At 70.3% G+C, this 44,665-nt stretch carries 41 protein-coding genes; 24 read left to right on the top strand and 17 right to left on the bottom strand.

Annotation, left to right across the window (positions count from 1 at the left end):
- The 9 genes from ABZY11_RS19185 to recQ form a co-directional block, all read left to right on the top strand.
- On the top strand, window positions 1-1,068 hold a 1,068-nt coding region (locus ABZY11_RS19185; protein ID WP_356480257.1), incomplete at its 5' end, for a molybdopterin-dependent oxidoreductase.
- Window positions 1,065-2,468 carry an NADH-quinone oxidoreductase subunit NuoH gene (nuoH, locus tag ABZY11_RS19180; RefSeq protein ID WP_356480256.1) on the top strand — a complete coding sequence of 468 codons (1,404 nt, stop codon included), beginning with the start codon at window positions 1,065-1,067 and terminating at the stop codon, window positions 2,466-2,468. The genes ABZY11_RS19185 and nuoH, both read left to right, overlap by 4 nt.
- Complete coding sequence (gene nuoI / locus ABZY11_RS19175; protein WP_356480255.1) at window positions 2,461-3,117, top strand: NADH-quinone oxidoreductase subunit NuoI; 657 nt, start codon at window positions 2,461-2,463, stop codon at window positions 3,115-3,117. The genes nuoH and nuoI overlap by 8 nt, the downstream gene beginning before the upstream one ends.
- Window positions 3,114-3,941 (top strand): NADH-quinone oxidoreductase subunit J, encoded by an 828-nt coding sequence (locus ABZY11_RS19170; protein WP_356480254.1) that lies wholly within the window; start codon window positions 3,114-3,116, stop codon window positions 3,939-3,941. The genes nuoI and ABZY11_RS19170 overlap by 4 nt, the downstream gene beginning before the upstream one ends.
- On the top strand, window positions 3,938-4,237 hold the full coding sequence (nuoK, locus tag ABZY11_RS19165) for an NADH-quinone oxidoreductase subunit NuoK (RefSeq protein ID WP_093543641.1): 300 nt from the start codon (window positions 3,938-3,940) through the stop codon (window positions 4,235-4,237). Before ABZY11_RS19170 ends, nuoK begins: the two co-directional genes overlap by 4 nt.
- Window positions 4,238-4,251: 14 nt before the next feature.
- Window positions 4,252-6,147: an NADH-quinone oxidoreductase subunit L gene (nuoL, locus tag ABZY11_RS19160; RefSeq protein ID WP_356480253.1), complete on the top strand. Its 1,896-nt coding sequence runs from the start codon at window positions 4,252-4,254 to the stop codon at window positions 6,145-6,147.
- 5 nt (window positions 6,148-6,152) lie between these two features.
- The gene (locus tag ABZY11_RS19155) at window positions 6,153-7,724 is read left to right on the top strand and encodes an NADH-quinone oxidoreductase subunit M (protein ID WP_356480252.1); all 1,572 of its coding nucleotides are present in this window, start codon (window positions 6,153-6,155) and stop codon (window positions 7,722-7,724) included.
- Window positions 7,721-9,385 (top strand): NADH-quinone oxidoreductase subunit NuoN, encoded by a 1,665-nt coding sequence (gene nuoN, locus ABZY11_RS19150; RefSeq protein ID WP_356480251.1) that lies wholly within the window; start codon window positions 7,721-7,723, stop codon window positions 9,383-9,385. Before ABZY11_RS19155 ends, nuoN begins: the two co-directional genes overlap by 4 nt.
- Before the next feature lie 157 nt (window positions 9,386-9,542).
- Complete coding sequence (gene recQ, locus ABZY11_RS19145) at window positions 9,543-11,522, top strand: DNA helicase RecQ (protein ID WP_356480260.1); 1,980 nt, start codon at window positions 9,543-9,545, stop codon at window positions 11,520-11,522.
- A 27-nt stretch (window positions 11,523-11,549) separates the two neighbouring features.
- On the opposite strand, the gene ABZY11_RS19140 is transcribed toward recQ, so the two are convergent.
- The 4 genes from ABZY11_RS19140 to ABZY11_RS19125 all read right to left on the bottom strand — a co-directional run bounded on the left by ABZY11_RS19140 (window position 11,550) and on the right by ABZY11_RS19125 (window position 17,168).
- Window positions 11,550-12,158 (bottom strand): Uma2 family endonuclease, encoded by a 609-nt coding sequence (locus ABZY11_RS19140; protein ID WP_356480259.1) that lies wholly within the window; start codon window positions 12,156-12,158, stop codon window positions 11,550-11,552.
- Window positions 12,159-12,299: 141 nt separating this feature from the next.
- Window positions 12,300-13,529, bottom strand: a complete 1,230-nt coding sequence (gene fahA, locus ABZY11_RS19135) for a fumarylacetoacetase (protein WP_356480250.1) — start codon at window positions 13,527-13,529, stop codon at window positions 12,300-12,302.
- Between the two features lie 135 nt (window positions 13,530-13,664).
- Window positions 13,665-15,659: a CocE/NonD family hydrolase gene (locus tag ABZY11_RS19130; RefSeq protein ID WP_356480249.1), complete on the bottom strand. Its 1,995-nt coding sequence runs from the start codon at window positions 15,657-15,659 to the stop codon at window positions 13,665-13,667.
- A 9-nt stretch (window positions 15,660-15,668) separates the two neighbouring features.
- On the bottom strand, window positions 15,669-17,168 hold the full coding sequence (locus ABZY11_RS19125; RefSeq protein ID WP_356480248.1) for a peptide MFS transporter: 1,500 nt from the start codon (window positions 17,166-17,168) through the stop codon (window positions 15,669-15,671).
- 156 nt (window positions 17,169-17,324) lie between these two features.
- Here ABZY11_RS19125 and ABZY11_RS19120 point away from each other — a divergent pair, with 156 nt between their 5' ends.
- The 6 genes from ABZY11_RS19120 to ABZY11_RS19095 all read left to right on the top strand — a co-directional run bounded on the left by ABZY11_RS19120 (window position 17,325) and on the right by ABZY11_RS19095 (window position 23,108).
- Window positions 17,325-18,335: a polyprenyl synthetase family protein gene (locus ABZY11_RS19120; protein WP_356480247.1), complete on the top strand. Its 1,011-nt coding sequence runs from the start codon at window positions 17,325-17,327 to the stop codon at window positions 18,333-18,335.
- 216 nt (window positions 18,336-18,551) lie between these two features.
- A complete protein-coding gene (locus tag ABZY11_RS19115) occupies window positions 18,552-19,838 on the top strand; it encodes a DUF2092 domain-containing protein (protein ID WP_356480246.1) in 1,287 nt (428 codons plus the stop codon).
- Between the two features lie 129 nt (window positions 19,839-19,967).
- Window positions 19,968-20,951 (top strand): ABC transporter ATP-binding protein, encoded by a 984-nt coding sequence (locus ABZY11_RS19110; protein ID WP_356480245.1) that lies wholly within the window; start codon window positions 19,968-19,970, stop codon window positions 20,949-20,951.
- Window positions 20,938-21,828 (top strand): ABC transporter permease, encoded by an 891-nt coding sequence (locus tag ABZY11_RS19105; protein WP_356480244.1) that lies wholly within the window; start codon window positions 20,938-20,940, stop codon window positions 21,826-21,828. The genes ABZY11_RS19110 and ABZY11_RS19105 overlap by 14 nt, the downstream gene beginning before the upstream one ends.
- A gap of 198 nt (window positions 21,829-22,026) precedes the next feature.
- Window positions 22,027-22,620, top strand: coding sequence for a TetR/AcrR family transcriptional regulator (locus tag ABZY11_RS19100; RefSeq protein WP_356480243.1), 594 nt, complete (start codon window positions 22,027-22,029; stop codon window positions 22,618-22,620).
- Window positions 22,621-22,661: 41 nt separating this feature from the next.
- Entirely contained in the window at window positions 22,662-23,108 is a 447-nt protein-coding gene (locus ABZY11_RS19095) for a hypothetical protein (protein ID WP_356480242.1), read from the top strand.
- A 47-nt stretch (window positions 23,109-23,155) separates the two neighbouring features.
- On the opposite strand, the gene ABZY11_RS19090 is transcribed toward ABZY11_RS19095, so the two are convergent.
- Complete coding sequence (locus ABZY11_RS19090) at window positions 23,156-23,962, bottom strand: HAD family hydrolase (protein ID WP_356480241.1); 807 nt, start codon at window positions 23,960-23,962, stop codon at window positions 23,156-23,158.
- 305 nt (window positions 23,963-24,267) lie between these two features.
- On the opposite strand from ABZY11_RS19090, the gene ABZY11_RS19085 reads away from it, so the two are divergent.
- A complete protein-coding gene (locus ABZY11_RS19085) occupies window positions 24,268-25,182 on the top strand; it encodes a nitroreductase/quinone reductase family protein (protein ID WP_356480240.1) in 915 nt (304 codons plus the stop codon).
- 281 nt (window positions 25,183-25,463) lie between these two features.
- Here the strand turns inward: ABZY11_RS19085 and ABZY11_RS19080 are convergent, their stop codons facing one another.
- Window positions 25,464-25,673 carry a DUF397 domain-containing protein gene (locus ABZY11_RS19080; protein ID WP_356480239.1) on the bottom strand — a complete coding sequence of 70 codons (210 nt, stop codon included), beginning with the start codon at window positions 25,671-25,673 and terminating at the stop codon, window positions 25,464-25,466.
- Window positions 25,670-26,506 carry a helix-turn-helix transcriptional regulator gene (locus ABZY11_RS19075; RefSeq protein WP_356480238.1) on the bottom strand — a complete coding sequence of 279 codons (837 nt, stop codon included), beginning with the start codon at window positions 26,504-26,506 and terminating at the stop codon, window positions 25,670-25,672. The genes ABZY11_RS19080 and ABZY11_RS19075 overlap by 4 nt, the downstream gene beginning before the upstream one ends.
- Before the next feature lie 107 nt (window positions 26,507-26,613).
- Here ABZY11_RS19075 and ABZY11_RS19070 point away from each other — a divergent pair, with 107 nt between their 5' ends.
- The 3 genes from ABZY11_RS19070 (at window position 26,614) to ABZY11_RS19060 (ending at window position 28,316) form a co-directional block, all read left to right on the top strand.
- Window positions 26,614-26,871 (top strand): hypothetical protein, encoded by a 258-nt coding sequence (locus ABZY11_RS19070; RefSeq protein WP_356480237.1) that lies wholly within the window; start codon window positions 26,614-26,616, stop codon window positions 26,869-26,871.
- A 26-nt stretch (window positions 26,872-26,897) separates the two neighbouring features.
- Window positions 26,898-27,257 (top strand): hypothetical protein, encoded by a 360-nt coding sequence (locus ABZY11_RS19065; protein ID WP_356480236.1) that lies wholly within the window; start codon window positions 26,898-26,900, stop codon window positions 27,255-27,257.
- Window positions 27,258-27,338: 81 nt separating this feature from the next.
- Complete coding sequence (locus tag ABZY11_RS19060) at window positions 27,339-28,316, top strand: SGNH/GDSL hydrolase family protein (protein ID WP_356480235.1); 978 nt, start codon at window positions 27,339-27,341, stop codon at window positions 28,314-28,316.
- An 82-nt stretch (window positions 28,317-28,398) separates the two neighbouring features.
- Here ABZY11_RS19060 and ABZY11_RS19055 read toward each other — a convergent pair whose 3' ends face one another.
- A complete protein-coding gene (locus tag ABZY11_RS19055) occupies window positions 28,399-28,848 on the bottom strand; it encodes a VOC family protein (RefSeq protein ID WP_356480234.1) in 450 nt (149 codons plus the stop codon).
- 22 nt (window positions 28,849-28,870) lie between these two features.
- On the opposite strand from ABZY11_RS19055, the gene ABZY11_RS19050 reads away from it, so the two are divergent.
- Window positions 28,871-29,485 carry a CGNR zinc finger domain-containing protein gene (locus ABZY11_RS19050; RefSeq protein WP_356480233.1) on the top strand — a complete coding sequence of 205 codons (615 nt, stop codon included), beginning with the start codon at window positions 28,871-28,873 and terminating at the stop codon, window positions 29,483-29,485.
- A 5-nt stretch (window positions 29,486-29,490) separates the two neighbouring features.
- On the opposite strand, the gene ABZY11_RS19045 is transcribed toward ABZY11_RS19050, so the two are convergent.
- The 3 genes from ABZY11_RS19045 to ABZY11_RS19035 form a co-directional block, all read right to left on the bottom strand.
- Window positions 29,491-31,044 carry an FAD-dependent monooxygenase gene (locus ABZY11_RS19045; protein ID WP_356480232.1) on the bottom strand — a complete coding sequence of 518 codons (1,554 nt, stop codon included), beginning with the start codon at window positions 31,042-31,044 and terminating at the stop codon, window positions 29,491-29,493.
- A gap of 70 nt (window positions 31,045-31,114) precedes the next feature.
- Window positions 31,115-32,095 (bottom strand): EamA family transporter RarD, encoded by a 981-nt coding sequence (gene rarD, locus ABZY11_RS19040; RefSeq protein WP_356480231.1) that lies wholly within the window; start codon window positions 32,093-32,095, stop codon window positions 31,115-31,117.
- Window positions 32,096-32,213: 118 nt separating this feature from the next.
- Window positions 32,214-33,074, bottom strand: a complete 861-nt coding sequence (locus tag ABZY11_RS19035; protein ID WP_356480230.1) for an SDR family oxidoreductase — start codon at window positions 33,072-33,074, stop codon at window positions 32,214-32,216.
- Window positions 33,075-33,227: 153 nt separating this feature from the next.
- On the opposite strand from ABZY11_RS19035, the gene ABZY11_RS19030 reads away from it, so the two are divergent.
- Window positions 33,228-33,623: a helix-turn-helix domain-containing protein gene (locus ABZY11_RS19030; RefSeq protein ID WP_356480258.1), complete on the top strand. Its 396-nt coding sequence runs from the start codon at window positions 33,228-33,230 to the stop codon at window positions 33,621-33,623.
- On the opposite strand, the gene ABZY11_RS19025 is transcribed toward ABZY11_RS19030, so the two are convergent.
- From ABZY11_RS19025 to ABZY11_RS19000, 6 genes are all read right to left on the bottom strand, one after another.
- Window positions 33,611-35,566 carry an APC family permease gene (locus ABZY11_RS19025; RefSeq protein ID WP_356480229.1) on the bottom strand — a complete coding sequence of 652 codons (1,956 nt, stop codon included), beginning with the start codon at window positions 35,564-35,566 and terminating at the stop codon, window positions 33,611-33,613. The genes ABZY11_RS19030 and ABZY11_RS19025 overlap by 13 nt on opposite strands.
- 150 nt (window positions 35,567-35,716) lie before the next feature.
- The gene (locus ABZY11_RS19020; protein ID WP_356480228.1) at window positions 35,717-36,775 is read right to left on the bottom strand and encodes a 2-oxoacid:ferredoxin oxidoreductase subunit beta; all 1,059 of its coding nucleotides are present in this window, start codon (window positions 36,773-36,775) and stop codon (window positions 35,717-35,719) included.
- Window positions 36,768-38,723 (bottom strand): 2-oxoacid:acceptor oxidoreductase subunit alpha, encoded by a 1,956-nt coding sequence (locus tag ABZY11_RS19015; RefSeq protein WP_356480227.1) that lies wholly within the window; start codon window positions 38,721-38,723, stop codon window positions 36,768-36,770. Before ABZY11_RS19015 ends, ABZY11_RS19020 begins: the two co-directional genes overlap by 8 nt.
- A gap of 299 nt (window positions 38,724-39,022) precedes the next feature.
- Window positions 39,023-39,697: a response regulator transcription factor gene (locus ABZY11_RS19010; protein WP_177328130.1), complete on the bottom strand. Its 675-nt coding sequence runs from the start codon at window positions 39,695-39,697 to the stop codon at window positions 39,023-39,025.
- 140 nt (window positions 39,698-39,837) lie between these two features.
- Window positions 39,838-41,193: a sensor domain-containing protein gene (locus tag ABZY11_RS19005; protein ID WP_356480226.1), complete on the bottom strand. Its 1,356-nt coding sequence runs from the start codon at window positions 41,191-41,193 to the stop codon at window positions 39,838-39,840.
- A gap of 436 nt (window positions 41,194-41,629) precedes the next feature.
- Window positions 41,630-42,871, bottom strand: a complete 1,242-nt coding sequence (locus tag ABZY11_RS19000; RefSeq protein WP_356480225.1) for a sensor domain-containing protein — start codon at window positions 42,869-42,871, stop codon at window positions 41,630-41,632.
- 170 nt (window positions 42,872-43,041) lie between these two features.
- Between ABZY11_RS19000 and ABZY11_RS18995 the strand changes: the two genes are divergently transcribed.
- From ABZY11_RS18995 to ABZY11_RS18985, 3 genes are all read left to right on the top strand, one after another.
- Window positions 43,042-43,434, top strand: coding sequence for an NADH-quinone oxidoreductase subunit A (locus tag ABZY11_RS18995; RefSeq protein ID WP_356480224.1), 393 nt, complete (start codon window positions 43,042-43,044; stop codon window positions 43,432-43,434).
- Window positions 43,425-44,060 (top strand): NADH-quinone oxidoreductase subunit B family protein, encoded by a 636-nt coding sequence (locus ABZY11_RS18990; protein ID WP_356480223.1) that lies wholly within the window; start codon window positions 43,425-43,427, stop codon window positions 44,058-44,060. Before ABZY11_RS18995 ends, ABZY11_RS18990 begins: the two co-directional genes overlap by 10 nt.
- Window positions 44,057-44,665, top strand: a 609-nt coding sequence (locus tag ABZY11_RS18985) for an NADH-quinone oxidoreductase subunit C (protein ID WP_356480222.1), incomplete at its 3' end; no start/stop codon positions are given. The genes ABZY11_RS18990 and ABZY11_RS18985, both read left to right, overlap by 4 nt.

The following is a 44,665-nucleotide window of genomic DNA, read 5'->3' as shown; positions in this document are numbered from 1 at the left end:
GTGCTCGGTGAGCGGCTGGCCGCGGTGCCGGGCGGGCTCACCGCCGCAGTACGGACGGCCACCGCGACCGGCGCCGAGCTGGTGTGGATCCCGCGCCGGGCCGGCGAGCGCGGCGCGGTGGAGGCGGGCGCGCTCCCGTCGCTGCTGCCCGGCGGTCGCCCGGCGACCGACCCGAGGGCCAGGGACGAGGTGGCGGCCGCCTGGGGCGTCGCCGAACTCCCGTCCCGCTTCGGCCGCGACACCGGCCAGATCGTCGAGGCCGCGGCCACCGGCGAGCTGGGCGCGCTGGTCGTCGCCGGGGTCGAGGTCGTGGACCTGCCGGACCCGGCACGGGCCCTGGAGGCCCTGGACCGGGTCGGCTTCCTGGTCTCGCTGGAGCAGCGGCCGAGCGAGGTCACCGAGCGCGCCGATGTGGTCTTCCCGGTCGCCGCGGTGGCCGAGAAGTCCGGCACCTTCCTCAACTGGGAGGGCAGGGCGCGGATGTTCGAGGCGGCGCTGAAGCCCGAGCAGATGACGCGCACGCTCGCGCCGGGCGATGCCCGGGTGCTGCACATGCTGGCCGACGCGATGGCCGGTGCCCGGGGCGCCGATGAAACCGGTCGCTTCGCGCTGCCGGACCTGAAGTCCGTACGCCGCGAGCTGGACCGGCTCGGCGGCTGGAGCGGGGCGCGCGCCACGGAACCGAACGAGCCGGCGCAGCCGATGCCCAGGCCCGGCGACGGCGAGGCGGTCCTCGCGGGCCACCGGATGCTGCTCGACCTGGGCCGGCTCCAGGAGGGCGACGAGGCGCTGGCCGGCACCCGGCACGCCGCGGTCGCCCGGCTGTCCGCGGCCACCGCGGCCGAGACGGGCGTGAAGGACGGCGATCTGCTGGCCGTCACCGGCCCGGCGGGCAGCGTCGCATTCCCGTTGAAGGTCACCGACATGCCGGACCGGGTGGTCTGGGTGCCGCTGAATTCCGTCGGGCGGGGCGTCCCGGCCGACACCGGTGCCCGGCCCGGCGGTCTGGTCCGGATCGGCCCCGCCGCACCGGGTACTCCCGACGTCACACCGGAGGTGGGGGCGTGAGTGCCTTCGCTCAACTGGCCGCGGCGCCGCACGGTGCCGTGCTCGCCGCCGAGGATCTGTCGATGTTCGGCACCGACCCGTGGTGGCTCGTCGTCATCAAGGCGGTGTTCTGCTTCGCGTTCCTGATGGTGACCGTGCTGTTCTCCATCGTGTGGGAGCGCAAGGTCGTCGCCTGGATGCAGCTGCGCATCGGCCCCAACCGGCACGGTCCCTGGGGCATGCTCCAGTCGCTCGCCGACGGCATCAAACTGATGCTGAAGGAGGACGTCGTCGTCAAGCGGGCCGACAAGGTCGTGTACGTGCTCGCGCCGATCGTCGCCGCCATCCCGGCGTTCATGGCGATCGCGGTGATCCCGTTCGGCCCGTCCGGCAACGAGGTCTCGATCTTCGGGCACCGCACCACGATGCAGCTCACCGACCTGCCGATCGCGATGCTCTACATCCTCGCGGTCGCCTCGGTCGGGATCTACGGCATCGTGCTGGCCGGCTGGTCGTCAGGATCGACGTACCCGCTCCTGGGCGGTCTGCGCTCCTGCGCGCAGATGATCAGCTACGAGATCGCGATGGGCGCCGCGTTCGCCTCGGTCTTCCTCTACTCCGGGTCGATGTCGACCTCGAAGATCGTGGAGGCGCAGCAGGACCGCTGGTTCATCCTCCTGCTGCCGGTCTCGTTCATCATCTACATCGTCACGATGGTCGGCGAGACCAACCGTGCCCCGTTCGACATGCCGGAGTCCGAGGGCGACCTGGTCGGCGGCTTCAACACCGAGTACTCGTCGATCAAGTTCGCGATGTTCATGCTCGCCGAGTACGTCAACATGGTCACCGTCTCCGCGGTCGCCACGACCCTGTTCCTGGGCGGCTGGCGGGCCCCATGGCCGATCAGCACCTTCTGGGAGGGCGCGAACCACGGCTGGTGGCCGATGCTCTGGTTCGTCCTCAAGGTCCAGCTGCTGCTGTTCTTCTTCATCTGGCTGCGCGGCACGCTGCCCCGGGTCCGTTACGACCAGCTGATGAAGCTCGGCTGGAAGGTCCTGATTCCGGTCTCCGTCGTCTGGCTGATGCTGGTCGCGACGGTGCGGGCGCTGCGCAACGAGGGCTACGACTTCACGAAGATCGTGCTGTACGTGGCCGGGGCCGTGATCGCGATCCTGCTGATCTCCTTCGTCGCCGACATCTTCCGCGACAAGAAGGGCCGGGCCGCCGAGGCGGAGGCCGGACCGGAGCCGGGGTTCGACCCGATGGCGGGCGGGTTCCCGGTGCCGCCACTGCCCGGACAGACCCTGCCGCCGGTGCCGCGCCGCAGGCCGCGGGGCGAGCGGGAGCTCGTTGTCAGTGGCAGGTCGGATACTCAGAGTGACGAACATCCGAGTGACGGAAAGGAGGCGGACGGTGTCTGAGTCATCAGAGTCCTCGGGGGCCCCGGGGCCCTCGGGATCCTCGGAGGAGAAGTTCCAGAACCCCGTCGCCGGCTTCGGCGTGACCTTCAAGGCCATGTTCAAGAAGCGGCTGACCGAGCAGTACCCGGAAACGCAGAAGGTGACGGCGCCGCGCTTCCACGGCCGGCATCAGCTCAACCGTCACCCGGACGGTCTGGAGAAGTGCATCGGCTGCGAGCTGTGCGCCTGGGCCTGCCCGGCGGACGCGATCTACGTCGAGGGCGCGGACAACACCGACGAGGAGCGCTACTCCCCGGGTGAGCGCTACGGCCGCGTCTACCAGATCAATTACGCGCGCTGCATTCTCTGCGGACTGTGCATCGAGGCCTGCCCGACCCGGGCGCTGACGATGACCAATGAGTTCGAGCTCGCCAACACCACCCGCGAGAGCCTCATCTACACCAAGGACGAGCTGCTCGCGGGCCTGGAGGAGGGCATGGTCGACACCCCGCACGCGATCTTCCCCGGCATGGACGAACAGGACTACTACCGGGGTCTCGTCACCGAGGCCGCGCCCGGTACGGAGCGTCAGACCGCCGTCTCCAAGGGCGAGAAGCCGGACGACGGGCACAGCGAGAACAACGGCTCGGCGCAGGAGGTGGGCGCATGACCGGCCTGGCCGCCGCGGCCTCCCAGACCTCGACCGGTGAGGCCGTCCAGTTCTGGGTGCTCGGCATCGTCGCCGTGATCGGCGCGCTGTCCACCGTACTGATGAAGAAGGCCGTGCACAGTGCGCTGAGCCTTGCCGGGACCATGATCGTCCTGGCGGTGTTCTACCTCGCCAACGGCGCCTATTTCCTGGGCATCGTCCAGATCGTCGTCTACACCGGCGCGATCATGATGCTGTTCCTCTTCGTGGTCATGCTCGTCGGCGTCACCGCGGCCGACTCGCTGAAGGAGACCCTGAAGGGGCAGCGCTGGCTGGCCGCGGGCTGCGGGATCGGCTTCGGCGTCCTGCTGATCGCGGGCATCGGCAACGCCTCGCTGAACAGCTTCAACGGACTCGGCACCGCCAACACCGAGCACGGCGGAAACGTCGAGGGGCTGGCCAGCCTCATCTTCACCAAGTACGTCTTCGCCTTCGAGATCACCGGCGCACTGCTGATCACGGCGACGGTCGGCGCGATGGTGCTCACCCACCGGGAGCGCACCGAACGGGCCAAGAACCAGCGGGAGATGTCCGAGGAGCGCGTACGCGGAAAGCAGCTGCCGCCGCTGCCCGCCCCCGGCGTCTACGCCCGGCACAACGCCGTGGACATCCCGGGTCTGCTCCCGGACGGCACGCCTGCCGAGCTCACCGTCATGCAGACGCTGCGCAACCGCGGCCAGATCCGCGATGTGTCGCACGAGTCGCTGGACCGGCTCAAGGCACTGGAGCAGCGCTCCGAGGAACGGCTCGGCCGTGACAACGAAGAAGAGGGGGTCGCCAAGTGAATCCGGTCAACTACCTCTACCTCGCAGCCCTGTTGTTCACCATCGGTGCGGCCGGGGTGCTGATCCGGCGGAACGCGATCGTGGTGTTCATGTGCGTGGAGCTGATGCTCAACGCCTGCAACCTCGCGTTCGTGACCTTCTCCCGGATGCACGGCAATCTCGACGGCCAGATCATCGCCTTCTTCACGATGGTCGTCGCCGCGGCGGAGGTCGTGGTCGGGCTCGCGATCATCGTCTCGGTGTTCCGTTCCCGCCACTCGGCCTCGGTCGACGACGCCAGCCTGATGAAGCTGTAAGGGGACGTTGAATCGTGGAGAACCTGATCGCGCTGCTCGTCGCGGCGCCTCTGCTCGGAGCGGCGGTCCTGCTCTGCGGCGGCCGACGGCTGGACCGCGCCGGACACTGGATCGGCACGCTGCTCGCGGCCGTGTCGTTCGTCATCGGTGTCGTGCTCTTCCTCGACATGCTGGGGAAGGGCGCGGAGGACCGGGCGCTGCACCAGAAGCTGTTCAGCTGGATCCCGGTCGAGGGCTTCCAGGCCGATGTGGCCTTCCAGCTCGACCAGTTGTCGATGACGTTCGTGCTGCTGATCACCGGTGTGGGCACCCTGATCCACATCTACTCGATCGGCTACATGGCGCACGACGAGCGCCGGCGCCGCTTCTTCGGCTATCTGAACCTGTTCCTCGCGGCGATGCTGATCCTGGTCATCGCCGACAACTACCTGCTGCTGTACGTCGGGTGGGAGGGCGTCGGTCTGGCGTCGTACCTGCTGATCGGCTTCTGGCAGCACAAGCCCAGCGCGGCCACGGCCGCCAAGAAGGCATTCCTGGTCAACCGGGTCGGCGACATGGGCCTGTCGATCGCGATCATGCTGATGTTCACCACCTTCGGCACCTTCGCCTTCGGCCCCGTCCTCGAAGCGACGGGGGAGACGAGCGAGGGCAAGCTGACGGCGATCGGCCTGATGCTGCTGCTCGCGGCCTGCGGCAAGTCGGCCCAGGTGCCGCTGCAGTCCTGGCTCGGTGACGCGATGGAGGGCCCGACCCCGGTCTCGGCCCTCATCCACGCCGCGACGATGGTGACCGCGGGGGTGTACCTCATCGTCAGGTCCGGCGCGATCTTCAACGCCGCGCCGGACGCGCAGCTGGTCGTCGTGGTCGTCGGAGCGGTCACGCTGCTCTTCGGTGCGATCGTCGGTTGCGCGAAGGACGACATCAAGAAGGCCCTCGCCGGGTCGACGATGTCGCAGATCGGCTACATGATCCTGGCCGCCGGGCTCGGCCCGATCGGCTATGTCTTCGCGATCATGCACCTGGTGACGCACGGCTTCTTCAAGGCCGGGCTCTTCCTCGGCGCCGGTTCGGTCATGCACGGCATGAACGACGAGGTCGACATGCGGAAGTTCGGCGGCCTGCGGAAGTACATGCCGGTCACCTTCATCACCTTCGGCCTCGGCTATCTGGCGATCATCGGCTTCCCCGGTCTGTCCGGCTTCTTCTCCAAGGACAAGATCATCGAGGCGGCCTTCGCCAAGGGCGGCACCGAGGGCTGGATCCTCGGCTCGGTGGCCCTGCTGGGCGCCGCGATCACCGCGTTCTACATGACACGCGTGATGCTGCTGACGTTCTTCGGCGAGCAGCGCTGGCAGCCCGACGCGGAGGGCCACGAGCCGCATCCGCACGAGTCCCCGAAGTCGATGACCATCCCCATGATCATCCTGGCGTTCGGTTCGGTCTTCGCCGGAGGCTTCTTCTCCATCGGCGACCGCTTCCTCAACTGGCTGGAGCCGGTCACCGGCCACAGCCACGGACACGCCCCGGTCAGCGCCACGACCGTCACCGCCGCCACCATGGTGGTGCTCGTCATCGGCGTCGCCATCGCCTGGGCGATGTACGGCCGCAAGCCCGTGCCGGTCGTCGCCCCGCGCGGCTCGCTGCTCACCCGGGCCGCCCGCCGCGATCTCCTCCAGGACGACTTCAACCACGTGGTCCTGGTCCGCGGCGGCGAGCACCTCACCCGCTCCCTGGTGTACGTCGACCACACCCTGGTCGACGGCGTCGTCAACGGCACGGCGGCCTCGATGGGCGGGCTCTCCGGCCGACTGCGCAAGCTGCAGAACGGCTACGCCCGCTCCTACGCGGTCTCGATGTTCGGCGGTACGGCGATTCTCATCGCCGCGACCCTGCTGATGAGGGCGGTCTGATCACCATGTCCTTTCCCCTCCTGACAGCGACGGCGGCGCTCCCGGCGATCGGCGCGGTCGCCACCGCCGCCGTCCCGGCCGCCCGGCGCACCGCCGCCAAATGGCTGGCGCTGATCTTCTCGCTCGCCACACTCGTACTGGCGGGCATCGCGCTCGCCCGCTTCGAACCCGGCGGCGACCGCTACCAGCTCACCGAATCGCACGCCTGGATCAAGGACTTCGGCGTCCGGTACGAACTGGGCGTGGACGGCATCGGGGTGGCGCTCATGGCGCTCACCGCCCTGCTGATCCCCTTCGTCATCCTGGCCGGCTGGCACGACGCCGACCCCCTGGAGACGAAGTCCTCGCGCTGGCGCCCGACCCAGGGCTTCTTCGCCCTGATCCTGATGGTCGAAGCGATGGTGATCCTCTCCTTCGAGGCCACCGACGTCTTCCTCTTCTACATCCTCTTCGAAGCCATGCTCATCCCGATGTACTTCCTCATCGGCGGCTTCGGGGACCGGGCACACGCGGGCAGCGACGAGAACGCGGCGGCGCAACGCTCGTACGCCGCAGTCAAGTTCCTGCTCTACAACCTGGTCGGCGGGCTCATCATGCTGGCCGCCGTGATCGGGCTCTACGTGGTCGCGGGGACGTTCTCGCTCTCCGAGATCGCCGAGGCCCGCGCGAGCGGCTCGCTCTCCATGGCGACCAGCACGGAGCGCTGGCTGTTCCTCGGGTTCTTCTTCGCCTTCGCGGTGAAGGCCCCGCTGTGGCCGCTGCACACCTGGCTGCCCAACGCGATGGGCGAGGCGACCTCCCCGGTCGCCGTCCTGATCACCGCGGTCGTCGACAAGGTCGGCACGTTCGCGATGCTCCGCTTCTGCCTCCAGCTCTTCCCGGAGGCCAGCAAGTGGGCGACGCCGGTGATCGTCGTCCTGGCACTGATCAGCATCGTGTACGGGGCGCTGCTCGCCGTCGGCCAGCGCGACATCAAGCGGCTGATCGCCTACGCGTCGATCTCGCACTTCGGCTTCATCATCCTGGGCATCTTCGCGATGACCAGCCAGGGCCAGTCCGGTGCCACGCTCTACATGGTCAACCACGGCATCTCGACCGCCGCGCTGATGCTGGTGGCGGGCTTCCTGATCACCCGGCGCGGTTCGCGGCTCATCGCCGACTACGGCGGGGTGCAGAAGGTGGCACCGGTCCTGGCCGGCACCTTCCTGATCGGCGGCCTGGCCACCCTGTCACTGCCCGGACTCGCCCCGTTCGTCAGTGAGTTCCTGGTCCTGGTCGGCACGTTCAGCGCCTATCCGGCAGCGGGCATCGTCGCCACGACCGGCATAGTGCTCGCCGCGCTCTACGTCCTCGTCCTCTACCAGCGGACGATGACGGGCCCGGTGAAGGCCGAGGTCCAGGGCATGGCGGACCTCAAGGTCCGGGAGCTGGTGGTGGTCTTTCCGCTGATCGCGCTGCTGCTCTTCCTGGGTGTCTATCCGAAGCCGCTGACGGAGATCGTCAACCCGGCGGTGCAGCACACCATGTCGGACGTCCAGAAGAAGGACCCCCAGCCTGAGGTGGAGGCCGCCAAGTGAGCGCAACAGCTGTCCACAGCTTGTGGACAACGGCGGGCGGGGTGACATCGGCAGCCCCGGTCGAGAAGTTCAAGGCACCGGTCATCGAGTACACCCAGCTGGCCCCGGTCCTCATTGTGATCGGTGTCGCCGTCGTGGGCGTGCTCGTCGAGGCCTTCGTGCCGCGCCGGGCCCGCTATTACACGCAGGTCTTCCTCACGGTCGTCGCGCTGGCCGCCGCGTTCGCCGCGGTCGTCGGACTGGCGGCCGGCGGATACGGCACGACGAAGGCGCACATCGCCGCGATGGGCGCCATCGCGATCGACGGGCCGACGCTGTTCCTGCAGGGCACCATCCTGCTGACCTCGCTGGTCGCCGTCTTCACCTTCGCGGAGCGGCGGCTCGACCCCGCTTCGCACGGCAACCGCGTCGACTCCTTCGCCGCCCAGGCCGCCTCGGTCCCCGGCAGCGACAGCGAGAAGGCCGCGGTCAAGGCCGGATTCACCACCACCGAGGTCTTCCCGCTGGTCCTCTTCTCGGTGGCCGGCATGCTCGTCTTCCCCGCGGCCAACGACCTGCTGACGCTCTTCGTGGCCCTGGAGGTCTTCTCCCTCCCGCTCTACCTCCTGTGCGCCGTCGCCCGCCGCAAGCGGCTGATGTCGCAGGAGGCCGCGGTGAAGTACTTCCTGCTCGGCGCCTTCTCCTCGGCGTTCCTGCTCTTCGGGATCGCCCTGCTCTACGGGTACGCGGGCTCCGTCTCGTACGCGTCCATCGCCCATGTGGTCGACGGCTCCGTCACGAAGATCGACCCGGCGCTCGCCGACACCATGGGCAACGACGCGCTGCTCCTGATCGGCGGCGCGATGATCCTGACCGGGCTGCTCTTCAAGGTCGGCGCCGTCCCGTTCCACATGTGGACCCCGGACGTCTACCAGGGCGCCCCGACCCCGGTCACCGGCTTCATGGCCGCGGCCACCAAGGTCGCCGCGTTCGGCGCGCTGCTGCGCCTGCTGTACGTGGTGCTGCCGGGCCTCGCCTGGGACTGGCGCCCGGTCATGTGGGCCGTCGCGATCGTCACGATGCTGGGCGGTGCGATCGTCGCCATCACCCAGACCGACATCAAGCGGCTGCTGGCCTACTCCTCGATCGCCCACGCCGGGTTCATCCTCGCCGGTGTGATCGCGACGACCCCGGACGGCATCTCCTCGGTCCTCTTCTACCTGGGCGCGTACTCCTTCGTGACGGTCGGCGCGTTCGCCGTCGTCACCCTGGTGCGCGACGCGGGCGGCGAGGCCACACACCTGTCGAAGTGGGCCGGGCTCGGCCGGCGCTCGCCGCTGGTCGCCGCGGTCTTCGCGGTGTTCCTGCTGGCCTTCGCCGGTATCCCGCTCACCTCCGGCTTCTCCGGAAAGTTCGCCGTGTTCAAGGCCGCGGCGGACGGCGGCGCGGGCGGACTGGTCGTGGTCGGTGTGATCTCCTCGGCGATCGCCGCGTTCTTCTACATCCGGGTCATCGTGCTGATGTTCTTCAGCGAGCCGAAGGCGGACGGCCCCACGGTCGCCGTCCCGTCCCCGCTGACGATGACGACGATCGCGGTGGGAGTCGCGGTCACGCTGGTGCTGGGCCTGGCCCCGCAGTACTTCCTGGACCTGGCGAGCCAGGCGGGAGTGTTCGTGAGGTAGCGCACACGCACACAGCGGGGACCGCGCCGGACGGGCTTGAGAGGTCAAGCCCGTCCGGCGTTGTCGTAGGCGGCGCCTATCGTGGCAGGGGACGGCGGCAGCACGGAAAAGCGGGACGGACCCGGGGGACAGAGCGATGAGCACGACGGGCGGCAGCATGGAAGTGACCGAGAGCGACGCGCGGCGGACGCTGCACAAGGTATTCGGGTACGAGGCGTTCCGCGGCGAGCAGGAAGCGATCGTCGACCATGTGGTGGCCGGCGGGGACGCTGTCGTGCTGATGCCGACCGGTGGCGGCAAGTCCCTCTGCTACCAGATCCCGGCCCTGGTCAGAGCGGGTACGGGCATCGTCGTCTCCCCCCTGATCGCCCTGATGCAGGACCAGGTGGACGCGCTGCGGGCGCTCGGGGTGCGGGCCGGCTTCATCAACTCCACGCAGGACTTCGACGAGCGCCGCTCGATGGAGGCCCAGTTCGTCGCCGGTGAGCTCGACCTGCTCTACCTGGCCCCGGAGCGGCTCCGTCTGGACTCCACGCTCACGCTGCTCTCGCGCGGTGAGATCTCCGTCTTCGCGATCGACGAGGCGCACTGCGTGGCCCAGTGGGGCCACGACTTCCGCCCGGACTATCTGACCCTCTCCGTCCTCGGTGAGCGCTGGCCCGACGTACCGCGCATCGCCCTGACGGCGACCGCGACCGACGCCACGCACCAGGAGATCACCCAGCGTCTGGGCATGCCCGACGCCAAGCACTTCGTCGCCAGTTTCGACCGGCCCAACATCCAGTACCGGATCGTGCCGAAGGCCGACCCGAAGAAGCAGCTGCTCTCCTTCCTCAAGGACGAGCACGCCGGGGACGCGGGCATCGTCTACTGCCTCTCGCGCAACTCGACCGAGAAGACCGCCGAGTACCTCTGCCGCAACGGCATCGAGGCCGTCCCGTACCACGCGGGGCTCGACGCGGGCACGCGCGCCGTCCACCAGTCCCGGTTCCTGCGCGAGGAGGGCCTGGTCGTCGTCGCGACCATTGCCTTCGGCATGGGCATCGACAAGCCCGACGTACGCTTCGTCGCCCACCTCGACCTGCCGAAATCCGTCGAGGGCTACTACCAGGAGACCGGCCGCGCCGGCCGTGACGGACTGCCGTCCACGGCCTGGATGGCGTACGGACTCCAGGACGTCGTCCAGCAGCGCAAGCTCATCCAGGGCGGCGAGGGCGACGAGGCGTTCCGCCGCCGCGCGGCCTCCCACCTGGACTCGATGCTGGCGCTGTGCGAGACGGTCCGCTGCCGCCGGGCCCAGCTGCTGACGTACTTCGGCCAGGAACCCACCGCGGCGGACTGCGGCAACTGCGACACCTGCCTCACCCCGCCGGAGAGCTGGGACGGCACGGTGGCCGCGCAGAAACTGCTGTCGACCGTGGTGCGGCTGAAGCGGGAGCGCGGGCAGAAGTTCGGCGCGGGCCAGATCGTCGACATCCTGCTCGGCCGCAAGACCGCCAAGGTCATCCAGTTCGACCACGACCAGCTCTCGGTCTTCGGCATCGGCGAGGAGCTGGCCGAGGCCGAATGGCGCGGCGTGGTACGGCAGTTGCTCGCCCAGGGGCTGCTCGCGGTCGAGGGCGAGTACGGCACGCTGGTGCTCACGGAGGAAAGCGGCTCGGTGCTCGGCCGGCAGCGCGAGGTGCTGCTGCGCAAGGAGGCGCCGAAGCCCGCGTCGCGCTCCACGAAGGCCGAAAGCAAGTCGAAGTCGCAGGCGGCCGTCGCCGAGCTGGCCCCCGAGGCCGCCCCGGTCTTCGAGGCGCTGCGGGCCTGGCGGGGCGCCCAGGCGAAGGAACAGGGCGTCCCGGCGTACGTCATCTTCCACGACGCGACGCTGCGCGAGATCGCCACGGTGCGGCCGGACTCGGTGTCCGCGCTGGGCGGGATCAGCGGCCTGGGCGAGAAGAAGCTGGCGACGTACGGGGAGGGGGTGCTGGAGGTGCTCGCGACGTTCGGCGAGGCGGGGCCGGGGGCGGAGGACCCCGCGGACCGGGCCCCGGCCCGCGAAGCCGACCCCAAACCGGCCCCGGCGACTCCAGCGGCCCCCGAAGCGGACCCCGAGTTCGGCTGGGACGAGGAGCCGCCCGAGTACGAGTGAGCGGCGCGGGCCGGGTGGCGTGCGGATCTACTGAGGGTCCGCCGCCCGGCGGCGCGCGGTGATCGCGGTGAGGTCGAGATCGACGGGGAAGGGGACGGAGACCTTCATCCGGTCGTGGAAGATCCCGGTGGAGGTGTAGACCCCGGTCGACGGCTCCAGCTCGAAGACGTAGACCACCGCCCGGTCGTCGTGGTTCTCCACCCGCCAGTAGTGCGGGATCTTCGCCCGCGCGTACTTCACGGGCTTGGTCTCCCGGTCCCGGGTGACGGATTCCTCGGATACGACCTCGATGGCCAGCAGCACGCCGTCCGCGGGGAAGCGGGTCTGCCGCAGGCCCTCGACCACGTCCGCACGCACGACGACCACATCGGGTTCGGGCCTGTTCTGGAAGTCGACATCGATGGTGAACTCGCGGAAGACCTCCAGGTCGGTCGGTGCGATCGACTGCAACTGCCACTTGAGGTAGTCGATGGCACGCTCATGGAATACGGTCTGCGGACTCACGAAAACAAGGCTCCCGTCGATCAGCTCCGTATGTGGAGGCAGATTCGGGAGTGTGTCCAGGTCATCGGCGGTCCAGCCGCCCACGGGCGGAACCGCCCACCTCGGCTCGGGGGCCTCGGGGTCGACGCTCATCAGTGCTCCCATGCACGGAGTCTCGCGGGTCTGTCCAGCGTATCCGCCGGGAACCGGTTCCGAACCGCGCGAACAGGTGAACGAATCGCGGGACATTGACGGCCACACCCCATCAGGAGCACAGCCGTCAACGAGCGGACGTCAGGCCGACGGAACGATCCGCCCCGTGACCTCGCCGAGACCGACCCGAGTGCCGTCCGGGCCCGGGGCCCAGGCCGTCATCGTCACCGTGTCGCCGTCCTCCAGGAAGGTGCGCCTGCCGTCCGGGAGGTCCAGCGGGTCGCGGCCGTTCCAGGTGAGTTCGAGCAGTGAGCCGCGCTGGCCCGGCTCGGCGCCGCTGACCGTGCCGGAGCCGTACAGATCCCCGGTGCGCAGCGACGCGCCGTTCACCGTCATCTGGGCCAGCATCTGGGCCGCCGTCCAGTACATCGTGGCGAACGGCGGCTCGGCGACCAGTTGTCCGTTGATCGCGACGGAGATCCGCAGGTCGAGGCCGCCGGCCTCCTCCTCGCCGGCGTCCTCCAGATAGGGGAGCAGCGGGAAGTCGCGGGCCGGGGGTGCGATCCGGGCCGACTCCAGGGCCTCCAGCGGGGTCACCCAGGCCGATACGGAGGTGGCGAAGGACTTGCCGAGGAACGGGCCGAGCGGGACGTACTCCCAGGCCTGGATGTCCCGCGCCGACCAGTCGTTGAGCAGGCAGAGCCCGAAGACGTGGTCGCGGAAGTCGCCGAGCGGGACCGGGCGGCCCTGCTCGGAGCCCACGCCGACGACGAAACCGACCTCGGCCTCGATGTCCAGCTTGACGGAGGGGCCGAAGACCGGGGCCGGGTCGGTCGGAGCCTTGCGCTGGCCGGACGGGCGCACCACGTCCGTGCCCGAGACGACGACGGTGCCGGACCGGCCGTGGTAGCCGATCGGGAGGTGCTTCCAGTTGGGCGTCAGCGCCTCGGAGTCCGGCCGGAAGATCTTGCCGACGTTGGTGGCGTGGTTCTCGCTCGCGTAGAAGTCGACGTAGTCCGCGACCGCGTACGGCAGATGGAGCGTCACGGAGTCGACCGGGTGCAGCAGCGGTTCGATGTCCGCGCGGTGGGCCGGGACCGTCACCCACGCGGTCAGCGCCCGCCGGACGTCCCGCCAGGCGGTACGGCCCGCCGAAAGGAGCGCGGTCAGGTCCGGCTGCGCGAGGAGCTGTGCGTAGGGCGAACCGAGCGCGTGCGCCGCGGCTCCGGCGTCCAGTACGTGGTCGCCGATGCGGACGCCGACCCGGCGGTCCTCGGGGTGGTCGGGGGTGGAGAACACTCCGTAGGGAAGGTTGTGCGGACCGAAGGGGTCGCCCTCGGCCAGATCGAGCGGGCTGCTCTGCTCGGGCATGTGTTGCTGCCTCGCTTTCCAGGTCGCTTGGGGGACACGTTACGTCGGAGCCGCCGCCTCGCGGGAGTGTCCCAACCGCCCCTGATGCCCGGAAAGTTCCGCCGTGCCCCGGGCGTGCGGGACACGGCGGCGGGTTCAGCCGGCCGTGCGCGGGATCCGCTTCTCCCAGGTCCGGTGGAAGACGACCTCGCCGCCGTCCTTGCAGACCACCTCGTCGGAGGTGATGAAGTCGGTGTCGTCCGCACTGATTTCGGAGCGCGTCTCGACCCGTACGTCCCACGCCATCTCCGGCCGGTGCAGCCGGATCGCCCAGTCTGAGCGGGTGCGCGCGGAGAGCGGGTCGTTCTCCTGGACCGTGTACGTCTCCAGGGCGTCCTCGGTGAATTCCAGGCCGTCCGGGTAGACGCGCGTGCCGCCGTAGCGCGGGTCGACCTCCAGCCGCCACTCGCCCTCGGCGACATCGCGGACCACCAGCCGCTCCGGGCGCTGTTCGTCGAGCGTCACCGGGTGGACGACGCCGAGCGGCTCCGACTGCTCCGGCTCCTCGAACCGGATCGCGGGTTCCTCGACGGGCCGGCGCACCGGCAGTTCGACGAGGCTGCCGTCGGCGTCCAGGGTGAAGCCCACCGACCCGGCCTGCGGCCAGATCCACGGCCAGTACGAGGAGGAGACCGCGAGCCTGATCCGGTGGCCGGGCGGGAAGGTGTGCCCGATGCCGTTCAGCTCGAAGGTCACGTCCTCGGTGCCGCCCACCGGCCAGTCGTCCGCGCGGTCGCGGCCGTTGCGGGCGGAGAGGTTGAGCGCGCCCCGGGTGACCAGGGTGGAGGAGCCGTCCGGTGCGACGTCGCAGAGCCGGGCGATCGCCTGGCCGCGCGGCACGTCCATCCGGATCCGCAGCTTCACCCGGGGGCGGCCGAGGATCTCGATCGGGGCGTCCTCGACCGGGAACTCGAAGCAGACCGACTTGGCGTCCTCGTCGCGCTGGTCGGGCGGCAGGTCGGCGTCGTTGCCGAACGGGAAGAATCGCCCGGCGTCCAGCCCGGTCTGCTGCGGCGAGTCGACGATCTGCGGGCCGCCCCCAAGGGCGTACGCGACCGGCGCGATGTTCGGGGACGGCCAGCTGTTCTCACCGACCCAGCGGCCCGGCAGCGTCTCGTACACCGTGGCGGGACGGTGCGACTCGCTGATCCAGGACCGCAGCAGCGGCTCGGCCATGACGCCGGTGTCCTGGTCCTTCAGGTGCTGGTCCCACCAGCGCAGCGTCTCCTGGAGGAAGCCGATCGACGGCCCCGGCGGCAGACCGCGGTCCGGGTACTGGTGCGACCACGGCCCGATCAGCCCGCGGACCCGGTCCGGGTCGAGGTGCTCGACGAGCCGCAGCACGGTGTCGCGGTACGGGTCGTGCCAGCCGCCCACCGCGAGGACCTTCGCCCGGATCGCGGAGTAGTCCTCGCAGACGCTGCCGTGCTTCCAGTAGTCGTCGCGGGTCTGGTGCGCCAGCCAGGTGTGGATGAAGGGGTCGACCGCCTCCAGCCGCTTCAGCCACATGTCCTTCCAGCCGTCGCCGACCTGCGCCGGGTCCGGCGGCCGGGAGACGAAGGCCAGCATGGTGGCCGCCCAGGCGTGCATGTCGACGGCGAGGACCGAACCGCCCATGTAGTGGACGTCGTTGTCGTAGCGGTCGTCGGTCGAGCAGACGGTGACGATCGCCTTCAGTGGCTCGGGGGCCAGCGCGGCGATCTGGAGCGAGTTGAAGCCGCCCCACGAGATGCCGAACATGCCGACCCGGCCGGAGCACCACTCCTGCTGGGCCAGCCAGTGGATGACGGCGACGCCGTCGGCCAGTTCCGTCGCGTCGTACTCGTCACCCGGCAGGCCCTCGCTGTTGCCGTGCCCGCGCACGTCCACCCGGACGGAGGCGTAGCCGTGGCCCGCGTACCAGGGGTGGCGCTGCCAGTCCCGCGGCGCCGTCCAGTCGCTCAGCCGGTAGGGCAGGTATTCGAGGAGCGCGGGCACCGGCTCGTCGGTGATGGGCCGCCAGATCCGGGCGTACAGCCGGGTGCCGTCCGGCAGCGGGATGCGGACGTCCTCATGGGTGGTGTCATACGGGAAGGTGGTGCGGATGTGCATGGCGGTACCTCAGTGGACGGGGTGCATGGTGCGCTTGAGCCAGGGTGCGGCGGCGATGACGGCCACACCGACCACCACCGCGATCGCGCCATTGACACCGAAGTAGGCAGGGTTGGAGACCTCGCCGTACAGCTTCACGACTTGGGCCTGGATGCCGTTGGCGAGGGCCAGCGAGAGGAACCAGAGCGCCATCGTCTGGCTGGCGAACGCCTTGGGGGCGAGCTTGGTGGTCGCGGACATGCCGGAGGTCTCCAGCAGGATGTCGCCGAGGCCGAGCAGCAGGTACGAGCCGACGATCCACCAGGCGGCCATCTTGTAGGTGTCGCCGGTGTGCCCGGAGGTGGGCAGCACCATCAGCAGGAAGGACAGTCCGCCGAGGATCACCCCGATCGCGATCTTGTTGGAGGCGTGCGGCTGGCGCGGCCCCATCCGGGCCCAGACGGCGGCGACCACCGGGGCGAGCGCGACCTCGAAGGCGCCGAGCGCGGAGGCGTACCAGCTCGCCGGGAAATGGAAGCCGAAGATCTCGGTACGGGCGTTGGTCGACGCGAGCAGCATCATCGTCGAGTACGCCTGGAAGAGGATGAAGTTGAAGACGACGGAGGCCAGGAACAGCACCACGTACGGGCGCAGCCTGCCGCGTTCCTCGGTGGTGACCCGGGGGCTGCGGAACATCACCACGAAGTAGACGACCGGGGCGATCACCGAGATCAGGGTGAGCAGGTCGACGAAGCGGTCCATGGTCAGCCAGCCCGCCAGGGCGAGCGCGGTGGCGACGACGGCGACCACGACGGCGCCGGCGGCGATCAGCCGAATGGCGCGGCGCATGGGTGCCGGTGCCAGCGCGAATTCGGCGCTGTGCTTTCGCCCGGCCAGGTGACGCCGGCCCAGTACGTACTGGATCAGACCGAGTGTCATACCGAAGGCGGCGGCCGAGAAGCCCCAGTGCCAGCTCGCGTGGTCCCCGAGCCAGCCGGTGACCAGCGGGCCGAGGAACGCCCCGATGTTGATGCCCATGTAGTAGAGGGCGAAGCCGGCGTCGCGGCGCTCGTCGTCGGTGCGGTAGAGCTTGCCGACCATGGTCGCCACATTGGGCTTGAGCAGACCCGTTCCGGCGCTGATCAGACCGAGGCCGACCCACGTCATGGTGTCGGTGGGCACCGCCATGGCGTAATGCCCGCAGGCGATGAGGATTCCGCCGTACAGGACGGCGCGGTACGAGCCGAGGATCCGGTCGGCCAGCCAGCCGCCGGCGACGGAGACCAGGTAGACGAGGGTGCCGTAGGCGGCCGAGACCGACGCCGCGGTGCCCGCCTCCATGCCCATGCCCCCGTGGGCGACCGTGTCGGCGAAATAGAGGACGAGGATCGCCTGCATGCCCAGGAACGAGAAGCGTTCCCAGACCTCCAGGCCGGACAGGGTCATCAGCCCTCGTGGCTGGCCGAAAAATGCATGGTCGTCTTCGGGGGGCGGCTGACTCGGTTCGGTGTCGGTGGCCGTGTGGGACAAAGGGAGAACTCCTGATCGTATGAGCTGATCCCGAACATACCGGCGGTGGCGGGAAGGCGCCCATGGTGATCCAAAGGGGACCGGATACGCTGACTTGAGTGATGACAGCGACACATCGACATTCCGTGTGATCGTCAGCAGACAGGAGATCCCCTCGTGACCGTCGTCGGGCCGTTCGGGCTGAGCGTGCGGGACCAGGCACTTGAGGCCGATGTCCAGGCCGGGTTGGCTGCCGTCGAGTCCGGGCTGCTCGATGCCACCAAGAGCGGCGTGCCCTTCATCACGGAGGCCGCGCAGCATCTCGTACACGCCGGGGGCAAGCGCTTCCGGCCATTGCTGGCGATGCTGGCCGCCCAGTTCGGCGACCCGGACGCGCCGGGCGTCGTGCCCGCGGCCGTCGTCGTCGAGCTGACGCATCTCGCGACGCTCTACCACGACGACGTGATGGACGAGGCGGACGTGCGCCGAGGCGTGGACAGCGCCAACAGCCGCTGGGGCAACTCGGTGGCCGTGCTGACCGGCGACTTCCTCTTCGCCCGCGCCTCGCACATACTGGCCGACCTCGGTCCGGAGGCCGTACGCATCCAGGCGGAGGCGTTCGAACGGCTGGTCACCGGCCAGATCCTGGAGACCGCGGGGCCGGGCGACGGCCGCGACCCGGTCGAGCACTACCTGGAAGTGCTGCAGGGCAAGACCGGCTCGCTGATCGCGGTGGCCTGCCGGTTCGGCGCGATGATGGCCGGCGCGGACGAGGCCGCGGTCGACATCCTCACCCAGTACGGGGAACGGCTCGGCGTCGCCTTCCAGCTCGCCGACGACGTGCTCGACATCGCGTCCGACTCCCACGAGTCCGGCAAGACCCCGGGCACCGATCTGCGCGAGGGCATCCCGACGCTCCCCGTGCTCCACCTGCGGGCGCAGGCGGAGGCCGACGGGAAGCCGGAGGACCTGGAGCTCGTCGAGCTGCTCGACGGCGACCTCGGCGACGACGCCCGGCACGCCGAGGCGCTGCGCAGGCTGCGCGCCCACCCGGCACTTGAGCAGGCCAGACGGGACACCGTCCGGTACGCGGAGGAGGCGCGCGCGACGCTGACGCCGCTGCCCGAGGGCTATGCGAAGGCCGCGCTGCGGGAGCTGTGCGACGCGGTGGTGCACCGCGCGGGCTGAGCCCCGTAGTGGCGCCCCCTGACGAATGGGGGAGGGCCGGCCCCGCCGTGTCATACCGAAGAGGTAGGCGGAGTTGCTCCCGGGGGCTGACGCCTCCACGCCGCCGATTTGGTCAGATGGAGAACAACCACTCCTGACCGAACCGGGTGAGAATGGCGGCGCGGAGTGGACGAGTGCAACCGGACGGAAGCCGCCGACCACGGAGGTAGGGCACAGATGGCACCGAACGACAGCGCAGAGACCAACGGCGGGACCAGGGGCACCGCCGTCGGCCGCCGCAAAGCGGCGCGCTACATCGTCCCGGTCGCGGTGGCGGGAGTGGCGGCCGCGACGATCGGGCTGGTCCCGGCGCTCGCCAACACCGGCGACCCCGATCTGCCGAAGATCAGCGCACAGGAACTCATCGAGAAGATCGCCGCTTCGGAAACCCAGCAGCTCTCCGGAACGGTGAAGATCAGCACGGACCTCGGCATCCCGTCGCTCGGCGGTCTGGCCGGCTCCTTCGCCCCGGGCGGCGAGAGCGGCAAGGGCGGTTCGAGCGCCGACCCGCAGGAGCGGATGACGGAGCTGGCGTCCGGCACGCACACCCTCCGGGTGGCCGCCGACGGCCCCGACAAGCAGCGGCTGTCGATCCTGGACAACGCGGCCGAGTACAGCCTGATCCGCAACGGCGACCAGGTCTGGGCGTACGACAGCAAGTCCGACGAGGCGTACCACGCCACCGAGGACCGGGCCGGCCGGGATGCCGGTCGGGACGCCGGCCGGGATGCCGGTCGGGACGCCGGGAAGAAGTCCGGGCACCCCGTTCCCGAGGGCGTGCCCGCCACCCCGAAGGCACTCGCCGAGCAGGTGCTGAAGGCCGCCGGCCCCACCACGTCGGTGACGGTCGACGGCACCGCGCAGGTCGCCGGACGCGACGCGTACAAGCTGGTCGTCAAGCCGAAGCAGAGCGGCTCCACGATCGGTTCGGTCACGGTCGCGGTCGACGCGGAGAACGGTGTGCCGCTGAAGTTCACGCTGCTTCCGAGCAGCGGCGGCAAGGCCGTCGTCGACGCCGGATTCACCGAGGTCGACTTCTCGAAGCCGGACGCCTCCTCGTTCACCTTCACCCCGCCCAAGGGCACCGAGGTGACCGAGGCCGACGACGCGAAGGCGCAGCACAAGGCGGACAAGGGCCTCGGCGGCCTGGTCCCGGGCGCCGAGGGACTGGGTGCCGGGGGGCAGGGCGCCAAGGACACGAAGGTCATCGGCAAGGGCTGGAGCGCGATCGCCGAGATCACCACCCCGGGCGGCACCGGACTCCCCTCGAAGGCGTCGGGTGAGGTCCCGGCCGAGGCACAGCAGTTCCTGGACTCGCTGGGCGACAAGGTCAGCGGCAAGTTCGGCTCGGGCACGGTCTTCAAGACCCGCCTGGTCAATGCCCTGCTGACGGACGACGGCAAGGTGTACGTCGGCGCGGTCACCAAGGACGCGCTCGTCGAGGCGGCGAACAACGCCTCCTGACGCCGGGGCGCGCCGCGCTTCCCGCACCGCTCACCCGCCCCGCCGTACGCTCCGTACGGCGGGGCGGTCCGCCAGGGGGCCCGGCCCCGGTCCGCCGGACGGGCCCTGCCCGACCCATGGGGAGTACGCATGACAGAGTCCGGGACCGTCGTCGAGCCGGCGGCGGTCACCGAACCCGGGGCCGTGATCGAGACCCGGGGCCTCACCAAGCGGTACCGCGGCGGCCAGCTCGCCGTGGACGGCCTCGACCTCAGCGTCCCCGGCGGCAGCATCTTCGGATTCCTCGGCCCCAACGGCTCGGGCAAGACCACCACCATCCGGATGCTGATGGGCCTGATCGACCCGACGTCCGGCACCGCGCGGCTTCTCGGCCACCCCATGCCGGGCGCCGCCCGCACCGTGCTCCCGCAGGTCGGCGCGCTGATCGAGGGACCCGCGCTGTACGGCTTCCTGAGCGGCCGGGACAATCTGGTGCGGTACGACTCCGCCGACCCGACCGCCGACCCGCGTACCCGCCGGGCCCGGGTGGGGCAGGCCCTGGACCGGGTCGGGCTGGCCGCGGCGGCCGGGAAGAAGGCCAAGGCGTACTCGCTCGGCATGAAGCAGCGCCTCGGCCTCGCCGCCGCCCTGCTCCAGCCGCGCCGGCTGCTCGTACTCGACGAGCCGACCAACGGCCTGGACCCGCAGGGCATGCGGGAGATCCGCGCCCTGGTCAGGGAACTGGCGGCGGACGGCACCACCGTCTTCCTCTCCTCGCACCTCCTCGACGAGATCGAGCAGGTCTGCACGCATGCCGCGGTGATGGCCAGGGGCCGGCTGATCACCCAGGGCCCGGTCGCGGAACTGGCGGCGGGCGCCCGCGGACGGCTGGCCGTCACCACCCCCGACCCGGGCGACGCCGCCCGGGTCCTCAAGGAACTGGGCGTCACCGGGATCGCGGTCGACGGCGACCGGGTGAGCGCCGAGGCCCCGCCGGGCGACGTCGAACTCGCCGACCTCAGCGCGGCGCTGGTGCACGCCGGCGTACGCCTGAGGTCCTTCGGCGTGGAACGGGCCTCGCTGGAGGACGCCTTTGTCGCACTCACCGGAGAGGGTTTCGATGTCGCAGGCTGAAGCCACCGTCGCCGGGGCGGGAAGGGCACCGAGCCCGCTGTGGACCTTCGGGATCCTCCGCTCCGAACTGACCACCACACTCCGCCGCTGGCGCACCCTCGCGCTGCTCGGAGTGCTGGCCGCCGTGCCCGTGCTGATCGGTATCGCGGTGCGGATCGAGACGAACCGCGGCTCCTCGCCCGGACCGGGCGGCGGCGGTGAGGGAGGCCCGGCGTTCCTCTCCCAGATCACCAACAACGGCCTCTTCCTGGTCTTCGCCGCCCTCGCCGTCACGCTCCCGGTCTTCCTGCCGATGGCCGTCGGGGTCGTCGCGGGCGACTCCGTGGCGGGCGAGGCGAACGCGGGAACCCTGCGCTATCTGCTGGTAGCCCCGGCGGGACGGACCCGGCTGCTGCTGACGAAGTACGCCTCGGTGCTCGCGTTCTGCCTGGTGGCGACCCTGGTCGTGGCCGTATCCGCGCTCGTCGTGGGCTCGCTGCTCTTCCCCGTCGGGGAGGTCACGACCATCTCGGGGACACGGATCGGCTTCGGCGAAGGGCTGCTGCGGGCCGGGCTGATCGCGGTGGTGGTCGCGGCGTCACTGATCGGTTTCGCAGCGATCGGCCTGTTCGTCTCGACCCTCACCGGCAGCGGCATCGCGGCCATGGCGGCCACCGTCGGGCTGCTGATCACCGTTCAGATCATGGACGGCATCCCCCAGCTGAGCGGGATCCATCCGTATCTCTTCCCGCACTACTGGATGTCGTACGCGGACCTGCTGCGCGCCCCGGTCTACTGGGACGAAGTGGTCAAGAACCTGGGGCTTCAGGGCCTGTACGCGGCGGTGTTCGGCTCGGCGGCCTGGGCCCGTTTCACGGCGAAGGACATCACCGCCTGACGCACGGTGTGCAACGCCCCCCGTGCCGTCGGCCGGGCGAGCCGTCCCCCGATCGGCTCGTCGCGGCACGAACGGCACGAACGGTGCGAATTGCAGGAACGATACGACACGGCACGTTCCGTTTCCGCCTGGGTATTGTTCGATCTCTGGCGACAGGCTGTCAACAAGGGCCGGTTCGAGCACGCTTATGCTCACCGAATGATCACATCGCCGAGTTCGCAGCGCCGCAGCGAGAGATCACGGCGAGCGACCCTGGAGGCCGCTCTCGAACTGTGCACGGAGAAGGGGTACGGCCGGGTCACCGTCGAAGCCATCGCGGCCAGAGCGGGTGTCAGCAAGAAGACGATCTACCGCTGGTGGCCGTCAAAGAGTGCGGTGATCCTGGAGGCCTTCACCGACGCGCTGGTCGGCACGACGCCGTTCGCCGACACCGGCGACATCGCCGCCGATCTGCGGGCCAATCTGAGTGGCGCGGTGAAGCTCGTCTCCACGCCGCCCTTCGGCCCCGCGTACGCCGGGATCCTCTCCGAGATGCACCACGACGACGCCCTCGCGCAGACCGTCCGGGCGAAGCTGGTCGACCCCCGCTTCGAGCAGGCGGTCGCCCGCCTGCGCCGGGCCCAGGAGCAGGGGCAGATCCCGCCGGACGCCGATCTTCCGCTGGTCGTCGAGATGCTGTACGGCCCGATGTACTACCGCCTCGTCCTGCGCAAGCCGGTGCAGGACGAGGAGGAGATCGCGGCACTGGTCGCGCATGTGCTGCGGGCGATCGGGGTGCCGCCGGAGCCGTGAGACCGGGGCGACTGTCAGACGGGCGTGCGAGCATGCGGCGCATGGGAAATCTGTACGACTACTTCAGCGCACCGGACGACCCGACGGCCCTGGCGGCCTTCGGCCAGGGGATCGAGGAGGCAGGCCTCCCACTGCTCCGGGTCAAGGGGATCGACCCGTACGTACAGTTGGGCCGGGCCGAGAGCGTGCTGAGCGGCACGCCGTACGACGACGTCACCTCGCTCCCGCGCTTCAACCGGCTGCTCAGCCCGCCCGAGGACGAATCCCGCTGGCTGGTCACGCTCACGGACGAGCTGCGCGACGCGCTCGCGGCCGCGAGACCCGGCGGGTTCACCGCGGTGGCCGAAGCCTGGTCGCGCATCGAGGAGTTCGCAGGCGAGTTCCCGTCCGGCGAGCCGGCCGGCTTCCTCGCGAAGCTGGCGGACCTGGCCGCGGAGGCGCGGGCCCGTACCGAGCCGCACCGGCTCTACTGCCTGCTGTCGCTCTGACACCCCGCCGGCCGGTACGGACGACTCAGAGGTCACCCGACAGCCTCTCAGCCGAAGACCCGCTCCAGCACCTCAGCGACCCCGTCGCCCTCGTTCGACGACGTCACCTCGTCCGCCGCGGCCCGCAGCTCCGGATGCGCGTTGGCCATGGCCACGCCGTACCCGGCGGTGCGGAACATCGGCAGGTCGTTGGGCATGTCCCCGAAGGCGATCGCGGAGTCCGCGGCCACCCCGAGGTACTCGGCGGCCAGTGCGAGCCCGGTCCCCTTGTCGACGCCGTACGGCTGGAGTTCGACCGTCCCGGGGCCGGAGTGCGTGACGGTGGCGAGATCACCGACGGCACCGCGGGCCGCCTCGGCCAGCGCGTCGTCCGTGAGCTCCGGGTGCCGGATGAGCACCTTGACGACGGGCGCGGACCACAACTCGTGGCGGTGCCGGGTCCGTTGGGCGGGAAGCGCCGGATGGGGCATCAGATACCCCGGCTCGATCAGGGTTCGGCCCTCGGCCCCGTCCTGGTCCACGGCAGCGAAGACCGGCCCCACCTGGGCCTCGATCTTGCCGAGCGCGGTGTCGGCCGCCTCCCGGTCCAGGGTGAGCGCACGCACTAGCCGCCCGGACCCGGCGTCGTACAACTGGGTCCCCTGCCCGCACACCGCCGGCCCCCGGTAGCCCAGTTCGGTGAGCAGTCCGCGTATCCCGGGCACGGGGCGCCCGGTGACCACGAGGTGCCGAGCACCGGCGCGGGCGGCCAGGGCGAGCGCGGCGCGGGTGCGGGGGCTCACGGTGTCGTCGTGGCGCAGCAGGGTGCCGTCCAGGTCGGTGGCGACGAGGGCATATGCGGGTGGGATGGGCATGGCTCAAGACTAGGAGCGTTCGGCACATGGACGGGTGCGCGTTGACAGGCCCCCGCCTGGGTGCGTGTAATGAAGGCGGTGTCGCGTGACGCCGGCCAAAGAGCAGTGGGCCGGCCGGTGCTCGGGCGAACACCCTGCACCCGAGGGGCCCGTCATGAGTTCGTACTCCGCGCCCTGCATCTGACGCACCTGTTCCGACGTAGCGGCGACCGCTCGTCGCACTCTCCCGTTCCGCATGCCCCGGCACCGTGCACCGTCATGGGCCGCGCATCGCGATGACCCTTTCCCATGGAGACACAGAACGCATGCCCACACCCTTCGATCAATCCGTCATAGAGGAGTTCCGCGCCAACGGAGGAAAGGTCGGCGGCCCCTTCGAAGGCGGTGACCTGCTCCTGCTGACCACCACCGGCGCGAGGTCGGGGAAGGAATCCACCACCCCCCTCGGCTACGTCCGCCACGGCGACGCGCTGCTGGTCATCGGCTCCAACCTCGGCGCCCCGCACCACCCGGACTGGTACCACAACCTGCTCGCCCACCCCGTCGTCCGGGTGGAGATCGGCACCCGTACGTTCCAGGCCCTCGCGGTCCCCGCGGAGGGGGCGCGGCGCGAGGAACTCTTCGCGCACGCCGTGCGAACGGCCCCCGGATACGCCGACCACCAGGCCCGGACCACCCGGCTCCTCCCGGTCGTGGCGCTGGAACGCGCCGAGCCCGACGGCTGGGAGCCGCCCCGCGAGATCACCACCCTCGCCGGCAAACTCATGGAGGTCCACACCTGGCTGCGGGCCCAGCTGCGTCAGGTGAAGGCGGAGGTGGACGCCCACTTCGCCGCACGGGCCCACCGGGGCCCTGGCGCGCCACCGGCTCCGGGCCTCGGGCTCCAGATCAGGCAGCGCTGCCTGGCGTTCTGCCAGTCGCTGGAGTTCCACCACACCAGCGAGGACGCACACCTCTTCCCCGGAATCGCCCGCTACCACCCGCACCTGACGGACACCTTCGCCCGGCTCGCCGAGGAACACCGCACGGTCGCCCGTATCCAGGGCGAGCTGGTGGCCCTGCTGGCGGACATCGGCAGCGCCGATCCCGAGCGCTTCCGGGCCGAACTGGAAAGGATGTACGCGGAACTGAACGCGCATCTCGACTACGAGGAGGAGCAGATCCTGCCCCTGCTGGCCGGTGTCCCGTGGCCTCCGGCCGCACCCCCTATGGCTCGTTGAGCCGACCCAACGATGCGAACGAACCGCTTCTCGGCGAGTGAAAGGCTATGCACAGGTTCATGACCCTGGACGAGGACGAGCACCTGTCAGTCGTCCTGGCCCCGAGGGGCGGGCCGGACGCCCAGCTGTGGGACTCGGTACCCGTCCCGGGCCTCGACCAGGAAGCCTTCCCGCCCGTGGCGCCGGGCACCGAGAGCCGGGTGCGGCGGCAGCGTGACCGAAGAAGCCCCGCCATGCTCCCGACTCGGGGCGCGGCGGGGCTTCGTCGCTGCGGCGGCCGGTCAGACGGTGCCGATCTCTCCGGCCTTGACGCCCGCCACGAAGGAGGCGAACGAGGCGGGGGAGGTGTTCAGTACCGGGCCCCCCGGGTTCTTGGAGTCGCGGACGGGGACGATGCCGAGCGGGGCGACGAGGTTGGCGGCGACCTCGACGCAGGCGCCGCCGTTGTCGCTGTAGGAGGACTTGAACCAGCGGGGGGATTCGGTCGTCACGGGGAGCCCTTTCGTAACTGGCTGATCATGGCCGCGGATGCCGCTTGGGAGAGCGCCTCGGCCTGTAGTTGATGGTAGGCCGTCAACAAGGGGACCACCGAAGCACTTTCCCGGTCCAGGTGGCCCCGGTGGGAGGACTCGGCGTACGACATGAGCTGGCGGTCCGGCAGCGTCAGTATGTACAGCGGCAGATTGAAGGGGCGGCGCTCCGCCATGTCGAACGGAGCGATCTGGAGCACGGTGTTCGGCAGCTCGGCGAACTCGACCAGCCGCGCCAGCTGGGCGTCCATGACGGCGGGTCCGCCGACGGGCCGACGGATGCAGCTTTCGTCCAGCACGACCAGGATCAACGGCGGGTGCGTGCGGACGAGCGCGGCCTGCCGCTCGGCGACGAGCGAGATCCGCTCCTCCGCCTGGTCGCTGGTGATCGCTCCCCGCTTGACGGCGCTCTGCGCGAGCACTGTCGCGTACTCGGGTGTCTGGAGCAGGCCGGGGATGACACCGACTTCATAGAGGCGGATCTCCGCAGCCCGGCTCTCGTGCCCGACGTACTCCGGGAAGCCCTCCAGCAGCGAGCCGTGCCGGATCTCGCGCCACTGGCGTTCGAACGTGTTGGGTGTGTCTCCGGTGCCGAGGGCACGGTCCGCGCTGCGCGAGAAGCGCAAGGTTGGAAGCTTCCGGCCGGTTTCGACCGCTGAAATGTGGGTGCTGGAGTACCCCATGTGCCCGGCCAGGTCTTCTTGCTTCCAGCCGCGCTCTTCGCGTGAGCTGCGAAGGCGTGCGCCGAAGGCGGCTTGCGGGGAACTGTCCGGGTTCAACTCCTTGCGGTTCAAAGGGCGATCGCCAACCTTTCGCTCGGGTATGACACGTTGATCGGGTTCTGACTGTAGGACACGCTGAACCGCCTTGGTAGTGGAATCGCTACAGAGAGGAGTCGGCGGTGCCTGGAGAGAACGCCCCGCACCGGGAGGAAGCCGCGCAAGTACCCGACCCCGGCACGCTGTTGGTGGACACCAGCCGTCGTGACCAGGTCGGGGAGTTCCGTGGGGTGGCCGGCCCGTACTGGTCGTTGCGGCCGGTCCGCGGCGGGATGGAGTGGGAGGCGGAGCCCGGGAAGGTGCGGGCGCCGAGTCCGATGGAGCGGTTGCGGGCCGAGATCGCGCGGTGCAATGCCCGGAGCGAGGGGCGGATCCTGTGACCGGTGATGCGGTTGGCCGGTCCGGCGTGAACGGACAGCCCGAGCAGGCGGGTTACCGGTGCGAGGCGATCGCCGAAGGGGTTGTGTACGGCACCGACGAAACGGCGCGGTACGTCCTGGGGGCCTTCCGGACCATCTCCCCCGTCCTCGCGCTGCGGTGGCTCGGCGGCCAGGCGCTGTGGATCGTGGACCGGCTCGGCCTCGACCCGCGCCTCGGCCACCTCGCGGAACTCCGCGCCTGGTACGAGGACCGCGAGAGCCAACGCGCCGCCCACGCACACATCAGGAGCGGCGCCCCGCTCCTCGTCGTCGTCCCGGACGCGGACTGCACGTACACGTTGTCCGTGCGCCCCGCGCCAGGACCGGAACTGGGTATTCCGCAGTAACTTTCCGTGCTGGATCCAGTTCTTGCCGTGGCTACCTGTTTCGGGTCGCAGTGCCATCAAAGCCGTACATCTGGAGGATCCATGGCAAGCATCCGTACTCGACTGACAGTGCTGGGCTCGGCGGTCGCTCTCGCCGCATGTGCCCAAGTGCCCGTGCAACTCGCCGGTGCGGCCCCGGCGGCCGCCGCCGCGTCCTACCAATGGGTCGCGTTGGGTGATTCGTACACCGCAGGGGTCATCCCCGCCGCGGGTGACACCTTCGAAGTCCCCCGCGACGGCTGCGAGCGCACCGACCGGTCCTACCCGCAGGTCATCGATCGCGACCTCGGCTCGCTCATCGACCTGACCAACGTCAGCTGCGGCGCCGCCACGGTCGAGGACGTCACCTTCCGGGCCCAGGCGCCGATCGGGCGTCACCTGCCGCCCCTCTCGGAGGACCCGGACTACCCGTTCCCGCCGGTGCCGCCCCAGTCCGAGGCGGTGGACTCCGACACCGACGTGGTCACGGTCGGCGTGGGCGGCAACACCCTCGGGTTCGCCGACATCCTCTTCCAGTGCCTGCAGTTGGGGTCGGGCAGCGGCGGCGTGGACACACCGTGCAAGGACGACCTGGCCGCAAGCATCCCCGGCCGCCTGGCCAAGGTGAGCCGCGACTACGACCAGATGCTCACCACGCTCCACGAGCGGGCCCCGAAGGCCAAGATCCTCGCCGTCGGCTATCCCACGGTCATCCCCGAGGACACGTCCAAGTGCCGGTACAACGACTGGGAACAGTTCGCTTCCATCACCCAGGGTGACCTGGACTGGCTGCGCCAAGACGTACTGGAACCCCTCAACAAGTCCATCGAGAAGTCGGCCGGCACGCACGACGCCGCCGACTTCGTCGACCTCTACAACAGCACCCAGAACCACAGTGTCTGCGACGCCGGCAAGTGGGTGGAGGGCATCTTCACCCGCTTCCCCGACCAGGTTGCCGCCGTGCACCCCAACGCCAGGGGTCACCGAAACGCCGCCGATCACGTCGCATCGGCGATCCTGAACGCCATCAACGTGGGCTGACCCGCACTGCCCCGCCCGAACCGCCTCCGGTCCAGCATCCGGGGGCGGTTCGGGGCGCCGCTCGCCCGCAAGCCTGCCGGCGTCACTGCACGCAGAACTCGTTGCCCTCGGGGTCGGTGAGCACCGTCCAGGTGCCGCCCTGTTCCGCCACCTCGCGGAGCACCGTCGCACCCAGCCCGACCAGGCGCTCCACCTCGGCCTCGCGGCGCCCCGGGCCCGCGTGGACGTCCAGGTGGAGCCGGTTCTTCGTCGTCTTGGCCTCCGGGACGCGCTGGAACAGGAGCCGCCGCCCGAGGCCAGCCCCGCTGTCCTTGTCGTACGGGTCGTCGGGGTGCCGGGCCCCCGCGAGGTCGCGCCAGGCGCGGCGGTCGTGTGCCATGAGCGTGATGTCCTCGGGCACCGCGCCGAAGCCGAGCAGTCGCTCGATCAGGACGCTGTGGTCCTCGACGAGGTAGCCGAGGGCCTCGCCCCAGAAGGTCGCCTGGGCGTGCGGGTCGGTCGAGTCGATGACGACTTTCCAGTCCAGAGTCATGGAAACCGTTTATAGTGGTTACATGAGCGAGTCGTCAACGGACGCGCCTGGGCTGACCCTTCGCACGCCGGAAGGCCGCCCTTACCGCTTCGATCCCGGGGCCCTGTGCCTGGAGCTGCTGCCCACCGGCGGGTACGCGCGGTACACGGCGTACGAGGTGCTGCACACCCCTGAAGACCTGGTGCGCTGGGCGGGGGAGAGCCGGCTGCCGGGGGGTCTGACGCTGTCGGTGAACGCGGAAGAGCTGGCGCGGGCGCACGAGTTGCGTGCCGCGCTGTGGAATCTGACCGCCGACCGGGCGCACGGCCGGGCCCTCGCCCGGCCGGATCTCGCCGTGGTGAACGCCGTGGCGGCCGAGCCACCGCTCGTCCCCCGTATCGACCCCGGCAACGGGGCTCTCGCCTGGGCACCGGACGCCACCGGAACGGCCCTGCTGTCGACGGTCGCCCGTGACGCGGTGGACCTCTTCACCGGTCCGTACGGCGACCGCGTCCGCGAATGCGGCTCCGACAGCTGCAAGTTGCTCTTCGTCGACACCTCGCGGCCGGGCCGCCGGCGCTGGTGCGCGATGGAGCGCTGCGGAAACCTCCACAAGGTACGGACGCACCGCGCCCGACACGCCCCGAAGGAGGCGTGAACCCGTCAGGCCGTACCGCCCAGGCGGTCCAGGTACTCCCTGACCGCCCCGCTCTCCGAGACCGGGGCGATCAGCGCCACGTGGTTGTCGGGGCGGACCAGGACGAGGACGCCAGCATCCGGGCCGACGCCGTACGCCGTGCGGGCGTGGCCCGCCTCGTCGGTCAGGTCGTGCGGGGCTCCCGCGTCCACCCCGTACGCCCGTACCGTGTCGCCGTATGCCGCCTCCGTCGCCCGCAGCGCTTCCGCCGTGTCCGGGCCGAAGCCCAGCAGGGTGAAGTGCGGCCCGGTGAACGCCTCGAACAGGCGGGCCGGCGCGCCCGTTCCGGCGTCGCGGCAGGGGGCGTCCGGGGCGCGGTCGCCGGCCCGCAGTCGGGCGGTGGAGCCGGTGGCGGAGAGGGAGCTCCAGGGGTAGCCGAGGCCCAGGTTCGTCGTCTCCCCGGAGATCGCCGAGTCCAGGCCGCCGCCCGGCTGCCTGATCGCGTCGAGCGTGGCCCGCAGCCGCTCGGCGGTGATGTCCAGCGTCCAGGCGGCCACGGGCAGCCGCTCCTCCTCGTAGGTGTCCAGCAGGCGGGCGTCCGACCGGCCCTCGACGACCCGGGCGAGCTTCCAGCCCAGGTTGTACGCGTCCTGGATGCCGGTGTTCATGCCCAGCCCGCCGGCGACGGAGTGCACATGCGCGGCGTCCCCGGCCAGGAGCACCCGGCCCACCCGGAAGCGGTCGGCCATGCGCTCGTTGACCCGGTACGTCGACAGCAGGGCGGCCCGTGACAGAAGGTCGCCCGGCAGCCGGGTGTGCTTGGCGAACAGCCGCCGGAAGCTTTCGAGCGAGGGCGGGACGAGGGCTCCCGTACCGTCCCGCTCCGGCCCCGCCTGGAACCACCAGCCCGAGCGCGTACCCGGGATCGGGCACAGCATCACGGCGCCGTCCTCGTCGAACCACTGGTGCCAGATGCCGCGGTCGAGGCCGTCCGCCTCCACGTCCCCGCAGACCATCGACTGCTCCTCGGCCGTCTTCCCCTCGAACGGGACGCCGAGCAGTTTGCGCACCGGGCTGTGGCCGCCGTCGCAGCCCACCACGTACCGCGCTTCGATGCTCCGGCCGTCGGCGAGGGAGACGGACACGGAGTCGTCGCCCTCCGAAAGGCCGACCACCTCGGAGCCGAGTTCCACGTGCACGCCGTACTCCGCGAGGCGGTCCCGCAGGATCTCCTCCAGCTGCCACTGGGCGATCAGCCGGCCCTGGTCGTACGGGACGTCCGGCGTCGGGTGCGAGGACTCGGACGGGTCGGTGTCGGCGACCGGCAGCCCGTTGCGGTACTTGCGCATCGGCAGCGGCGCCGATCCCGCGGCCAGGACCCGGTCGACGACGCCCAGGTCCTCCAGCACTTCCAGGGAGCGGGGGTTGGGGCCCTTGGCCCGTGAACTGCGCGGGAACTCGACGGACTTCTCGACGATCCGTACGTCGACGGAGCGTCGCGCCAGGTCGCAGGCGAGGGTCAGGCCGGTCGGACCCGAACCGACGATCAGTACGGGGACGGCGGGTGCGGGTGCGGGCATGCGGGCTCCTCGGTCGCGGTTCCGTGGACACCCAGGAAAACGCAACTGAGTTAAAAAAGCAACCAAGTAACTAGAGTTGTGCGCGTGAGGCGGGCTCGTCGGTCGGTGGATTCGGCTGCGGTGCCTGCTGCTGCGCTACCTGCCTCGCCTCGCGCACCTGCGCCCTCGTCCGCCGTGCCGTCCGGAACGCGTCCCAGGTCAGCAGGGTGAGCGCCAGCCACACCAGGGCGAATCCGGCCCACCGCTCCGGCGGCATCGCCTCGTGGAAGTAGAGGATGCCGAGCACGAACTGGAAGACCGGCGCCAGGTACTGCAACAGGCCCAGCGTGGAGAGCGGCACCCGGATCGCCGCCGCGCCGAACAGGACGAGCGGTACGGCCGTGACGAGGCCCGCCGAGGCCAGCAGCGCCGCGTGGCCGACGCCGTCGGAGGCGAAGGTCGACTCGCCCCGGGCGCCCAGCCACAGCAGATAGCCGAGCGCGGGCACGAACACCACGGCGGTCTCGGCGGTGAGCGACTCCAGGCCGCCCATGTCGACCTTCTTCTTCATCAGCCCGTACGTCGCGAAGGAGAACGCCAGGACCAGCGAGATCCACGGCGGCCGCCCGTAGCCGATCGCCAGTACGAGCACCGCCGCGAAACCGGTGCCGACCGCCACCCACTGCACGGGGCGCAGTCGTTCGCCCAGGAGCAGAACGCCCATGGCTATGGTGACCAGCGGGTTGATGAAGTAGCCGAGCGAGGCCTCGACGACATGGCCGTTGTTCACGGACCAGATGTACAGGCCCCAGTTGACCGTGATCGTGGCCGCGGCCACCGAGATCAGACCGAGCTTCCTCGGCTGCCGGACCAGCTCGCCGATCCAGGACCAGCGGCGCAGCACCAGCAGTGCGACGGCGACGAAGCCCAGGGACCAGACCATGCGGTGGGCGAGGATCTCGATCGCGCCGGCGGGCTTCAGCAGCGGCCAGAAGAGCGGGACGAGCCCCCACAGGCCGTAGGCGCCGATGCCGGACAGGAGTCCCGCCCGCTGTTCGTTGATCCCCTTCACGGGCCCTCCAGGCGTGTCTGCGTCAACTGCACGAAGGTAGCGCCGGGGAGGGCCCCATGTCATACCCGTATCGGGATACGGTCATGACATGGGGCCCCTGAGGTGCGGGGGAGCGGTGTTACGCCGCGGCCACCGCGGCGGCCACCGTCTCGGCGAGCGGCGTCGTCGGGCGGCCGATCAGCCGGGCCAGGTCGCCGCTCGTGGCGGCGAGGAGCCCGCGCTCGATCGCCTTGTCGACGTCGACGAGGATCTCCGCGAAGAACTCGGGCACACCGGCGCCGACCAGGATCTCCAGGTGCGTGGCGGCGGGCACGTTCCGGTACACGATCTCCTTGCCGGCGGCCTTCGAGATCTCCGCCGCGTACTCGGCGAACGACCAGGCGACATCGCCGCTCAGCTCGTAGACCGCGCCGATGTGGCCCTCGCCGGTCAGTACGGCGGCGGCCGCCGCGGCGTAGTCGGCGCGGGTGGCGGAGGCGACCCGCCCGTCGCCCGCGTTGGCGACGACGGCGCCGTGCTCCAGGACCGGGGCGAGGTTGGCCGTGTAGTTCTCGGTGTACCAGCCGTTGCGCAGGAAGGTGTGGGGCAGCCCGGAGTCGAGGATCAGCTGCTCGGTGACCTTGTGCTCGTCGGCCAGCCGGAAGTCGGCGCCGGGGCCGCCCAGTACGCCGGTGTACGCGAGCTGGGCGACGCCCGCCGCCTTGGCCGCGTCGATGACCGCGGTGTGCTGCGGCACGCGCCTGCCGACCTCGCTGCCGGAGATGAGCAGGACCCGGTCGCCGGCCCGGAAGACGTCCTTGAGGGACTCCGGCCGGTCGTAGTCCGCGACGCGGAGCTCGACGCCGCGGGCGGCGAGCGGGGCGGCCTTCTCCTCGTTGCGCACGACGGCGGCGACCTGGCTCGCGGGCACGGTGGTCAGCAGCTGCTCGATGACGAGACGGCCGAGTGCTCCGGTGGCTCCGGTGACGACGATGCTCATGGGGGTTTCTCCTCTGGGGTGGCACTTGTCCTGGTTCGGGCTCGCATGACTCACTGTAAGGGGTGCACTAACCAATCGAAAGTACCCACTTTGAAGTAAGGTACTGGTGTGAACGTGAGCGAACGGGGCTGGTGGCCCGATGTGAACGGGCAGATGTGTCCCTCCCGGCTGGTGCTCGAACACGTCACCAGCCGCTGGGGCGTCCTGGTCCTGGCCGCGCTGCTGGAGCGCTCGTACCGCTTCAGCGAACTGCGCCGCGAGGTGGGCGGCGTCAGCGAGAAGATGCTGGCCCAGACCCTCCAGACCCTGGAGCGCGACGGCTTCGTGCACCGGGACGCGAAGCCGGTGATCCCGCCGCGGGTCGACTACTCGCTCACCGACCTGGGCCGGGAGGCCGCCGAGCAGGTGTGTGCACTGGGCCGCTGGACCGAACACCGCTTGGGCGCGGTGCAGGCGGCACGCGAGGCGTACGACGAACAGAAGGCGCGCGCCCCGCACATCCCGCAGGCCCCGCGCACCCCGCATGCCCCGCGCACTCAGTCCGGCTGAGGCGCGCGTCCCTCCTCCAGCGCGCGCAGCGCGCGCGACACGTCGAACGGCAGGATCGTCACCGCCACGTGCGGCAGCTGCCCCAGCGCCTTCGCCATCTGCTCGCCCGTACCCCGGTGCAGCAGCTTCCCCAGCACATTGGTGTACATCCGCCGCGGCACCAGCACCGTCAGCGAGGTCCGGCCGTCCTCCGTGGTGCGGGTGGCGAGCTCCCTCATCGCGTGGCGCAGCCGCCGGTCCGGGCACTCCACCAGCTCCAGGGAGACGGACGTGGCGGCCGTCGCCTCCCAGCGGGCGGCCAGTCGTCTGGCGTGCGCCTCGTCGATCGCGAAGTGCACGGCCCGGATCTCGTCCGGGCGCAGTTCGTGCGCGTACCGCAGGGCCTTGATCGTCGCCAGGTCCAGCGTCTCGACGAGGACGAAGACCAGATGGCGCAGGTCCCGGGGCCGGTCGGCGCCCGGCGGCTGGAGGCTCCGCAGCACCGCGGCCTCGCGCCGGTACTCGCGGTTGATCCTGGTCAGCCCCCATACGCCGAGCGGGAAGACCACCACGACCAGCCAGGCTCCCTCGGTGAACTTGGTGACCGCGAAGATCAGCACGACGGCGGCCGAGATGACCGCGGCGAGTCCGTTGACCGTGATCTTGAGCCGGCGGTACGGCTCGCGGCGCCGCAGGTGGTACGCGGTGAGACCGGCCCCGGCCATGGTGAAGGCGGTGAACACGCCGATCGCGTACAGCGCCACCAGCTTGTCCACGCTGGCCCCGGTGGCCAGCAGCAGCGCCAGCGAGACGACGGTCAGCGCGATGATGCCGTTGGAGAACGCGAGCCGGTGCCCGCGCCGGGTCAGCTGCCGCGGCAGGAACCGGTCCTTGGCGACGAAACTGGCGAGGAACGGGAAGCCGGTGAACGGTGTGTTGGCGCCGGTGTAGAGGACCAGTGCGGTCGCCAGCTGTACGAAGACCAGCCCGGCGGTTCCGAGCGGCCCGCCGCCGAAGGCGAGATGGGCCTCCTGCGCGATGACCGTCGGGGTGCCGTCGGTGTAGGGGACGGCATGGGTGAAGTGCGCCAGCGTGGAGACGCCGAGGACCAGGACGCCGAGCACACAGCTCATCGTGATCAGGGTGCGGCGGGCGTTGCGGCCCTGCGGTTCGCGGAACGCGGAGATGCCGTTGGAGATCGCTTCGAGCCCGGTGAGGGACGAGCCGCCGTTGGCGAACGAGCGCAGCACGATGAAGAGCGAGGCGCCGTAGAGCCAGCCGTCGCCCGGGGTGCCGAGCGGTACGACCCCGGCGGCGTGCAGATCGGCGTGCGGCAGCTCGCCCGTGAGCCCGCGCACCGTGGCGGCGAGGAGGACGAGACCGACGGCGGCAATGAAGAGATAGGCGGGCAGCGCGAAGGTCCGGCCCGCCTCGCGGATCCCGCGCAGATTGCCGTACGCGAGCAGCACGATGACGCCGACGGAGACCGGGAGCTGGAGGTGGTCGAGGCCGGTGAAGCCGTTCCCGACCAGATGGGCGAGCGAGATCAGCGCGTTGGTGCCCGCGGAGACCTGGACGGCGACGGTGACGATGTAGTCGACGAGCAGGGCCACGGCGGCGATCTGCGCGATATTCGGCCCGAAGTTCTCCCGCGCGACGACGTAGGAGCCGCCCGCCCGGGTGTAGATCATGACGACATCGCTGTAACAGAGCGTCAGAAGCAGCAGCACCAGCAGGATCGCGCCGGTCACCGGCATCAGCAGCGTGAAGGCGGCGGCCCCGACGACGGGTACGAGAACCCGGAGCATCTCCTCGGAGCCGTACGCGGACGAACTGATGCAGTCGGAGGCGAGCACCCCGAGCGCCGTCCGGTTGTTCAGCTTCTCCTCGCTGATGCGCTCGGTGGTGAGCGGCTTGCCGAGCAGACGCCGCTTGATGCGGTACGTGGGACGGTCCAGGGTCATGGCCACATCGTGCGCGGTGGCCGGCCGCACCCCCGGTGCGCAATCGCCGGGCGGGCCGAAATTCAGCCCGCCCGGCGACGGCATGATCCAGACGGCATGCTCCGAACGAGATCCCCATGGCCTGTCCGACCATGACCCGCCGGACAGGCCTTAGCCGACGACCGTCCAGTTGTCGTTGCCCGCGAGCAGCGCGGCGAGGTCGCCCTTGCCGTTCTGCTCGACGGCGGTGTCGAGCTGTTCGGCCATGAGGGTGTCGTAGACGGGGCGGTCGATGTCGCGCAGCACGCCGATGGGGGTCTGGTGGAGGGTGTCGGGGTCGGCGAGGCGGGAGAGCGCGAAGGCCGTGGTCGGGGACGGGTTGTGGGTGTCGTGGACGAGGACCTGGGACCGGTTCTCCTCGGTGACGGTCACCACCTGGAGGTCGCCGGTGGCCGGGTCACGGACGACGCCCTTGCTGTTGTCCGCGCCGAAGAGGATGGGCTGTCCGTGTTCGAGGCGGATGACCGCGTCCTGGGCCCGGTCCTTGTCCTTGAGGGCCTCGAACGCGCCGTCGTTGAAGATGTTGCAGTTCTGGTAGATCTCCACCAGCGCCGTGCCGGGGTGGTCGGCCGCGGCCCGCAGCACGCTCGTGAGGTGCTTGCGGTCGGAGTCGATGGTGCGGGCGACGAAGGAGGCCTCCGCGCCGATGGCCAGGGACACCGGGTTGAAGGGGGCGTCGAGCGAACCCATCGGCGTGGACTTGGTGATCTTGCCGATTTCGGACGTGGGGGAGTACTGGCCCTTGGTGAGGCCGTAGATCCGGTTGTTGAACAGGAGGATCTTGAGGTTCACATTGCGGCGCAGGGCGTGGATGAGGTGGTTGCCGCCGATGGACAGGGCATCGCCGTCGCCGGTGACGACCCAGACGGACAGGTCGCGGCGGGAGGAGGCGAGTCCGGTGGCGATGGCCGGGGCCCGGCCGTGGATGGAGTGCATCCCGTAGGTGTTCATGTAGTACGGGAAGCGGGAGGAGCAGCCGATGCCGGAGACGAAGACGATGTTCTCCTTCGCCAGGCCGAGTTCGGGCATGAAGCCCTGGACGGCGGCGAGGACGGCGTAGTCGCCGCAGCCGGGGCACCAGCGGACTTCCTGGTCGGACTTGAAGTCCTTCATGGACTGCTCGGCCTCGGCCTTGGGCACCAGGTGCAGGAGCTGGTTGGCGTCAGGCATCGATGGCCTCCTTGAGTGCCGTTGCGAGCTGTTCGGCCTTGAACGGCATGCCGTTGACCTGGTTGTAGCTGTGTGCGTCGACGAGGTATCTGGCCCGGACGAGGGCGGCGAGCTGGCCGAGGTTCATCTCGGGGACGATGACCTTGTCGTAGCGCTTCAGGACTTCGCCGAGGTTCTGCGGGAACGGGTTGAGGTTGCGCAGATGGGCCTGGGCGATGGGCTGTCCGGCGGTACGGAGCCGGCGGACGGCGGCGGTGATGGGGCCGTAGGTGGAGCCCCAGCCCAGGACGAGGGTGCGTGCCCGGTCGGGGTCGTCGACCTGGAGGTCGGGGACCTCGATGCCGTCGATCTTCGCCTGGCGGGTGCGGACCATGAGGTCGTGGTTGGCGGGGTCGTAGGAGATGTTGCCGCTGCCGTCCTGCTTCTCGATGCCGCCGATGCGGTGTTCGAGACCGGGTGTGCCGGGCAGCGCCCACGGCCGGGCCAGGGTGTGCGGGTCGCGCTTGTAGGGCCAGAACACCTCGGTGCCGTCGGCCAGTTCATGGTTGGGGCCGGTCGCGAACCGGACCCGCAGATCGGGCAGCTCGTCGATCTCGGGGATCTTCCACGGCTCGGAGCCGTTGGCGAGATACCCGTCGGAGAGCAGGAAGACGGGGGTGCGGTACGTCAGGGCGATCCGCGCGGCGTCGAGCGCGGCATCGAAGCAGTCCGCCGGGGTCCTGGGGGCCACGATCGGGACCGGGGCCTCGCCGTTGCGCCCGTACATCGCCTGGAGCAGGTCGGCCTGCTCGGTCTTGGTCGGCAGACCCGTGGACGGGCCGCCGCGCTGGATGTCGATCACGACCAGCGGCAGCTCCAGGGAGACGGCGAGCCCGATCGTCTCGGACTTCAGCGCGACCCCGGGCCCCGACGTCGTCGTCACCGCGAGCGATCCGCCGAACGCCGCGCCCAGCGCCGCCCCGATCCCCGCGATCTCGTCCTCGGCCTGGAAGGTGCGTACCCCGAAGTTCTTGTGCCGGCTCAGCTCGTGCAGGATGTCGGAGGCCGGAGTGATCGGGTACGAGCCCAGGTAGAGCGGCAGGTCCGCCTGCCGGCTCGCGGCGATCAGCCCGTAGGACAGCGCCAGGTTCCCGGAGATGTTGCGGTACGTACCCGCGGGGAAGGCCTGCGAGGCCGGTGCCACCTCGTAGCTGACGGCGAAGTCCTCCGTCGTCTCCCCGAAGTTCCACCCGGCCCGGAACGCGGCCACGTTCGCCTCGGCGATCTGCGGCTTCTTCGCGAACTTGGCGCGAAGGAACGCCTCGGTCCCCTCGGTCGGCCGGTGGTACATCCACGACAGCAGACCCAGCGCGAACATGTTCTTCGAGCGCTCGGCCTCCTTGCGGGAGAGACCGAACTCCTTCAGCGCCTCGATCGTGAGCGTCGTCAGCGGCACCGGATGGACGTTGTAGGCCTCCAGCGACCCGTCCTCCAGCGGACTGGTCGCGTAGCCGACCTTCGCCATCGGCCGCTTGGTGAACTCATCGGTGTTCACGATGATTTCCGCACCGCGCGGCACATCGCCGATGTTCGCCTTCAACGCGGCCGGATTCATCGCGACCAGCACGTTCGGCGCATCGCCCGGCGTGAGGATGTCGTGGTCCGCGAAATGCAACTGGAACGAAGAAACCCCCGGCAGGGTGCCTGCGGGGGCGCGGATCTCGGCGGGGAAATTCGGCAGCGTCGAAAGATCGTTCCCGAACGACGCGGTCTCCGAAGTGAAGCGGTCACCGGTGAGCTGCATTCCGTCTCCGGAGTCACCGGCGAAACGGATGATCACCCGGTCGAGGCGGCGGATCTCCTTCTCGCCTCCGCCCGCACGATCGGAACGGGAGGCACGCTGCCCCCCGACGAGTGCCTCGCTGGCCTCATCGGCCTGTTCGGCTGGGCTACTGACCTGGCTGGTCACTGAACTGGACCTCCCTCGGGGCGGCGGCTCCGGGCCCGCCGGCCCGCCGACGGTCCCCATGCCCACCCTACGTCGGTAAGGGTCGCCTTCCCTGGACCGATCAAATGGTGGACGTCATTTTGGGACGCGATTTGATACCGGTTTGTCATGCTTCGCAAGCCCCCCAGCCGTTCGATGAAGACGCTGTGCACTCATTCTTTGGTGCTAGGACGTGTCCGCCCCCGGTCCCGGTCACCGCGGCAGTCGTGGCCGACTCGCCGCGGTGACCTCCGCCAAGTATCTGACAGAGTGTCAGCTCATCAGGAGTTCAGGTAGGTCAGTACGGCCAGTACCCGGCGGTGATCCCCGTCACTGGGGGACAGGCCCAGTTTCAGGAAGATATTGCTGACGTGCTTCTCCACGGCGCCGTCGCTCACCACCAGCTGCCTGGCCACCGCGGAGTTCGTCCGCCCCTCCGCCATCAGGCCGAGCACCTCGCGCTCGCGCGGCGTCAGCCCGGCCAGGACGTCCTGCTTGCGGCTCCGGCCCAGCAGCTGCGCCACGACCTCGGGGTCCAGCGCCGTACCGCCCTGCGCCACCCGGACCACCGCGTCCACGAACTCCCGGACCTCGGCGACCCGGTCCTTCAGCAGGTATCCCACGCCGCGGCTGGATCCGGCCAGCAACTCGGTCGCGTACTGCTCCTCGACGTACTGCGAAAGGACCAGGACCCCGATCCCGGGGTAGTCCTTCCGCAGCCGCACGGCCGCCCGCACACCCTCGTCGGTGTGGGTCGGAGGCATCCGCACATCGGCGACCACCACATCGGGCAGCGCGTCCTGCCCCGCCAGATCGCCCACCGTCTTGATCAGTGCCTCGGCGTCCCCCACCCCGGCGACGACGTCATGCCCGAGATCGGTCAGCAGCCGGGTGAGTCCTTCCCGGAGCAGTACCGAATCCTCGGCGATGACTACTCGCACCCTGTCCTCCACCATGAAGCCGTTGCCCCCACTGTTCGCTGGTCCCACACGTACGGTCTCCAGCATCCCAGTATCGGCGGTGCGGTGTCCTCGGCCGCCGGGTGGACTTCATCCGCGCCCCGCCACGCCACGGAAACGCGGCTCGGCACGGCGGCTCAGCCACGCCACGGCAGCTCGGCCGTGATCCGCGTCGGGCCGCCCTGCGGGGATTCCACGACCAGGACGCCGTCCACCGCGTCCAGCCGCTCGGTCAGCCCGGCGAGCCCACTGCCCGCCGACACATCGGCGCCGCCGCGCCCGTCGTCGGTGACCTGGAGCATCAGCCGGTCCGCCGCCCGCCACACATCGACCGACGCGCGGGTCGCCCGGGCGTGCTTGCTCACGTTCTGCAACAGCTCGGAGACCGTGAAGTACGCGATCCCCTCGATCGCCTGGGCCGGCCGGGAGGCCAGATCCACTTCGACCGTGACGGGGACGGTGCAGCGGGAGGCGATGGCGGAGAGTGCGGCGTCGAGTCCGCGGTCGGTGAGGACGGCGGGGTGGATGCCGCGGGCGAGGTCGCGGAGTTCCTGGAGGGCGACCTTGACCTCGCCGTGGGCCTCGTCGACCATGCGGGCCGCGGCCTCGGGGTCGTCGGTCAGCTTCTCCTTCGCCAGGCCCAGATCCATGGCGAGGGCGACGAGGCGGGCCTGGGCGCCGTCGTGGAGGTCGCGCTCGATGCGGCGGAGGTCGGCGGCGGCGGTGTCGACGACCACCCCGCGGTCCGTCTCCAGCTCCGAGACGCGGGTCGCCAGCCGGGACGGCCCGAGCAGCCCGGCCACCATCACCCGGTCCACGCTCACCAGACCGCGGATGATCCACGGCGTGACGAGGACGAGCGCCAGGCCGAACGCGCTGGTCAGGGCCAGCTCGACGGAGGAGTCGAGGTGGACCGTGTGGGCCCGGTCGCCGTACAGCTGAATGCCGGCGCTGCCCAGGTACGTCGGGAAGACCCAGTGCCACAGCGGGTAGGTGAACGCTGCCCACCCGCACGCCCAGAACGTCACCGCGACGGTGAAGGCGAAGATCGCCCACGGGAGGTGCAGCAGCGTGTAGAGCAGATGGCGCCAGGACGCCCCGCTCTTGAGGATCGCGCCCACCCAGGACATCAGGCCGCCGGTCCTGCCCCGCGCCGGCGCCGGGGCCGCCACGTCCAGCCTCAGCAGACCGCGCGCCCGCGCCCGTTCCATCGCGCCGAAGCCGCGGCACATGGCCAGCGCGCCGGCCAGGATAGGGACCCCGAGGAAGGTGATCAGCATGCCGACACCCAGCGTCGTCACGGTGATCGAGAGGCTGAACAGGACCATGCTGATCGGCAGGCTCAGCAGCAGATAGCTGAACTCGCGCCAGGTCCTGCCCTCGACGGGCGCGCGCAGCGCGGCGGGGAAGAAGTGCTTCACCGGGGGATGCTCCCCGAAAACGGCTCCGGACCGCTGGTGGTCCCGAGTGTCCGGTCCGTATGCCGTGGCCATGGGTGCTGTCCGTTTCTTCTCAGCGTCTGCTTCTTCTCAGCGTCTGCGATGCGTCTGCGTTGCGCCTGCGATGCGGTCGGTGGTTGTCGGTGGTTACGGTTTCGGCGGGTACTGGGCGCCGGGCGCCGGGTACTGACCGCTGGTTCCGGCCGATACGACAAGGGTGCTGTTTCGCGGCCCGGCACACCATGAGGGGGGTATCCCTCTTCGACCGGGGGTTTTCCCCACCATCGACGGGCGCCGCAAGCCCCGCGGGCCCGGTCTGGTCGGTCTGGTCGGTCCGGCCCGGCCCGGCCCGTCCGGCCCGGCCCGGCCCGTCCGGCCCGGCCCGGCCCGTCCGGCCCGGCCCGTCCGGCCCGGCCCGGCCCGTCCGGTCCGTCCGGCCCGGCCCGGCCCGTCCGGTCCGTCCGGCCCGGCCCGGCCCGAACGCAAGACCCTAGAGGCGCTTGACCACCCCTGTGCCCCTCGGCTCCGCACCCTTCTTCCGCTCGCGGTCCCGCCTCTTCTGCTCCTCGCGGTCCCGCCAGGGCAGTTCCGCCGTGACCGTCGTGGGGCCGCCGACCGGTGAGTCGAGGACGAACAGCCCGTCGACGGCGCCCAGCCGCTCGGCCAGCCCCGCCATTCCCGTACCGCCGTCCATTCGGGCCCCACCCCGGCCGTCGTCGGTGACCTGGAGCAGCAGCCGGTCCCCGGAGCGCCACACCTCGACGGAGGCCGAACGCGCCGCGCTGTGCTTGCTCACGTTCTGCAGCAGCTCGGAGACCGTGAAGTACGCGATCCCCTCGATCGCCTCCGCGGGGCGCCCCGGCAGATCCACGCCCACTGTGACGGGGACGGTGCAGCGGGAGGCGATGGCGGAGAGTGCGGCGTCGAGTCCGCGGTCGGTGAGGACGGCGGGGTGGATGCCGCGGGCGAGGTCGCGGAGTTCCTGGAGGGCGACCTTGACCTCGCCGTGGGCCTCGTCGACCATGCGGGCCGCGGCCTCGGGGTCGTCGGTCAGCTTCTCCTTCGCCAGCCCGAGGCCCATGGCGAGGGCGACGAGGCGGGCCTGGGCGCCGTCGTGGAGGTCGCGCTCGATGCGGCGCAGGTCGGCGGCGGCGGTGTCGACGACCACCCCGCGGTCCGCCTCCAGTTCGGCGATCCGGCGCTCCAGCTCGTCGGAGGGCGAGAGCAGCCCGCGCACCATCGCCCGGTCCCCGTTGCTGAGGATCCGCGTGATGTGGGGGAGCAGCGGCCACAGCACGAGGAAGCTCACGAGCGTCACCGCGAAGGTGAGCACGCCCCAGGGCAGCCGGATGAAGGAGTACAGCACGGCCCGCCAGCCCACCGGATCCTTGAGGCTCGACCACAGCCAGGGGAAGAACCCCTTGTCCCGACGGGACAGATCCACCGGGCTCGGCTCGTCGATCCGTACCCCGAGCATCGCCCGTGCCCGGCCCCGCTCGGCCTTGCCGATCAGCCGAGCCCCGTGCAGCCCGACGGCGAGCAGAGGCAGACCGATCACCGTGACCGCAAGCCCCACGCCGACGCCGAGCATGAACACCGTGTAAACAAAACCGACGATGGTCATGGGGAGATCGGCCAGGAGATGGCCGATCTCCTTCCAGGTCCACCGATCGGGGATCATGCGGGCGGGCGGCGGCCGGTCGTCGTCCGGCACCAGGGGGCTCATGGTCATACGCCCCAGCCTGCCGGGCCGGACCGGCGCACGCCATGGGGCTCGTGGGTGGGGTGAAGTGGGGATAACCCCACCCCTTGTCCGATGCGGCTGCTTACCCTCTCTTTAACAGGGCCTAGACTCCCGTGCGTACAGATCACCGAACGGATTCGAGGGAGCGAGGGGCGGACGTGGCGGAATCGACCGTTCTCGCGTCGGACTACTTCCACGGCTATTCAGTGGTCGGACTGCTCGCCGTGATCGGCGTGTTGTTCGTCGCCGTCGCCTTCGGGGCCGGCCGACTGCTGCGCCCCGTGGTTCCGACGCCGGAAAAGCTCCTGACGTACGAGTGCGGTGTGGACCCGGTGGGTGAAGGATGGGCACATACCCAGGTCCGTTATTACGTCTATGCCTTCCTGTACGTGATCTTCGCCGTCGACTCGATCTTCCTGTTTCCGTGGGCGACGGTATTCGCCGCACCCGGATACGGAGCGACGACGCTGGTCGAAATGTTCATCTTCCTCGGTTTCCTGGCCGTAGGACTGCTCTACGCATGGAAGAAGGGCGTCCTCGAATGGACGTGACCAGCCCGCAGGCCGACGAAGGATCCGAACCGCAGCCCGTGCCGACCTTCCTGCCGGAGCCCAAGCGGCTCGGCGTTCTGTCGCGCCTGGCGCCCGAGCCGATGAAGGTGGTCCTGAACTGGGGCCGCCGCTACAGCCTCTGGGTCTTCAACTTCGGGCTCGCCTGCTGCGCCATCGAATTCATCGCCGCGTCCATGGCCCGGCACGATTTCATCCGGCTCGGCGTGATCCCGTTCGCGCCCGGCCCCCGCCAGGCCGACCTCATGATCGTGTCCGGCACGGTGACCGACAAGATGGCCCCGGCGGTGAAGCGGCTGTACGAGCAGATGCCCGAGCCCAAGTACGTCATCTCCTTCGGCGCCTGTTCCAACTGCGGCGGCCCGTACTGGGACTCGTACTCCGTGACCAAGGGCGTCGACCAGATCATCCCGGTCGACGTCTACGTACCCGGCTGCCCGCCCCGGCCGGAGGCGCTCCTCCAGGGCATCCTCAAGCTCCAGGAGAAGATCGCCCGGGAGTCGCTGGGCGAGCGGTACGCGGCGGGCGGCGGCAGCCGCCCCTCCACCACCGCACTGCGCAGCGGTCTGGTCGCCGCCCCGCCGGTTCCGGGGAAGGACCGCGCATGACCACCAACCCTGCCGACGCCTACGACCGCCTGCCGGACGCCGCCGCCGAGCTCTTCGGCGAGGACGCGACGGCGGAGTACGCGTACGACCTGCTGACCGTCGACGTCCCGGCCGCCTCCTGGATCGCAGCCCTCGAAACGGCTCGCGACCGGCTGGGCTGCACGTATTTCGACTGGCTGAGCGCGGTCGACGAACCGGGCACCGGTTTCCGGGTCTGCGCCCATGTCGCGGCCCTGGCCGAGGGCAGGGTCCGTCGGCTCCTGATCCGTACGACCGTTCCGCACGAGGCGGCGGTCCTTCCCACCGCCATCGAGGTCTACGCGGGCGCAGCCTGGCACGAGCGCGAGACGCACGAGATGTTCGGCATCGGCTTCGACGGCCACCCGCACCTGGTGCCGCTGCTGCTGCCCGAGGGCTTCGAGGGCCACCCGCTGCGCAAGGACTTCGTGCTGGCGGCGCGGGTCGCGAAGGCATGGCCCGGCGCGAAGGAGCCGGGCGAGTCGGAGCACGGCGGCCCGAAGCGGCGCACGATGCTGCCGCCCGGCGTCCCCGACCCGAACGAATGGGGCCCCCTGAAGGGCCAGCTCCCGCCCGCCCCGTCCCTC

Source organism: Streptomyces sp. NPDC006510, from assembly GCF_040611955.1.
GTDB lineage: Bacteria > Actinomycetota > Actinomycetes > Streptomycetales > Streptomycetaceae > Streptomyces.
This window is presented reverse-complemented; position numbering and strand designations above follow the sequence as displayed.

What these genes read in the sequence shown, in the direction of transcription:
- ABZY11_RS19155 (WP_356480252.1), top strand. Translation starts at nt 6,153, where the DNA reads ATGTCCTTTCCCCTCCTGACAGCGACGGCGGCGCTCCCGGCGATCGGC.
- ABZY11_RS19060 (WP_356480235.1), top strand. Translation starts at nt 27,339, where the DNA reads ATGGCAAGCATCCGTACTCGACTGACAGTGCTGGGCTCGGCGGTCGCT.
- ABZY11_RS19045 (WP_356480232.1), bottom strand. Translation starts at nt 31,044, where the DNA reads ATGCCCGCACCCGCACCCGCCGTCCCCGTACTGATCGTCGGTTCGGGT.
- ABZY11_RS19090 (WP_356480241.1), bottom strand. Translation starts at nt 23,962, where the DNA reads ATGCCCATCCCACCCGCATATGCCCTCGTCGCCACCGACCTGGACGGC.
- ABZY11_RS19105 (WP_356480244.1), top strand. Translation starts at nt 20,938, where the DNA reads ATGTCGCAGGCTGAAGCCACCGTCGCCGGGGCGGGAAGGGCACCGAGC.
- ABZY11_RS19110 (WP_356480245.1), top strand. Translation starts at nt 19,968, where the DNA reads ATGACAGAGTCCGGGACCGTCGTCGAGCCGGCGGCGGTCACCGAACCC.
- ABZY11_RS19035 (WP_356480230.1), bottom strand. Translation starts at nt 33,074, where the DNA reads ATGAGCATCGTCGTCACCGGAGCCACCGGAGCACTCGGCCGTCTCGTC.
- ABZY11_RS19055 (WP_356480234.1), bottom strand. Translation starts at nt 28,848, where the DNA reads ATGACTCTGGACTGGAAAGTCGTCATCGACTCGACCGACCCGCACGCC.
- ABZY11_RS19095 (WP_356480242.1), top strand. Translation starts at nt 22,662, where the DNA reads ATGGGAAATCTGTACGACTACTTCAGCGCACCGGACGACCCGACGGCC.
- ABZY11_RS19010 (WP_177328130.1), bottom strand. Translation starts at nt 39,697, where the DNA reads ATGGTGGAGGACAGGGTGCGAGTAGTCATCGCCGAGGATTCGGTACTG.
- ABZY11_RS19050 (WP_356480233.1), top strand. Translation starts at nt 28,871, where the DNA reads ATGAGCGAGTCGTCAACGGACGCGCCTGGGCTGACCCTTCGCACGCCG.
- ABZY11_RS19115 (WP_356480246.1), top strand. Translation starts at nt 18,552, where the DNA reads ATGGCACCGAACGACAGCGCAGAGACCAACGGCGGGACCAGGGGCACC.
- ABZY11_RS19170 (WP_356480254.1), top strand. Translation starts at nt 3,114, where the DNA reads ATGACCGGCCTGGCCGCCGCGGCCTCCCAGACCTCGACCGGTGAGGCC.
- ABZY11_RS19130 (WP_356480249.1), bottom strand. Translation starts at nt 15,659, where the DNA reads ATGCACATCCGCACCACCTTCCCGTATGACACCACCCATGAGGACGTC.
- ABZY11_RS19005 (WP_356480226.1), bottom strand. Translation starts at nt 41,193, where the DNA reads ATGGCCACGGCATACGGACCGGACACTCGGGACCACCAGCGGTCCGGA.
- ABZY11_RS19085 (WP_356480240.1), top strand. Translation starts at nt 24,268, where the DNA reads ATGCCCACACCCTTCGATCAATCCGTCATAGAGGAGTTCCGCGCCAAC.
- ABZY11_RS19000 (WP_356480225.1), bottom strand. Translation starts at nt 42,871, where the DNA reads ATGACCATGAGCCCCCTGGTGCCGGACGACGACCGGCCGCCGCCCGCC.
- ABZY11_RS19140 (WP_356480259.1), bottom strand. Translation starts at nt 12,158, where the DNA reads ATGAGCGTCGACCCCGAGGCCCCCGAGCCGAGGTGGGCGGTTCCGCCC.
- ABZY11_RS19020 (WP_356480228.1), bottom strand. Translation starts at nt 36,775, where the DNA reads ATGCCTGACGCCAACCAGCTCCTGCACCTGGTGCCCAAGGCCGAGGCC.
- fahA (WP_356480250.1), bottom strand. Translation starts at nt 13,529, where the DNA reads ATGCCCGAGCAGAGCAGCCCGCTCGATCTGGCCGAGGGCGACCCCTTC.
- ABZY11_RS19030 (WP_356480258.1), top strand. Translation starts at nt 33,228, where the DNA reads ATGTGTCCCTCCCGGCTGGTGCTCGAACACGTCACCAGCCGCTGGGGC.
- ABZY11_RS19100 (WP_356480243.1), top strand. Translation starts at nt 22,027, where the DNA reads ATGATCACATCGCCGAGTTCGCAGCGCCGCAGCGAGAGATCACGGCGA.
- recQ (WP_356480260.1), top strand. Translation starts at nt 9,543, where the DNA reads ATGGAAGTGACCGAGAGCGACGCGCGGCGGACGCTGCACAAGGTATTC.
- ABZY11_RS19025 (WP_356480229.1), bottom strand. Translation starts at nt 35,566, where the DNA reads ATGACCCTGGACCGTCCCACGTACCGCATCAAGCGGCGTCTGCTCGGC.
- ABZY11_RS18990 (WP_356480223.1), top strand. Translation starts at nt 43,425, where the DNA reads ATGGACGTGACCAGCCCGCAGGCCGACGAAGGATCCGAACCGCAGCCC.